The following is a 55,954-nucleotide window of genomic DNA, read 5'->3' as shown; positions in this document are numbered from 1 at the left end:
TATCAGAACTCTTTGATAAGGCTTTGACAAATCCTCGACTTCGTCAGAATTACGACCTAAGAACTAGTCCTGACGATGGCGGTCAGCGTATGCTGAATGCTCTTATGCCAGGAACGCAGGTTCCTATCCATCGTCACCCAAACAGCAATGAAAATGTTCTGCTTATTTGTGGAAAGCTCATTGAGATTGTCTATGACAACGATAGCAACGAGGTGGAGCGTATTCACCTCGATCCATCTGTTGGCAATTTCGGATGTGTTGTACCAGCTGGTGCTTGGCACATTGTAGAGGTCTTGGAACCGTCTATCATTTATGAAGTAAAGGATGGTAAGTATGGCGAGGATGGTACTGAAACATTTGACGAGTACAGAGCAAAGAGGGATTCTGTCTCAACCGAAGAATCTTTCACCAACTCCCTCGGTGACCTGAAGAAGAACATTGAGTATATCATTGGAATGGAACGCCAGTCAGGTTCTATGGATGTAATCTCTCCTTTATACGTCTCTCGAATGCTAAATATTCCTTTGGAAGATGTCGAGAAAGCAATGAAGGAACTGTAAGAAACTAACAATCGAATTTATAATCCTTTATCAAATATTAATTATGATCACAGAAGAATTGAAAAAGCGTGTAGCTGATTTCATGGAAAAGGAGCAGCGTTCAGGATCAATGTAGCTTATGACAGCTGAGTACGTCGCTCGTTGCATACAGATTGCAAAGGTAGATTGAGCAATCGGTAAACTCCGTTTTTTTACTCCATACCAACAGTCTATATTTGCATACAAAAAAACACATTATGGTATATTAAACAATTGAATATTTTAAAGTGCTATATAAGCAATTTCAGGTTTCGGGCCAAATAGTCCGTGACTTCTGCAAGGAACAAGGAATCCGCGAGGCTCGCTTTTACTTTTGGGTCAGAAAGTTTAAAGAAAGCGTTGTCTCGACATTGGAACAGTCCGACAACTTCATTCTTATAAGTCAATCCACTGTGGATTTTCACGTTATGTTAAAATTGAACATTTACAATAAGATGGAAAAATGTAGGGATTCATGTGACAAACATGAATCCCTACATTTAGTAGATTAGGAGCAATATAGTGATATTGTCCTAATCTCGCTCTTCATATTAGTGTTAGCACTAATATGATTTCCAAAAATACCAACTGTCTGTGAAGATCGTTGATATTTTTATACAATAAGCTAGTGGTGGAAACCTAAAAGGATGTTATTTCTGCATACTCTTTCACCGCATCAAAACACGGACATCCTTTCATCGGATTTAAGTCCCGGTGTCCCACGACCAGTGCTTTCGGAAACTGCCTTTTCAACTCCCTCAACAAAGCAAGCAAAGCTCCTTTTTGTTCCAGTGTACGCGTATCTTTCGGTTTTCCGTTCGCATCCAGCCCTCCCTCATAACAAACACCAACCGAATGGGCATTATGATTACGGCAGTGTGCCCCGATCTTTTCTAACGCACGTCCCCGGTGAATCTCCCCATCACGAGTGATGTAAAAATGATAGCCAATATCACGGAAACCACGGTGCAAGATATGATCCTGTCGGCAAGCCTCCGCCGAAAGGGACTTTCCTTCCGGCGTGGCACTGCAATGAATGATAATTAATGTAATAGTCCGCATGGGGTTACATGCAACTTTGTATTCCGAACACACCTCCGATGGCGGTGGCTACAGTGATAACGATTTTGAGAACTAAGCTCCATACAGAGCGGGAAGATGATGATTTACTCATACAATAACAGGTTTTAAATAAATTAATAATAGTTTTCTTTTACCACAGATTTACTGTAGGTTTGCCATAGGTTTACCACAGATCTACACAGACTCACACAGATAAATAATCGACTACTTTAGCAACTACCAATTCAATATAATCTGTGGAAATCTGTGTAGTCTGTGGTGAATCTTTTAGGCAGCCGGGTCAGGCGCTTCACCACCTCCATCCGGTTTCGGATCAGGGTTGTCATCCGAATCAGAACCTCCTCCGGCAGTTGTCGGTTTCTGATATTCCGCCTGCTGTTTCAACTGACTGTCGAGTTTCAGATTATTGGTCGACAGATTACCGGTGGCACGGGCTTTCAGACGCATGCCGCTAATATTCTTTTCCAACGAGAACTCTTCCAGCGTATCGGCTGCCCTACTGCGAATACCCACACCAAAAATGGCAAGATCATCAATTTTCACACACTTGCCGTCTAGCAACAATTCCTTGATGCAATCTACCATATCCGAAAGCACACCTTTGATGACACCACCGGAATACGGTGAATTGTGCTTCGACATGTGTTCGGCAAGCTTTGCCAAATCAAACGTCTCGTCGCTTACTGCACGGGCGAACCACTTACCCGCATTCAAGCCTTTCTTCTGCTGGTTCTGATAAATTTTGTAACGAATCATAAAACAATAAATTAAAGGGTTAAACATATTGTCCGGGGATTCTTTTCCCTTTCGACGATACAAAAATACTACTCCGGATCTCCCGGAAATCAGCTGTGCACGGTTGTGTCTGGTAGCGGTCGGTTATTTGTCATTATAGTCGGTTATTCAATGGAAAAACGTTGGTTATATAGTCGTTTTTTGTTATTTTTGTAACAGTAAATCAGAAATATATCCATCATGAGTGAATTTAAAATACGTGCTTACGGGCGCATGGAACTGGCGCAACTCTATTCTCCGCAACTAACTGACATCGCTGCCTATCGAAAGATGAAGAAATGGATCTCTTTGTGCCCCGGACTTCTGCAACGCCTGTACGACTTAGGCTACGAATCAAAGCGACGCTCATTCACACCGTTGGAGGTGAGAGTTATTGTGGATGCTTTAGGAGAGCCTTAAATAAAGCGTCGCTTTATGGTGTATAAAGCACCGCTTTACGATGTCTAAAGCTTAGCTTTACACCTCCTAAAGCGATGCTTTATGCAGGACAAACGATTGTTTCAGTCAAAACGGATGTGGTAATTGAAATGACTACTGCATCCGTAAATAAAACGGGTACAGTAGGTACACTTTTTCCGGTTCACTCATACACACACGCACGCGTATACAACCCTTTACCGTCCATACTGATTAATTTTCCGTGTTTGGTGAGACGCTTCAGCCAAGTGAGGGCTGTGTTTTCTTTAATTCCCATGGCAACTGCTTCTTCCAGTAACTGTGTACGAGTAAATTCATCACCCAGTTTCTGGAAGAGATAATCACGATCGGCATTAGGACGGTGGCTGATTTCTGTATTGGGGAGGAACGATAGAATATGCGTGGCATGACAGTAGAGAGGTTCCGCAAGACTAAGCACAGCATGAAAGTCTTCCTGTGAAATGGATACATCCCAACGAGTGATGATGTCATCTTTGCGGTTGTCCGTAGGAATCTCCTTGTCCGGTGTGAAAGGAGAGGTGGGAGAGGTCTTGAAGTCGTAGGGCTGCGGGCTTTCGAGGGCACGCAATACGGCTACTTCCGACATGATTCTGCATAGATTGACGGCCAGACGTGCCACAAAACTATACATTTCCCTTCCATTAGCTACACTGGAGCGTTCAAACAAGTCGGAAAAGACGGTGTCGATTTCTTCTTTTTGTTCATCCGTAAGTTGCAGGGTATGAATGCCGTGTGTTTTTATCACGCTCAACTTTTCTTTCCATTCCAGTCCCATAGCGGTGAATATCTCCTCCCAATCTATCTCGTTGTCCATAAATTGGCTGATCCATTTACTGATTCCGCACATGTAATAATATAATTGGCGGGAGTATGATCCGTCTTCTGCCGTCGGAATGAAAGTTTGCACCTGCGACGGTGTACCCGAAATCAGGACGGAAAGATAGCTTTTCTTCACTTCCCGGTATTCCTGGTCGGTGCGGCGGTTGTAGGACAAGCGGTCGTGGTCGAACGCTTTGCGCAGGGTATCGCTCCAATGACCGTGGTCCGATCCGATGGCGGTGGAAAGGGTGTCCGCTTCCGCTTCGCAGATAAGTCCGGTTCCGTCGGAGTCCATGATGTTTTGTAGGATACCCGTACCGGTGTTGTTGCCCGAAATGAGGAACATCCTGTTAGGGGGCATTTGTGGAGCCTCCTTTTTGGTTCGTTCTTTTCCCATTGCATCGTACTCGGCTTTCTCTTTTTTGTATGCTTTCATCTGTATGGTCACTTCTTTGCGGATCTCGTCGTGGATAGGTTCCACGAGTAAGCGGATGTAGGAAAGGATACCTTTGCCGGAAGCCGAAGGAGCCACTACGAAACATTGGAGGCTGGGGTGATGGTATTTGCCGCCATATAGGCATCGCACGTGGCGCGACATACAAGCACCTAGGGCAGTGAGCGCTCCCAATAACATGATGTCGTGTTGTATTGGGCTGCTCCCGGCTTTTATGATACGTTGCAAAAATTCCGGCCAGTCGTTTTCCGGAAAAGTGGGCAATTGATGTTGCGGTTCACTGCCCGGTAATAGTTCTTCTTCCCCTTCTTTATCATCGGAGATATTGTCATTTCCCACCTTATTACACGCGCCCGTGTGTGTGGGAAATTTGCGTGCTGTACCTGCTGTACCTTTTGTACCTGTGGGATGTTTGGGCATTTCTTCTATGCAGATGCTTACTCCCGTCGCTTCGGCCAGGTGGAAAGCGGTGCCTAAGTGCACTTCTCCACGTTGGGTGTGGAGTGCGTTGGAGAATACCCGTTCGGCATGTTCGTGCTGATACTTGGGAGACACCCGGCACAGGCGATGGAAAAAGTCACGTCCTGCTTCACCGCAATCCGTTGCGATGGCGAATGACAATTGTACGTATTCAAGATAGGTGGGAGCAATGTCCGCTCCTGCCGCTTCGACTGCTTCGGTGAGACGGCATAAAGATTCAATATCGGTCATGTTTTGATTTTTATAAAATAATGTTTAATTATTCTCGTTTACTTGGTTCTGAACAATGCTTCCGGGTCGTAACTAAGGAAACAGGATCTCACGAGGTCTTTGCCGGAGAAATCTACTTTGGATTTCGTTTCGGAAGAAACCGCTGTTACCGTATTGTATGCCGTCTCTACGTACCGCATCGCCCAACTCATGTTGTCTGTGATATTTTGGGCATCATTTATCGTGGGGGAATAATGACAAGGAACAAATGCCTTTACACCCAGTCCGCTGGGGCTGATAAAGGTGAGTACAGGTTGTAGGAGAGGATCGTCATAGAGCATACGTCGCATTTCTACTGCTTCCTGATAAGAGTGGAGACCGTCCACATCTACTATCACCAGATGAGACGGGGAGACGAAATCCTTACAGCTACGGCGGGTGAATGTGCCGCAAGGGGTCACATACGGAAGCAATGATGCTTTGGCGGCTCGTATATCTGTGGCATTCCGTACTTGTGCGGTCAGGGTTTTGAGATTCTCATTGCAAGTAATCATTTGGAAAACTTGTTCGATGGAGACTTCGCAGAAGGGGATAAGCGTGGGAGGAGTCATCAGTCGGCCTTGTTTGTCTTTGATGGGAGCGATAGGTGGCATAAAATAGGACATTCTGTAGTTGTTTGACATCATTTTCTTTTTGTTATAAGTTAAAATGTTTATTTTTGCAAAAAATATGAGTGTGTTTCAAAAACACGGCATGAAGGTAGTAATAACAAAATAGACTCTACCCTGATATGTGAGGATAAAAGTTAAAATATTTAATTATTAAAGTGTGTATTTAACAACAAAAAACAAAGATGAAAAAGAAAACGGTTTGTTGCAGTGATTTGGGAGCTTATATTAATGAGTTGCTTAAACGTGCGAAATTGAAAAATGAGTATGTATGCGAGACCCTGGGTATGGGACATGATGTTTTGAATGGCATAAAAAAGGGCTAAATCTCCCATTGAACGATTATATAAAAGTAATGAATCTCTGTTTGAATGCCTACAACGAAGAGGAGATTGAACTGATTTTGAATACGTTGGTGAGAATGTATCTGCGCTACTACAAGAAGAGGATAGTGGAGTAATCCGTGAAATAATTGATAGAAAATCCCGGCTGAATAAATAAAAACGGCCGGGATTTTTTTGTTTAGGATGTCTATTTGTCATTCTTGGGAAATATCAAATGGTAGCCATACCTTTTCCGTGTGCGATAACGAAAACACAAAAAATAACATTTTATTAGGTAGAAAAAGTTTGAGGAATGCTTCGTAGTTCACAAATAATGATTAAATTTGCCGCGATTTGTAATGCGGAGTTTGCAAAATGACGAATAATACTATAAAGCATCTAGGTATTGTGGAAAACATACAGGGTTCTCATCTGTCGGTGAGGATTGTCCAGACATCGGCTTGTGCGGCATGTAGCGCAAAGGGGCATTGTTCCTCGGCGGATAGTAAGGACAAAATCATAGATATCATAGATACCGCAGCTTCTTCCTATCAGGTAGGAGAGAAGGTGATGGTGGTCGGCGAAACGTCGATGGGCATGATGGCGGTATTGTTGGCTTTCGTACTTCCTTTCGTACTTCTTATATTTTCGTTGTTTCTTTTGATGGCATTGGTAGAGAATGAACTGTATGCAGCTCTTCTTTCTCTGGCTGTCCTTATACCTTATTATTTCGTTTTATGGCTCAATAAAACGCGACTCAAACAACAATTTTCATTTACTATAAAACCAATAAATAACTAAAAACATTATGAATTTGATTCTGATTGCAGTGATTTCATTGGGAGCTATAGCGCTCGTGCTGGCCGCTATTCTTTATGTGGCTTCCAAGAAATTTGCCGTGTATGAAGACCCGCGGATTGCCCAGGTGGGAGAAGTGCTTCCCCAGGCTAATTGTGGTGGATGTGGCTATCCCGGTTGTAGCGGCTTTGCCGACGCTTGCGTCAAAGCCGGTTCGCTGGATGGTAAATTCTGCCCCGTAGGCGGACAGCCTGTCATGGCACAAATTGCTGATATCCTAGGGCTTGCAGCCGGAGAAGCTGAACCGATGGTAGCAGTGGTAAGATGTAACGGAACGTGTATGAATCGTCCGCGTATTAATCAGTACGACGGTGCGAAGAGTTGCGCTATTGCCGCTTCGCTCTATGGTGGGGAAACGGGTTGTAGTTACGGATGTCTGGGGTGTGGTGATTGTGTGGCTGCCTGCCAGTTCGATGCCATCCACATGAATCCTGAAACAGGACTTCCGGAAGTGGATGAAGCGAAATGTACCGCTTGCGGTGCCTGTGTGAAGGCTTGTCCGAAGGCGATCATCGAAATCCGTCCGCAAGGAAAGAAATCACGCCGTGTGTATATCTCTTGTGTGAATAAAGACAAGGGAGCTGTGGCACGTAAGGCTTGTACAGTGAGCTGTATCGGCTGTGGCAAATGCGTGAAGACTTGTCCGTTCGAAGCTATCACGTTGGAGAACAACTTGGCTTACATCGATCCGCACAAGTGCAAATCTTGCCGCAAATGTGTGGAAGTCTGTCCGCAGAATACCATTATCGAATTGAATTTCCCGCCGAGGAAACCGAAAGAAGAAGCTCCGGCTGCTCCAAAACCGGCTGCTGTTTCTAAAGAAGCGGTGGAAACTCCTGCACCGGCAGCAAAAGTGGAAACTCCTGCTGAAAAGGCTACAGAAGCTCCGAAAGTAACAGAATAATAACAGAATAAAATACAGAACTGTATGTTAAAGACATTTTCAATTGGTGGAGTTCATCCACACGAAAATAAATTGTCGGCACATCAACCTATTATCACAGCGGAAGTTCCTGCAAAGGCTGTTATTTTGCTGGGGCAGCACATTGGTGCGCCTGCAAAACCGGTTGTAGCGAAAGGGGATGTGGTAAAGGTAGGCACTAAGATTGCTGAACCTGCCGGCTTTGTTTCGGCAGCAATTCACTCTTCAGTCAGTGGTAAAGTGGCGAAGATTGATACTATTGTCGATGCCAGCGGTTATGCGAAACCTGCTATCTTTATCGATGTGGAAGGCGACGAATGGGAAGAAACAATCGACCGTAGCGCCACACTGGTGAAGGAATGTGAACTTCCGGCAGAAGAGATCGTGAAGAAAATTGCCGATGCCGGAATCGTTGGTCTGGGTGGTGCTTGTTTCCCTACACAGGTGAAACTTTGTCCTCCTCCTTCTTTTAAAGCTGAATGTGTGATTATCAATGCCGTAGAATGTGAACCTTATTTGACTGCCGACCATCAGCTGATGCTGGAACACGCGGAAGAAATCATGGTAGGTGTTTCCATCCTGATGAAAGCAGTGAAAGTGAACAAGGCATTTATCGGAATCGAAAATAATAAGCCCGATGCTATCGAACTGATGACTAAAGTAGCTTCCAGCTATGCAGGCATCGAAGTCGTTCCCTTGAAGGTGAAATATCCGCAAGGAGGTGAAAAGCAGCTGATCGATGCGATCACCAAACGTCAGGTGGCGAGCGGTGCGTTGCCTATCTCTACGGGAGCAGTCGTGCAGAACGTGGGAACGGCGTTTGCCGTTTATGAAGCTGTGCAGAAGAATAAACCGTTGTTTGAACGGGTGATTACCGTGACGGGAAAGTCGGTTGCGAAGCCGTCCAATTTCTTGGCTCGTATCGGTACACCGATGAAACAGTTGATTGACGCTTGCGGTGGTTTGCCCGAAGATACGGGTAAGGTGATCGGCGGTGGTCCGATGATGGGTAAGGCGCTCGTAAATATCGAGGTTCCTACTGCGAAGGGCAGTTCCGGCATCCTGATTATGAACCGGAAGGAAGCCAAACGTGGTGAAGCTCAAACCTGCATCCGTTGCGCGAAGTGCGTGAGTGCCTGTCCGATGGGACTGGAACCGTACTTGCTCGGAGCCTTGTCTGAAAACGGAGATTTTGAAACAATGGAAAAAGAAAGAATCATGGATTGTATTGAGTGCGGCTCTTGCCAGTTCACTTGTCCTGCCAACCGTCCGCTGCTCGACTATTGTCGTCTGGGTAAAGGCAAAGTAGGAGCTATGATTCGTGCACGTCAAGCTAAAAAATAACGAATATGGAAAATAAATTAATCGTATCACTATCGCCCCACGTTCATGGCGGAGACAGCGTACAGAAAAATATGTATGGCGTGCTGATTGCACTGATTCCGGCTTTTCTGGTGTCTCTCTATTTCTTCGGACTGGGTGCCCTGATTGTCACGGCTACTTCCGTTGCGGCTTGTTTGTTCTTCGAATGGGCGATCGGAAAATATTTAATGAAGAAACCGACCACCACCATCTGCGACGGCTCTGCCATCATCACAGGTGTGTTGCTGGCATTTAATTTACCGTCTAACTTGCCTATCTGGATTATCATCCTCGGTGCACTGTTTGCTATCGGTGTAGGTAAGATGTCTTTCGGCGGATTAGGCTGCAATCCTTTCAACCCGGCATTGGCAGGTCGCGTATTCCTGCTGCTTTCTTTCCCGGTGCAGATGACCAGCTGGCCGGTAGTCGGACAGTTGACCGCTTATACGGATGCTACCACCGGTGCCACTCCGCTGGTCTTGATGAAGCAAGCCATTTACGGTGACACTGCCGCTTTAAGCCAGATTCCGGACGCATTGACCTTGTTGATCGGACAGAATGGCGGATGCTTGGGTGAAGTGAGTGCACTGGCTCTGCTGATCGGACTCGTTTATATGCTCTGGAAGAAAATCATCACCTGGCATATTCCTGTGTCTATCCTGGCTACTGTGTTTGTCTTTGCAGGCATCATGCACCTGGCAGATCCGGAAAAATACGTTTCTCCGGTATTGCAGTTGCTTTCCGGTGGTCTGATGCTGGGTGCTGTCTTTATGGCAACCGACTATGTGACTTCTCCGATGAGTAAGAAAGGGATGCTGATCTATGGTGTATGTATCGGTCTGCTGACGGTAGTTATCCGTCTGTTCGGCGCCTATCCCGAAGGTATGTCGTTCGCCATCCTGATTATGAATGCGTTCACTCCGCTGATTAACACCTATTGTAAACCAAAACGCTTTGGGGAGGTAGCGAAGAAGAAATGAAAAAGTTAGAATCATCTTTAAAGAATATGTTGCTGGTACTTACGGGAGTGACTGCTATTTCCGTTGCGTTGCTGGCTTATGTAAATGAACTGACAAAAGGCCCCATTGCCGAAGCGAACGCGAAGACACTGAACGAGGCCTTGAAAAAGGTTCTTCCCGAATTTACCAATAATCCGGTAGCGGAAAGCGATACGATCTTCAGTGAGAAAGACGGAAAGAAGAATGTTGACTTTATCGTTTATCCGGCTAAGAACGGTGAAGAACTTGTAGGAACCGCTGTCGAAGCTAAATCAATGGGATTTGGCGGTGAACTGAAAGTGCTGGTAGGCTTTAATGCCGAAGGAAAAATCTATAACTACTCTCTGTTGGCTCACACGGAAACTCCGGGATTGGGCTCTAAAGCCGACAAATGGTTCGGAGCGTATGATCCTGCGAAAGGAGAAAAGGCAGTATCTCACGAAGAGAGTACGAAATCTATTTTGGGTATGAATCCGGGTGAAGCTCCGTTGACCGTCAGCAAAGATGGGGGAGCGGTGGATGCCATCACGGCTTCTACCATTACTTCACGTGCTTTCTTGAATGCCGTGAATGCTGCTTATCAAGCCTATAAGGCCGAAGGCGGGGAAGTGAACGGGGTAACTGGTGCTTCTCAAAAAGCGAAAGGCGCGGACGCAGATGCTGCTGACGCTGCTACGGGAGCTACGATTAAAGTTGAACTAACTGATTCAGTCAGTGCTAATTAAGAAAGGAGACAGATATGAATAACTTTAAAGTAATGATGAACGGGATTATTAAAGAGAATCCTACGTTTGTACTCCTGCTCGGTATGTGTCCTACATTGGGTACTACATCATCGGCTATCAATGGTATGGGTATGGGACTGGCTACCATGTTCGTATTGATCTGCTCGAATGTGGTGATCTCTTTAATAAAGAACCTGATTCCGGACATGGTGCGTATCCCATCGTTTATTGTGGTGATCGCATCTTTCGTGACCTTGCTTCAAATGGTGATGCAGGCTTACGTGCCGGGACTGTATGCTACACTCGGTCTTTTCATTCCGTTGATTGTAGTGAACTGTATTGTACTGGGACGTGCCGAAGCCTTCGCTGCCAAGAATAACGCAGTTGCTTCTATGTTCGACGGTATCGGTATGGGGCTTGGCTTTACCATCGCCCTAACCTTGCTGGGTGCTGTCCGCGAGTTTTTGGGAACCGGTAAAATCTTCGATTTGACCATCATGCCGGAAGAATATGGAATGTTGGTGTTTGTATTGGCTCCGGGCGCTTTCATCGCTTTGGGATACCTCATTGCGTTGATTAACAGTTTCAAGAAAGCCTAATTCAATTAAATAAGAAAAGAATATGGAATATATATTGATATTTATTTCGGCAATCTTTGTAAACAACATCGTGTTGTCGCAGTTCCTGGGTATCTGTCCGTTCCTGGGCGTATCCAAGAAGGTGGAAACTGCGATGGGTATGAGCGCTGCGGTTGCTTTCGTGTTGACCATCGCTACCATCGTCACTTTCCTGATTCAGAAATTTGTACTGGATGTTTTCGGACTGGGATACTTACAGACGATTACATTTATCCTGGTGATTGCCGGATTGGTGCAGATGGTGGAAATCATCCTGAAAAAGGTGTCTCCGGCCCTGTATCAGGCGTTGGGTGTGTTCTTGCCGCTGATTACAACGAACTGTTGTATTCTTGGTGTCGCTATCCTGGTGATTCAGAAAGACTATGACCTGCTGACAGGTGTTGTATACGCATTCTCTACAGCTATCGGCTTCGGTCTGGCACTGGTGCTTTTTGCCGGATTGCGCGAACAGATGAGCCTTGTGAAAATTCCGAAAGGAATGCAAGGAACTCCGATTGCTTTGATTACCGCCGGTTTGCTTGCTATGGCATTCATGGGATTCTCCGGCGTGGTGTAAGGATTTACAGTTGATGATTAAATAGGGGATTGGAAGCTCTGCTGTGTGGCGACATACAGGTTAGAGTTTCCAATTCTTTTTTATACCTAAATGCTACCAAATCGTACCTTAATTACTTTTCAGCAAATAAATTTGTGGCAGATTATTGCAATTCCATTTTATTTCCATACATTTGTAACTCAAACAATAATAAGCCGAGAAACTAACCATTTTTTATAAAGTATATGAAAGAAAGAATTTTAGTAACAGGCGGGACAGGATACATTGGGTCTCATACTGTTGTAGAACTACAAAACAGTGGATATGAAGTAATCATCATCGATAATTTATCAAATTCAAGTGCCGACGTTGTTGACAATATAGAGAAAGTTTCCGGTATTCGCCCAGTTTTTGAAAAGCTGGACTGTTTGGACTTTGCCGGTCTGGATGCAGTATTTGCAAAATATAAAGGAATTAAGGCAATCATTCACTTTGCAGCTAGCAAAGCAGTAGGAGAGTCGGTACAAAAACCGTTGCTTTACTACCGTAATAACCTGGTTTCTTTGATTAACCTTCTCGAACTGATGCCAAAACATGGAGTAGAAGGTATTGTGTTCTCTTCTTCTTGTACAGTATACGGTCAGCCGGACGAGCTGCCGGTAACGGAAAAAGCTCCGATTAAGAAAGCGGAATCACCTTATGGAAATACCAAACAGATCAATGAAGAGATTATTCGTGATACGGTAGCTTCAGGTGCTCCGATCAATGCGATCATGTTGCGCTATTTCAACCCGATTGGCGCGCATCCTACTGCATTGCTGGGTGAACTGCCTAACGGGGTTCCTCAAAACCTGATTCCATATCTGACCCAGACAGCCATCGGTATCCGTGAGAAACTTAGCGTGTTTGGTGACGATTATGATACACCGGACGGTTCTTGTATCCGTGACTTTATCAATGTCGTTGACTTGGCTAAAGCACACGTGATTGCTATCCGTCGTATCTTGGAAAAGAAACAAAAAGAAAAAGTAGAAGTATTTAATATTGGTACAGGACGTGGTGTTTCTGTATTGGAATTAATAAATGGCTTTGAAAAAGCCACTGGCGTAAAATTGAATTATCAGATTGTCGGACGTCGTGCAGGTGACATTGAAAAAGTTTGGGCTAACCCGGATTTTGCTAATAAAGAGCTGGGTTGGAAAGCCGTAGAAACTTTAGAAGATACTTTACGTTCTGCATGGAACTGGCAGCTGAAACTCCGTGAAAGAGGGATTCAATAAAAGAGAAACTTGTTTTAAATAACATAAAAGTTTAAACAAATCGTGCATGCGATTTGTTTAATTGATGCTAATCGACCTGAAGCTGTTTATGAGTATGCGAATATACGTAGATAGTACTTATGCCTCCCCGGCATAGACAGGAAAGATTGCATAGTAGTTTTGTCGTGTTTTATTTTGTGTTTGTGTTGTGACGGTACTACGACGTGAGTCGTGGTACCGTTTTTTTGGTACGCCCAGCATGGATGTTCTGTTTTATAAAATATTTAGCACTAATTCTTTTGTTATCCAAAATTATTTTGTAATTTTGTATCAAATGAATAAGATATGAGAGTAGTATCACATAAGAAATTGAAAGATTTCTACGAGACGAAAGGGTGTGAAGATTCACGTGTTGCTTTAGAACGTTGGTATGATATAGCGGAAAAAGCAGAATGGCGGAATTTGTCTGATATAAAAGCGGATTTTCTATCGACTGATTATGTGGGCAATCAACACTATGTTTTTAATATCAGAGGGAACAACTATCGGCTGGTAGTGGTTGTTAAATTTACGGTGGGATACATTTTTGTCCGTTGGGTGGGAACTCATAAAGAGTATGATAAAATAGATTGTTCAACTATATAATATAATAGATATGACTAAAATAACGAAAGAACAATACGAATTTGCATTGGCAAGAGTCGAAGAACTTCTGCCTTTGGTGGACGACAGCACTCCTGCAAATGACAAGAGCATGGTGGAGCTTTCTGTTATGTCTGATATAGTGATTGCGTATGAGAAGGAACATTTTCCTATAGAAAAACCAACCGTAGCAGAATTGATAGAATTGTCCCTTGAAGAAAAGGGGATGACACAAAAACAGCTTGCCAGTGAAATAGGGGTTAGCCCTTCACGCGTGAATGATTATATTTCGGGTCGCTCGGAACCTACTTTAAAAATAGCTCGCTTGCTTTGCCGGGTACTCAATATACACCCCGCTGCCATGTTGGGATTTTGAAAAAATAGTCAAAACATAATTGTTAGTGAGATTTATTTGTTTAATGTACCTTTGAAGCAGAATACGTCAGTTCCCCAATCAATTTCCGGTAAGACGAATCCGGGAGCAAACAGCCCGAATACGGATGAGCCGGAGCCGCTCATGGATGCGTAGATTGCTCCTTGATGATAGAGTTCTTCTTTGATTTCTCCAATGACGGGATGTTGCGGGAATACACTTGCTTCGAAATCATTGATTAACGTATCCTTCCATTCTTGTACAGGACGCTGGATTGCCTCCCTAACCGGATATTTCGGACGATGGGGATGAATGTTTGAAAAGGCTTCCCGGGTGGAAACAAAAACATTCGGTTTTATAATCATGATTTGGTAGCCGTTTAATGAAAGTTCGGCCGGGGAGAAGATGTTTCCAATTCCCTCGGCAAATATCGGTCTGTTTTTGATAAAGAAAGCGCAGTCTGCTCCCAAAGTGGCAGCGTATACTTCCAATTGTTCTTCGGATACTCCCAGCTGATAATGATCGTTGAGCAACTTTAGCATGAAAGCGGCATCCGATGATCCTCCTCCCAGTCCGGCTCCTGAAGGGATGTGCTTGTATAAGTGGATTTCGATAGGAGGGAGATGAAATTCCTTATCCATCAATAAATAGGCTTTTACTACCAGATTGTCTTCAGGGTTACCGGCTATTTCCATTCCATGTTGGTGGAGAGTGAATTTTCGGTCAGCGTTAGGGGAGGTACGGATTTCCAGTGCGTCTTCCAGAGCCACCGGATAGAAAACTGTTTCCAGATTGTGGTATCCGTCCGGGCGTTTTTCCGTGATGGAAAGTCCCAGGTTTATTTTGATATTGGGAAAAGCAATCATATTTCTATTTACTATTTTACTATTTACTATTTACAGTGCTTCACATTACAATTAATCATAGCTGGATAATGTGAATCGGGAGCAAAGTTACTAAAATCTTCATTTTTCCTTATTCATTCTTCGTGATTATATTCTATCTTTGTCGTCTCGACTGGAAGAATTCCGTGATAAATGTGATAATAGAGTCTGTCCAGTCGTAAAATAATAAATAGTAAATCGTAAAATAGTAAATATCTCGATGGCCGAACAGAAAAGAAATACCCGCAATTCAAAGTCTACTAAAATACAACCGGTAAATGATTATGGTCGTATTCAGCCGCAGGCGCCTGAACTGGAAGAAGCAGTTTTGGGAGCTTTAATGATTGAAAAGGACGCTTATTCATTGGTGAGTGAAATTCTTCGTCCCGAATCATTTTACGAACGCCGGCATCAGTTGATTTATTCTGCTATCGTCGATCTTGCGGTGAACCAGAAACCGGTGGATATTCTGACTGTAAAGGAACAACTTAGTAAACGCGGAGACTTGGAAGAGGTGGGAGGTCCCTTCTATATTACTCAATTGAGTAGTAAGGTGGCTTCATCCGCACATATTGAATACCATGCCCGTATTATTGCACAGAAATCGCTGGCGCGTGAGTTGATAACGTTTACGAGCAATATCCAGAGTAAAGCGTTTGACGAGACCCTGGACGTGGACGACTTGATGCAGGAAGCGGAAGGTAAGCTTTTCGAGATCTCACAGCAGAATATGAAAAAAGATTATACGCAGATCAATCCGGTGATTGACGAAGCCTATAAACTAATTCAGAAAGCTGCGGCTCGAACCGATGGTTTGAGTGGTCTGGAGAGTGGTTTCACGAAACTTGATAAGATGACTTCGGGTTGGCAGAATTCCGACCTTATTATTATAGCTGCCCGTCCTGCTATGGGTAAGACTGCTTTCGTTCTTTCAATGGCTAAGAATATTGCGGTGGATTACCGGAACCCGGTGGCGTTGTTCTCTCTTGAAATGAGTAACGTTCAGTTGGTGAACCGTTTGATTGCGAATGTCTGCGAGATTCCGAGCGAGAAAATCAAAAGCGGGCAGTTGGCAAATTATGAATGGCAACAACTGGACTATAAACTGAAGAATCTGATGGATGCACCGCTTTACGTGGATGATACGCCGTCTCTGTCTGTGTTTGAACTTCGAACCAAAGCGCGTCGTTTGGTACGCGAACATGGGGTGCGAATCATCATCATTGACTACCTTCAGTTGATGAATGCGAGTGGGATGGCGTTTGGTAGCCGTCAGGAAGAGGTTAGTACCATTTCCCGTTCGTTGAAAGGATTGGCGAAAGAGTTGAGTATTCCGATTATCGCACTGTCACAGTTGAATCGTGGTGTGGAAAGTCGTGAAGGTATTGATGGTAAACGACCGCAGTTGAGTGACCTTCGTGAATCGGGAGCCATCGAGCAGGATGCCGATATGGTGTGCTTTATCCATCGTCCGGAATACTATAAGATATTTCAGGATGATCGTGGTAATGACTTGCGCGGTATGGCGGAAATTGTAATCGCCAAGCATCGTAACGGTGCGGTAGGCGAGGTGTTGCTCCGCTTTAAGGGTGAGTTTACCCGTTTCTCTAATCCGGAAGACGATATGGTGATCCCGATGCCGGGCGAGCCTGCAGGAGCTATGTTAGGATCGAAAATGAATACAGGTAATGCTGGTTCCATACCTCCTCCCGCACCTGATTTTGCACCGCAGACGGAGAATCCATTCGGAGCACCGGGAGATGGACCGTTACCATTTTAGTTAATAGTTGATAGTTGATAACTGATAGTGAAAATGCTCTGCGCAACATTTCTTCTATCTGTATGTTATTCCGCATGGTAACTATCAACTATAAACTTTTTTATCTAACCTTCTCGGTCAACCGAAAAATCTTATTAACTTTGCAAATCTTTTTGAGAAACAATAAAAAATTAAATATATGAATATCTCTTATAACTGGCTGAAAGAGTATGTCAACTTCGACCTGACGCCCGATGAAACGGCTGCTGCGTTGACTTCTATCGGCTTGGAAACAGGTGGTGTAGAAGAAGTGCAAACCATTAAAGGTGGTTTGGAAGGACTGGTGATCGGTGAAGTGCTGACCTGCACGGAACATCCTAATTCTGACCATTTGCATATTACTACTGTTAATCTGGGAGACGGTGAACCGGTACAGATTGTTTGTGGTGCCCCGAATGTGGCTGCCGGACAGAAAGTGGTGGTAGCTACTTTAGGTACGAAACTTTATGACGGTGACGAATGTTTTACCATCAAGAAATCAAAAATCCGTGGGGTGGAATCTACTGGTATGATTTGTGCTGAAGACGAAATCGGTATCGGTACGGATCATGCAGGTATTATCGTATTGCCGGAAAATGCTGTTCCGGGTACGCTTGCCAAGGATTATTATAATATCAAGAGCGACTATGTGCTTGAAGTGGACATCACGCCTAACCGTGCGGATGCTTGCTCTCACTATGGGGTGGCTCGTGACTTGTACGCTTATCTGATTCAGAACGGCAAACAGGCTACTTTGCAACGTCCGTCGGTAGACGGCTTTAAAGTGGAAAACCATGACTTGAATATTGAAGTGAAGGTGGAAAACAGCGAAGCTTGTCCGCATTATGCCGGTGTTACGGTGAAAGGTGTCACTGTGAAGGAAAGCCCGGAATGGCTGCAAAACAAATTGCGTCTGATCGGGGTGCGTCCTATTAATAATGTAGTGGATATTACTAATTATATCGTTCATGCTTTCGGTCAGCCGTTGCATTGCTTCGATGCTGGAAAGATAAAAGGCAATGAAGTAATTGTAAAGACAATGCCGGAAGGAACCCCGTTCGTTACGCTGGATGAGGTGGAACGTAAATTGAACGAACGCGACCTGATGATTTGTAACAAGGAAGAGGCCATGTGTATTGCCGGTGTATTCGGCGGACTGGACTCCGGTTCTACGGAAGCTACGACAGATGTATTCATTGAAAGTGCTTATTTCCATCCTACATGGGTGCGTAAGACAGCCCGCCGTCATGGCTTGAATACGGATGCTTCTTTCCGTTTCGAACGCGGTATCGATCCGAACAGTGTGATATATTGCTTGAAACTGGCTGCTTTGATGGTTAAAGAACTGGCTGGCGGTACGATTTCTTCTGAAATAAAAGACGTGTTCACTACTCCTGCACCCGATTTTATAGTTGATCTGGCTTATGAGAAAGTACATTCTTTGGTAGGAAAAGTAATTCCGGTAGAGACAATCAAGAGCATTGTGACCAGCCTGGAAATGAAGATCACTAATGAAACGGCGGAAGGGCTGACATTAGCTGTTCCTCCTTATCGTGTAGACGTGCAGCGTGATTGTGACGTGATTGAAGATATTCTTCGTATCTACGGATATAACAATGTTGAAATCCCGACTACATTGAACTCCAGCCTGACTACTAAAGGTGAACATGATAAATCGAATAAATTGCAGAACCTGATTGCAGAGCAATTGGTGGGCTGCGGATTTAATGAGATCCTGAACAACTCATTGACGCGTGCTGCTTATTATGATGGTATGGAGACTTATCCGTCCAACCATCTAGTGATGTTATTGAATCCGTTGAGTGCGGATTTGAACGCTATGCGTCAGACTTTGCTGTTCGGTGGACTGGAAAGTATTGCTCATAATGCAAATCGTAAGAATGCTGATTTGAAGTTCTTCGAATTCGGTAATTGCTATCATTTCGATGCTGACAAGAAGAATGAAGAGAAGGTATTGGCTCCTTACTCGGAAGATTATCACTTGGGCTTGTGGGTAACCGGTAAGAAGGTTTCCAATTCATGGGCACATGCAGATGAGAACAGTTCGGTATATGAATTGAAGGCTTATGTAGAAAATATATTGAAGCGTCTGGGACTGGATTTGCACAATCTGGTTGTCGGTAATCTGACGGACGATATTTTTGCTGCCGCACTTTCTATCAATACGAAGGGTGGTAAGCGTCTTGCTTCCTTCGGTATCGTGACTAAGAAGCTATTGAAAGCATTTGATATCGACAATGAAGTGTATTTTGCCGACTTGAACTGGAAGGAACTGATGAAAGCTATCCGTTCTGTGAAGATCAGCTACAAGGAAATCTCCAAGTTCCCTGCTGTGAAACGTGACCTGGCATTGTTGCTTGACAAGAATGTGCAGTTTGCCGAAATCGAAAAGATTGCTTACGAAACAGAGAAGAAGCTGTTGAAAGAAGTGGAACTCTTCGACGTGTACGAAGGTAAGAATCTGGAAGCAGGCAAGAAGTCGTATGCGGTGAGCTTCCTGCTTCAGGATGAGAGCCAGACTTTGAATGATAAGATGATTGATAAGATCATGTCGAAACTGGTGAAGAACTTGGAAGATAAGCTGGGTGCCAAACTTAGATAAACTTAAAATTTCAATCTAAAAATATAAACCAATGGGAAGAGCATTTGAATATAGAAAGGCCGCTAAACTGAAAAGATGGGGCCACATGGCTAAAACATTTACAAGACTGGGTAAACAAATCGCGATAGCTGTAAAGGCAGGCGGTCCGGAACCTGAAAATAACCCGACTTTGCGTTCGGTGATCGCTACTTGTAAGCGTGAAAATATGCCGAAGGATAATATTGAACGTGCTATCAAAAACGCAATGGGTAAAGACCAGAGCGACTACAAGAGCATGACTTACGAAGGATACGGTCCTCACGGTATTGCTGTATTTGTGGATACGCTGACAGATAACACAACCCGTACGGTGGCTGACGTTCGTTCGGTATTTAATAAGTTTGGCGGTAATCTCGGTACAATGGGATCTCTCGCGTTCCTGTTCGACCACAAATGTGTATTCACTTTCAAGAAGAAAGACGGATTGGATATGGAAGAACTGATTCTGGATCTGATCGATTATGATGTGGAAGATGAATACGAAGAGGATGATGAAGAAGGAACAATCACTATCTATGGTAATCCCAAGAGCTATGCCGCTATTCAGAAACACCTGGAGGAGTGTGGCTTTGAAGATGTCGGTGGAGACTTCACTTATATCCCGAACGACATGAAAGAGGTGACTCCGGAACAGCGCGAAACATTGGATAAGATGATCGAACGTTTGGAAGAATTTGACGACGTGCAGACTGTTTATACCAATATGCAGCCGGAAGAGGGAGAATAAGACAAGGTTATGGAATATGTGTATAGAACCCAGGGAACTTGCAGCACCAACATCGAACTGAATGTGGAAGATGGAGTGGTGAAAGAAGTTGCTTTCTGGGGAGGATGTAATGGTAACCTTCAAGGTATTTCCCGCCTTGTGAGAGGAATGAAGGTAGCGGATGTTATTGCAAAACTTGAAGGAGTGCATTGTGGTGGCAGACCGACTTCATGTCCTGACCAATTGTGTCGTGCATTACATGAGATGGGATATTAATCGACTTCTTTTATTTTTGTAAAATTTGATATTTTTCAAGACCTTCGGCAATTTATTTTGTCGAGGGTCTTTTTTTGCGGGAATCCATAGAGGGGGAGTATCCGGGTGTTGTTTACTTACTTGTCGGTATTTTGAACTAAAATTGACCTTCACTCGTTATTTATAAGTATATTTGTAAGGTTAAAACTATTATGCAAAAATGAAGAATATTTTTCAAGACTTAAAACGCAAAGATCATAAACGCTATCTGGGTGGACTGGATGTTTTTAAATATATTGGTCCGGGGCTTCTGGTTACGGTAGGATTTATTGATCCGGGAAACTGGGCTTCTAACTTCGCCGCCGGTTCCGAATTTGGCTATTCCTTACTTTGGGTGGTTACATTGTCCACTATTATGCTGATTGTGCTTCAGCACAACGTTGCCCACCTGGGGATTGTTACCGGGCTTTGCCTTTCGGAGGCGGCCACTAAATACACTCCCAAATGGGTGTCGCGACCTATTCTTGGTACGGCGGTACTGGCGTCGATTTCTACTTCTTTAGCGGAAATTCTGGGAGGTGCCATTGCGTTGGAAATGCTCTTTGATATTCCTATTATATGGGGAGCTGTGTTGACTACGCTTTTTGTCTCTATCATGCTTTTCACTAATTCGTATAAAAAGATAGAGCGTTCCATCATTGCATTTGTCTCTGTTATCGGGCTTTCGTTTATCTACGAACTGTTTCTGGTGGAAATAGACTGGCCGGCTGCGACAGCAGGGTGGGTGACTCCTTCTTTTCCGAAAGGAAGTATGCTGATTATCATGAGTGTGTTGGGAGCGGTAGTGATGCCTCATAATCTGTTTCTTCATTCGGAGGTGATACAGAGTCATGAATATAATAAGAAAGATGATGCTTCTATTAAGAAGGTTTTGAAATATGAGTTGTTTGATACTCTTTTCTCTATGATTGTCGGCTGGGCGATTAACAGTGCCATGATTCTTCTGGCTGCCGCTACTTTCTTTAAAAGCGGTATTCAGGTAGAGGAACTGCAACAGGCTAAGTCATTGCTCGAACCTTTGTTGGGAAGTAATGCTGCCATCGTATTTGCACTGGCATTGCTGATGGCGGGTATTTCATCCACCATTACGAGCGGAATGGCGGCAGGTTCCATCTTTGCGGGTATTTTCGGTGAATCGTATCATATCAAAGACAGCCACTCGCAGGTAGGAGTCCTTTTATCTCTGGGAATTGCCTTATTGCTGATTTTCTTTATTGGAGATCCTTTCAAAGGATTGATTATTTCGCAGATGATACTTAGTATTCAATTACCTTTCACGGTATTTTTGCAGGTGGGACTGACGTCTTCCCGAAAGGTGATGGGAGATTATGTCAATAGTCGTTGGAGCACGTTTGTGTTGTATTCGATTGCCATTATTGTTTCAGTACTGAATATCATGCTTTTGTTTTCATAAAATGAATATAAATCAATATATATAGATCGATGAAGATTATTACTTATAATGTGAACGGACTACGTGCTGCCGTATCTAAAGGTTTGCCGGAATGGCTGGCGCAGGAGAATCCTGATATTCTTTGTCTGCAAGAGACGAAACTGCAACCGGACCAGTATCCGGGAGAGGTGTTTGAAGCGTTGGGTTACAAGTCTTATTTGTATTCGGCGCAGAAGAAAGGATACAGTGGAGTGGCCATACTTACCAAGCAGGAACCGGACCATGTGGAATATGGGATGGGAATGGAGGCTTATGATAATGAAGGACGTTTTATCCGGGCGGATTTCGGAGACTTATCGGTAGTCAGTGTTTATCACCCTTCGGGGACGAGCGGGGACGAACGCCAGGCTTTTAAAATGGCGTGGCTGGAAGATTTTCAAAAGTATGTGATGGAGTTGCAGAAGTCCCGTCCCAATTTGATTCTTTGTGGCGATTATAATATCTGCCATGAGCCGATCGACATTCATGATCCTGTCCGGAATGCAACAAACAGTGGTTTCCTTCCTGAAGAGCGGGAGTGGATGACACGTTTCCTGTCTGCGGGGTATGTTGATTCTTTCCGTACGCTTTGTCCCGAAAAACAGGAATATACCTGGTGGAGCTATCGTTTTAATTCGCGTGCCAAAAATAAGGGTTGGAGAATTGACTATTGCATGGTTAGTGAGCCGGTACGCCCGCTGTTGAAACGTGCGTATATCCTGAATGAGGCCGTACATTCCGATCATTGTCCGATGGCGTTGGAAATATTATAGGATAGTAATACTCAATTTACGGGTGTCTCCTCCGTCGCGAAATTCGCAGAGGTAGACACCTTGCCATATTCCCAGGTTCAGGCGGTGATTCTTGATGGGGATAGTGACCGAGCTTCCTATCAGGGAGGCTTTTATATGGGCGCTCATATCGTCGGGGCCTTCGAGGGTATGGATGAAATAGGGGGCACCGTCGGGAACCAGTTTATTAAAGAATGTCTGGAAGTCATGCCGTACGTCCGGGTCTGCATTTTCGTTGATAGTTAGTCCGGCAGAGGTGTGTTTGATAAAGATTACCAGCAGGCCACTTTCGGGAAGTGCTGGTAGTTGTGAAATGATATCACGCGTGATTAAATGAAATCCACGCGAGTAATGAGGGAGTTGAATATCGAATGTTGTAGCCATTGTTTTATCTCTTAGAATTTGGAGGGTGGATTCAGGTCCACATAGGGGTCGTTGATAGCTGACGCCATCATTGCATTGACGGCAATTCCTGCATCCTCTTTATAATTTCTTCTCTTGTTCCATTCACGTACATCTTTGAGAGTGACATCACGTTTCTTTCTGTTTTGGGGAAAACCACTTTTTCTTTTCCTGTCAGCATATTCATCCTTTCTGGCTGCGCTTATCATAGCTTGGATGGCAATGGCTGTCGATTCTTTATATGAAATAGTTTTGTTCATATTTTCTTTTTTTTGATTTTAATCTTTACGCCCTATCTGATGCAAAGATACTTTTTTATATTTTTGTGCGAAATAAAAATGCAAAATAGTTTATGGAAGATAGAATACAGAAAGCAGTGGAGCTTTTTAAGAGCGGATATAACTGTTCACAGTCGGTAGTAGCGGCCTTTGCGGATATGTATGGATTTACACAGGAACAGGCGTTGCGTATGGGTGCTTCCTTTGGTGGGGGGATAGGACGAATGCGTGAAACGTGTGGAGCTGCCTGCGGCATGTTTTTGGTGGCGGGCCTGGAAACCGGCGCTACGGAAGCGACAGACCGGGAAGGAAAAGCTGCCAATTATGCGGTGGTGCAAGAACTGGCGGCTGAATTTAAGAAGCGTAACGGCTCGCTGATTTGTGGCGAATTGTTGGGATTAAAGAAAAAAGATCCCGTTTCAACGATTCCGGAAGAGCGTACTGCTCAATATTATAGCAAGCGTCCTTGCGCTAAAATGGTGGAAGAAGCGGCAAGAATTTGGTCTGAATATCTCGAAAAGCATCCTAAATGAAAGAAAAAATGCTTTTTTATTACAAAAACGATAAAAAAGTGCTCAATAAAGTGTTATATAACATAAAAATAACTATCTTTGTCCCCGAAATAAAATCTGAAAGTCTTTTTGACCGGATGATTTTAAGCATGTCTAACTAAAATTGCAAAGCAAATGTTGAAAGAAAAAGCTGGTGTAATTGCAGGTACTATCTGGAATGCACTGAACGAAACAGAAGGAATGACTGCCAAGCAGCTTAAAAAAGCAACTAAATTGGTTGACAAAGATCTGTTCCTCGGCCTTGGCTGGTTATTGAGAGAAGACAAAGTCTCTGTGGAAGAAGTTGAAGGTGAACTCTTCATCAAATTGATCTAAGCGAGTAACTCACTTAAGCAATAAAAAAATGCGTTGGTACATGATCATAATGTTATCAACGCATTTTTTTTTATTCCGCCATTTACGTATCTTTGCACACCAAAAAGATAAAATAATAAGAATTCAGAATGAAGAATATTCGCAACTTTTGCATTATTGCTCATATTGACCACGGTAAGTCAACGTTGGCCGACCGTCTGTTGGAGTTTACTAACACCATTCAGGTGACTTCAGGGCAGATGCTTGATAATATGGATCTGGAAAAAGAAAGAGGGATCACTATCAAGAGCCATGCGATCCAGATGGAATATACTTATCAGGGGGAGAAGTATGTCCTTAACCTGATTGATACTCCGGGACACGTGGACTTTTCGTATGAGGTGTCACGTTCTATCGCTGCATGTGAAGGGGCATTGCTGATTGTCGATGCTTCGCAGGGAGTGCAGGCGCAGACGATCTCGAATCTGTATATGGCCATTGAACACGACCTTGAGATTATTCCGGTTATCAATAAATGCGATATGGCGAGCGCCAATCCCGAAGAAGTGGAGGACGAAATCGTTGAACTGTTGGGTTGCAAGCGCGAGGAGGTAATCCGTGCATCCGGTAAAACGGGTATGGGAGTGGAAGAGATACTGGCTGCTGTGATTGAACGTATTCCTCATCCCGAAGGGAATGAAGAGGCGCCGTTGCAGGCTTTGATTTTCGACTCTGTATTCAACTCTTTCCGTGGAATTATAGCTTATTTCAAGATTGAAAACGGCACGATTCGCAAGGGCGACAAGGTGAAGTTTTTCAATACGGGAAAAGAGTATGATGCCGATGAAATAGGGGTGTTGAAAATGGATATGGTGCCTCGTAACGAACTTCGTACGGGGGATGTAGGATATATAATTTCCGGTATCAAAACTTCCAAAGAGGTGAAGGTGGGAGATACCATTACACATATTGCCCGTCCGTGTGACAAGGCTATTGCCGGGTTTGAGGAGGTGAAGCCGATGGTGTTTGCCGGAGTGTATCCGATTGAGGCGGAAGATTTTGAAGATCTTCGCGCGTCTTTGGAAAAGTTGCAGCTGAATGATGCGTCGTTGACTTTCCAGCCGGAGTCTTCATTGGCTTTGGGTTTTGGTTTCCGTTGCGGTTTCCTCGGATTGCTCCACATGGAAATTGTGCAGGAGCGTCTGGATCGTGAGTTTGACATGAATGTGATTACTACGGTACCGAATGTGTCCTACCATATATATGATAAGCAGGGCAATATGAAGGAGGTGCACAACCCCGGTGGTATGCCCGACCCGACGATGATTGACCATATCGAGGAACCGTATATCAAAGCGTCTATTATTACAACGACTGATTATATCGGTTCGATTATGACGCTTTGTCTGGGTAAGCGTGGTGAATTGATTAAACAGGAATATATCTCCGGTAACCGGGTGGAAATCTATTACAATATGCCTTTGGGAGAAATTGTGATTGACTTTTATGATAAGTTGAAGAGTATTTCCAAAGGGTATGCGTCGTTTGATTATCATCCGAATGGTTTCCGTACTTCGAAGCTGGTGAAGCTGGATATTTTGTTGAACGGTGAGCCTGTGGATGCACTTTCTACTTTGACACATATTGACAATGCTTACGATATGGGACGCCGGATGTGTGAGAAGCTGAAAGAGCTTATTCCGCGCCAGCAGTTTGATATTGCCATTCAGGCAGCTATCGGGGCTAAGATTATTTCCCGTGAAACGATTAAGGCTGTTCGTAAGGATGTGACAGCGAAGTGTTATGGTGGTGACGTGAGCCGTAAACGTAAACTGCTTGAAAAGCAGAAAAAAGGTAAAAAACGAATGAAACAAATCGGTAACGTGGAAGTGCCGCAAAAAGCCTTCCTCGCCGTACTGAAGCTGGATTAAAAATACTGCCGCAAGCAATTTTTCAGAGATCTGTTCTGAACAAATTGACTTGCGGTTAGTTTTTAATACACCAGGTGATTGCCTTCTGTCTGCAGAGCTTTCCTTGGCAATTACTTTTTAGCAACAAACAACTATAAATATGAGAAAAGTTCTGTCTTTTTCGGGCTTCCTGATGTTGGGGCTCGTGGTTTCGCAATTCCTGCCGATGATGGCAGGAGATGGGTATGGAGCTGTTAAATCCATATCGAATGTACTACTCTATGTATGTCTTAGTTTTATAATGATTAATGTAGGCCGTGAGTTCGTCCTTGATAAAACGCGGTGGAAAAGTTACGCTCAAGATTATTTTATTGCAATGGCTACGGCTGCTTTACCGTGGTTTATGATTGCCATTTATTATGTGTTTATTTTGCTTCCGCCCGAGTTTTGGAATAGTTGGGAAGCGTGGAAGGAGAATTTATTGTTAAGCCGTTTTGCTGCACCTACATCAGCCGGTATTCTGTTTACGATGTTGGCGGCTATCGGACTGAAGTCCAGTTGGATTTATAAGAAGATACAGGTATTGGCAATTTTCGATGACTTGGATACGATTCTTTTAATGATTCCTCTTCAGATTATGATGATCGGGCTGCGCTGGCAGTTGATTATTGTGGTGGTGATTGTGTTCTTGTTTTTGTCGATCGGCTGGCAAAGATTGAATAAGTATGATTGGCGTCAGGATTGGAAGGCTATCCTCTTTTATTCAGTGATTATATTTCTGGCTACTCAAATACTGTATCTGGGGAGTAAAGAATTGTATGGGGACGAGGGAAGTATTCATATTGAAGTCCTGTTGCCGGCATTTGTTCTGGGTATGATTATGAAACATAAGGAACATGACACACCTGTGGAACGAAAGGTGTCTACCGGGATTTCATTTTTCTTCATGTTTCTGGTGGGAATGAGTATGCCGCATTTTATCGGAGTGAACTTTGCGGAGACTCATGCAGGTTCTTATTCTGTAACGGGATCGCAGGAGATGATGTCGTGGGGAATGATTATGTTTCATGTGGTGATTGTCTCTTTATTGTCGAATATAGGAAAGCTTTGTCCGATGTTCTTCTATCGTGACCGGAAATTAAGTGAGCGACTGGCTCTTTCCATCGGTATGTTTACCCGTGGTGAGGTAGGAGCCGGAATCATTTTCATTGCATTGGGATATAACTTGGGTGGCCCGGCATTGGTTATTTCAGTGCTTACTCTGGTATTGAATCTGATTCTGACGGGTATCTTCGTTCTTTGGGTGAAGAATTTGGCTTTGCGGAGTTATGCGGATTGACGTGATATGGAAATGTTGTAGAGCATTTTCTGTTTAGTGTGGAGGTGTGTCGAAACACTTTCTCTAATTTTTTTAGGCACGGATTATACGAATTGCACGGATAAGTTTATTTTCTTTCCGTGTTTATCGTGTAATCCGTGCCTAAATAATATCAGTTAGTAATCTGTCAAATCGTCCTCTACGTCAATAGGGAGAATCTTTTGACTTTCTTCGTGTGGCAACTGTTCCACTTGCCGCAGTTTGCGTTCGATGGCACGTGTTCGTTTTCCCATGACTTCTTCGAGTTGGTCACCGGCGCTTTGCAAGTTCTTTTGTACTTTTTCAAGTAATCCTCCGAATTTACTGAATTCTGTTTTGACAGCTCCCAATACGGTCCAGACTTCTCCGGTACGTTTTTGGATAGCAAGCGTGCGGAACCCCATCTGAAGACTGTTGAGGATGGCGCCTAATGTTGTCGGACCTGTAACTACAATCTTATACTCCTTTTGGAGTGTTTCGATGAGACTGGTGCGTCGGATTACTTCGGCATATATGCTTTCAAACGGGAGGAACATGATGGCAAAATCTGTGGTAAAAGGCGGGTCTACATATTTATCATGGATGTCTTTTGCCATCTTTTTGATTGTATTTTCCAATTGCTTGCCAGACGATTCCATCAATGCTGCGTCTCCCGCTTCGAATGCGTCATAATATTGTTCGTATATATCTTTCGGAAATTTGGCGTCGATGGGGAGGTAGACGGTGCTGTTGGCGTCATCTTTTCCCGGAAGCTTGATGGCAAATTCTACAAATTCGGTTCCGCTCTTTTTTGTTTTGACATTGGCGTCGTACTGTTCGGGGCTCATCATTTGTTCTAAGAGTGCACCCAGTTGGACTTCGCCGAACGTTCCTCTCATCTTTACGTTGCTCAATACCTTTTTTAGTCCGCCGACATCTTGAGCAAGAGATTTCATTTCTCCCAGTCCTTTTTGCACGTTCTCAAGTTGCGAACGGACGATTTCGAATGATTGACCGATACGTTCATTCAGGGTTTTCTGGAGCTTTTCTTCCACCATCAGGCGCATGTCATCCAGTCGTTTCTCGGTGGATTTCAGTAATGCTTCCTGCTGGCGGGCCATCATGTCGAATTTCTGTCGTTGCAGTTCTCCGGTGGTCATCATATTCTTGTGCAGAACATCTTGGAGCTGTTGCATATTCTGGTTTAGCGTTTGCGTCATTTCCATGCGAAGTTCCCGGATGCTGCGGTTCAGTTCTTCCCGGTTTTCCTGCATTTGCTGGCGCAAGGCTATTTGTAATTGTTCTGCTTGAGTTTGATTGTTGCCTTTGGTTAGTGATAATACAAGTAGGACTATCATTAACACGGCAATAACAATAAGTAGAATCAGTTCCATTAATATGTCAGAATTTCGTTTCCGGTTTCAGTAATCAGAATCATATTTTCCCATTGGGCGGAAGGCAGTCCGTCGTCGGTACAGACAGTCCATCCGTCGGCATCATCTACAAACACTTCGTAGGTTCCCATATTAATCATAGGTTCGATGGTGAAGGTCATGCCCGGCACAATCATCATGCCTGTGCCCCGGCGTCCGAAATGTTCTACGTCCGGTTCTTCATGGAATTGCATCCCTACACCATGTCCGCAGAGATCACGGACTACGCTGAATCCGTTCTTTTCTGCATGTTCCTGGATGGCGGCGCCTACATCACCCAGCTGTTTCCAGGGTTGTGCGGCAGCAATTCCTATTTCCATACATTCTTTGGTTACCTGTACTAACTTTTGCATATCAGGGTTGACGTCTCCAATCATAAACATACGGGATGCATCGGAAAAATATCCTTTGTAAATGGTGGAAACATCTACATTGATAATATCTCCGCTTTTCAGAATCTCATTTTTATTGGGTATTCCGTGGCACACTACATCGTTGATGCTGGTGCAAACACTTTTGGGAAAGCCTTCGTAGTTGAGTGGGGCAGGGATGGCACCGTGACTGGTAGTGAAATCATACACTAGCACATCAATTTCTTCGGTGGACATGCCTTCCCGGATATTCTCTGAAATATAGTCCAGCAGTGCCGTATTGATTTTGGCACTTTCCCGGATACCTTCCAGTTGCTCGGGAGTACGGAGTACTTTGCGCGGTGGAAGTTTATAACCTTGCTTTCTGTATTTCTGTATTTTTGCTTCTACTTCTGCCGGATAATTAGAGGGGGTAAACCGGAATCCCTTGATAAAGTTCTTCATTATGATAGCATATTTAATCGTATGACAAAGGTACGAGAATAAATGGAAAATATGCTTTCTTGTTTTCTAAAACTTTTCGATTCCTGATTGTCGGCACGGGTTACCATTCGTATGAAACACTAATTTGAGGTATCCATTCCCATCTTTTGCGGAGGACATTGTATTGGTATTGTACCCCTGTTTTTATTTTCCAGTTTTTATTTATTTTGAGAACAACATTACTACCCAATTGGGTGGGTTCCACTTCGGAAGGGAGGCCCCGGTGTTTTCGGGTATCAAGGTTTTGTACGCCATATATGTTGAGAGACCATTTGGGAGATAAATTATATTCTATTTGGCTTTGGATATGAAAGCAACTGGAATTTTCTGCAAAATTACTTTTACTGTGCAGCACAAGATTCTTGTTTATTCTTAACCAGGAGTAAGTGGGTAAAAAGGTGGAACCCGGTTTTAGGAATGTCTGATAAGTGCGAATGGAAGGTTTCGAAAAAATCATGGAAGATTTTAAAGTCGGTAGTGTGGGATCAAAATCTACAAATGGTTTTCGAGAGTACATGTTTTGCTCTACTTTTTCGATAAACTTTCTATTTATCTTGATCTCCTGACCGGATTCCAGCATTTGCTGAAGTCTCAATGAATCCTGTTTGTTCCATTCTTGTCCTGTTGCGGATAAGGGGAACAATAATAGGCAAAAAATATTGAATTGATATTTTCGAATGTCCATACACTGTGCTAGTAAAGTTTATTGTATGGACGGTGGAAAACAGGAAATGCTGCTCTAAACGATTAGCGACTAATAATAATTTCACATAATATGAGAATACTTTTCTTTTATTTATGATAGTTTTTTAGCCTTGAAAACCGGTTGTATCTTCTGAATCTCCGATTCAAAACCAAACCAGTAACCATGTCCTTCTTCATCGGTGGGAAGGAAACATAATCGTAGATTCTCGCGATATGCTCCGTATTCTATTTCCCAGTTTTCAGGTGGTAGCTGTCTTTTGGTTCTTACTTTTTCTGCCGGAGCTTTTTTTAATGACATACCCGCTTCTATCCATGCAATGCTGACTTGTGTCAGGTAGTCGGGATAATGATTCTTGCAGAAGTCATAGAGGATTAATCCTCTTTTTTCCAGGCTAAGAGGGGTGTCAATCACATCTGTTTGAACTAAATGATCGAGTAACTCATGTATAAAATGAGGGTTTTCGAGAATGAGTATCCGTGTGATGCTTCGCCAAGTTGGGGTATTATAGAAACCGTCTAACAGGCGGGACAAATAATGTGCTGTCTGTAATTCATCTACGGTGATCTCACGAGTTTGAAGAACTTCGTATGGAGGGAGTGGAGAGTACTGTATGCCTAACTCGTCCGCTCTTCTTTTCATTTCGGTGCCCGGAAGTAATTTGAGGGATTCCAGTTGGATTTCTCCTGCGCCATACTCTGCTAAAGTACGGACATCATCGAAAATTTCTGATAGATGGTAGAGTGGGAGCCCTGCTATTAAGTCGGCATGAGTTTCCATGTTTTCAAGGGAACATAGATACTTGAGTCCGGCCAAAGCATCGGAGAGTTTTCCTATTCTCCGGCTTTGTTCAAGCACGTTTTCCCGAAGGCTTTGGATTCCGGCTTCCAGGTGCAGCAGTCCTTTAGGAAGGGTGGCTAATTCCTGTTTGAGTTCATCGGAAAGGAGTGCAGGATGAATTTCCAGATGAAAACAGATATCCGGGTATTCGCGGAATAGATTTAATAGTTCTTTTGCCCGTTTGTTGTTGTAATTGAAAGTGCGGTCCAGTACCCGTACATTCTTGATTCCGTGTTGGTGTATCACGTCAAGACGTTTCAGGGTTGCTTCAAGAGATAGGGTGCGAACCGGTTTTTCACCTCCACTGACACAAAAGGCACAGGTGTTAAAACATCCGCGGGTAGTTTCTAATTGCACAAAGGGTTTGCTCCAATTGAAGAAACGGCTCTCTTCAGGAGGGACTAATTCGGAAAAGTTCATGACACGGGCGAGCCCGTTGTCATGGTATGCTTCCGATTCATCCAGATAGCAGAGTCCTGTGATTGATTTCCATTCTTTTCTTGGCTGATTCCACACTTTTAACCATAAAGGAAATACTTCTTCACCTTCTCCGCGAAACACTCCGCTTACAAATTTGTTCTTATATAAGAAAGCTTCATTATCTCCTAAAAACTCGGGACCTCCGAGTATAACACAGCAGTGAGGTAGTAACGCTTTTGCGCGTGAAACGATGTGCAGGAGTTGCTCGTGATTAAATAGCCAGTTGGTAGCTGCAATGATGTCCGGTTGATGGCGGTAGATTTGATTGACGACACTACCGGTATTTTCATTGATAGTGGCGGAGACCGTACACCATTCAATGTCTGTATTATTTGCTATCTGGGCATGTAAGGCTGGCAATGCCAGCGAAGAATGAGCGTACGAACTATTTAAATCAAGCCAAAGAAGTTTCATGTGGAAAATTTAATATTATCTTTGCAAAGGTACAAAAAACTTGTGGCTTGTGATGTATAGTAAATATAAAATGCTAATTTTGTATTAATAAACGCAATAAACTAGAGAATTATGAAAATGATAAAGAGATATGCAGGTATCTTGATGATGCTGACTTTATTGGTTGGCTTTACTTCGTGTGAGAGTGAAGAAGAGACAGAATTTAATCTGCCTGGCGAGTGGTATACTAATGAAGAAATTGATTTCGGGGCATATACCTGGGGAAGAGGTACGCTCATGACATTTAATGCGAGAAATCAAGGAACGATTGGTTCTGCTGGTGATCCAAATTATCTGGTTTTTGAGTGGAGATGGATTGATGGAGGATATAATTCAATGGAATTATTTTTCTACGGTGACCGCACTTATGCCTATATTTGGGGTGCAGAAGCTACCGGCAGGACATTTAGTGGAACATGGTATAATAATTGGCAGGATTTTAGAGATAGAATAGATGGACAGCCATTTTATATGAGGCGTCAATAAAATAATAATGAAGATTAAAAATAAAGCCAGAGTCGATTATGATTCTGGCTTTATTTTTGAATATAGGAATTTATTTTTTCAGAAACAACTTCTTAAACTCCGCCGGATAAGGTGTCTCGAACTCCATCAAATCTCCCGTTACCGGATGATAGAAACAAAGTTTGAAAGCATGGAGTGCCAGTCGTCCGATAGGGTTGGGAGCATCTTCTCTTCCATATCTTCCATCACCGATAATAGGATGTCCTAAATCTTGCATGTGTACACGAATCTGATTCTTTCGGCCGGTTTCCAAATCGAGTTCCAACAGAGAATATCCGTTGGCACGTTTGATGGTCTTATAGTGGGTAATAGATTTTGATCCACCGTCATCATATTCACTGGAACTTACATAAAGCGTTTTATCAGTCAGCCAGGAAACGACTGTATCATAATCTTTTTCCATACTTCCCTCCACCACAGCTACATATCGACGGTCAGTCACGATATCGTGCCAGTTATCACGTAGTGTCCGCTGTGTTTTTTCGTCTTTAGCAAACATCATCAGGCCGGAAGTGTCCCTGTCCAGGCGATGAACGATAAACACACGGAATTGACGTCCGGAACGTTGCACGTATTCGTTAAGTATTGTATAGGCTGTGCGCTCTTTCTGTCTTTCTGTATTGACTGATAAAAGTCCTTGCATCTTTTCGACAACAATGATATATGCGTCTTCATACACGATTTTCAGCAGTCTGTTATTAAATTCTTTTTTTCCCTTTTGTTTGCTGATTTGCACTTTCATGCCCGCTTCAAGGGGAAAGTTGAATTGTGTGGTTATCACATTATCAACAAATACAACCCGCTTACTTAATAATGATTTTAATTTCGTACGACTTGCGTCCGGCATCTTGGCAGCCAGGAACTCCATTAGTTCCATGGGTTCTTTCACTGCATAATTGGTATATTGAGCACGTGCTTTTTCAGCAGGAGTTTTTCTAGGTCTTTTTCCCATTTCTTTTTTCTTTTGAAATTCTATTATCACCACGGATTATCGAAGTTCCAGCAACACCACATTTTCTACGTGGTGGGTGTGAGGGAACATATCTACCGGTTGAATGGCTTTCACCTTGTATTTCTCATCGAGTAATTGCAAATCCCGTGCTTGAGTAGCAGGATTACAACTTACATACACAATCCGTTTCGGTTCGGCAAACAAGATGACATCAACTACATCCTGGTGCATACCGGCACGAGGAGGATCAGTAATGATTACATCCGGGCGTCCATGCTGATTGATGAAATCCTGCGTCAGTATATCCTTCATATCACCGGCATAAAACAATGCATTCTTGATATCATTGATTTCTGCATTTACCTTTGCGTCTTCGATAGCTTCCGGCACATATTCGATACCGATTACCTGGCGAGCCTGGCGTGATACGAAGTTGGCGATTGTTCCCGTTCCTGTATAGAGGTCATATACCAGTTCGTTGCCTGTTAATCCGGCAAATTCACGGGCTACTTTATATAAATTATAAGCCTGTTCCGAGTTGGTCTGATAGAATGATTTCGGTCCTACTTTGAAACGCAGTCCCTCCATTTCTTCAAAGATGTGATCTTTCCCTTTAAATACATGCACATCCAAATCATTGATTGTGTCATTGCACTTATTATTAATAATGTATAGAAGAGAAGTGATTTCTGGGAAAGAGTCCGCTACGAATTGGAGTAACTGCTTGAACAGTTCCATTTCGTGATCTTCTGTAATCTTGCAAATGACGATTACCATCAGTTCGCCAGTTGAAGAGGTGCGTACAATCATATTCCGCAGCATACCTTCCTGTGTGCGCAGATTGATGAAAGAGTAATCGTGTGCGTAAGCGTAGTCACGTACAGCGTTGCGGATACGGTTGGATATATCATCCTGTAACCAGCATTTCTCAATAGCCAGCACCTTGTCAAAGGCTCCCGGAATGTGGAAACCCACCGCATTCATCTGGTCATACTTCACATCCTGATGAACTTCTTCGTTTGTCAACCAGCGTTTATTTGAGAAGGTGAATTCCAGTTTGTTCCTGTAGAATTCCGTCTTGTCAGAACCGAGAATCGGAGAAATTTCGGGAAGTTCGATTTTCCCGATACGTCTCAAATTATCTTCCACTTGCTTTTGCTTATATCTGATCTGCTCCGAATAGGGGAGCACTTGCCACTTGCAGCCACCGCATACGCCATAGTGTTGGCAGAAAGGAACAGCGCGATTGGGCGACAGCTCGTGAAACTTCACCGCTTCAGCTTCGGCATATTTATTCTTTTTACGCTTGATTTGCAGGTCTACGACATCACCCGGCACTACATAGGGAACAAAAATCACCAGGTCGTTTACTTTTGCGATGGCTTTTCCTTCGGCAGCCACATCCATGATTGTTACCTTCTCCAATAAGGGAAGCTCTTTTTTCTTTCTTGCCACTTTTACACCAGTCTAATAATTACTTTGCAAAAGTAGGTATTTTTTTTGGAAAAAATTCGGGTATACAGAAATATTCCGGATTGTAATGTCGAAATTGCATTTTGATAGAAAGTTTTTTCGCAAAAAGTTTTCAAGTTTGCGAAATATCCTTAGATTTGCGAACAGAAAAAAATCATAATGTAACTTTAAACACAATATTATGGATAAAAAAAGAGTTTATACCTTTGGTAATGGTCAGGCAGAAGGAAAGGCTGACATGAAGAATTTGCTCGGTGGTAAGGGAGCCAACCTTGCAGAAATGAATTTAATCGGAATTCCTGTCCCTCCCGGATTCACAATAACTACAGATGTTTGTACGGAATACAATACGTTAGGACGTGATAAAGTGGTTGAGCTACTGAAAGATGAAGTGGTAAAAGCAATCACTCACGTGGAAACGTTGATGAAATCTAAATTCGGTGACGTTGAAAATCCTTTGTTGGTGTCTGTACGTTCCGGTGCGCGCGCATCTATGCCGGGTATGATGGATACGATTCTGAACTTGGGATTGAATGACGAAGTGGTAGAAGGTATTATCCGTAAGACAGGTAATGCACGCTTTGCATGGGACTCTTATCGTCGTTTTGTGCAGATGTACGGTGACGTAGTATTGGGCATGAAGCCTACCAATAAAGATGATATCGACCCGTTCGAAGCAATCATTGAAGAGGTGAAGAAAGCGAAAGGGGTAGAATTGGATAACGAGTTGAAAGTGGAAGACTTGCAGGAACTCGTAAAGAAATTTAAAGCTGCCGTAAAGGAACAGACCGGAAAAGATTTCCCGACTGGTGCATACGAACAACTTTGGGGAGCTATATGTGCCGTATTTGATTCATGGATGAATGAACGCGCTATCCTTTACCGTAAGATGGAAAGTATACCTGATGAATGGGGTACAGCTGTCAATGTACAGGCTATGGTGTTCGGTAATATGGGTGAAACTTCGGCTACTGGTGTTTGTTTCTCACGTGATGCTGGTACGGGTGAAGACCTTTTCAATGGTGAATATCTGATTAACGCACAAGGTGAAGATGTAGTGGCCGGTATCCGTACTCCGCAACAGATCACCAAGATTGGTTCTCAACGTTGGGCTGTATTGGCTGGTGTGACCGAAGATGTTCGCGCAGCAAAGTTCCCTTCCATGGAAGAGGCAATGCCGGAAATCTATAAAGAATTAGATGCTCTCCAGACTAAACTGGAAAATCATTATAAAGATATGCAGGACATGGAGTTCACCGTACAAGAAGGTAAACTCTGGTTTCTTCAGACACGTAACGGTAAGCGTACAGGTGCTGCCATGGTGAAGATCGCTATGGATTTGCTCCGTCAGGGCATGATTGACGAAAAGACTGCTTTGATGCGCGTGGAACCGAATAAACTCGATGAATTGCTTCACCCTGTATTCGATAAGGATGCTTTGAAGAAAGCCAAAGTGTTGACTCGTGGTCTTCCGGCTTCTCCGGGTGCTGCAACCGGTCAGGTGGTGTTCTTTGCTGACGACGCTGCTGAATGGCATGCTGCCGGTAAACGTGTGGTAATGGTTCGTATCGAAACTTCTCCGGAAGACTTGGCCGGTATGGCAGTTGCCGAAGGTATTCTTACGGCTCGTGGCGGTATGACTTCTCATGCTGCTGTTGTGGCTCGTGGTATGGGTAAATGTTGTGTATCGGGTGCAGGTGCATTGAATATCGATTATAAAAACCGTACCGTAGAAATTGACGGTGTTGTGTTGAAAGAAGGCGATTATATCTCTCTGAACGGAAGTACAGGTGTGGTATATAATGGTAAGGTAGAAACACAGGCTGCAGAACTTTCCGGTGACTTTGCCGAATTAATGACGCTAGCTGATAAGTATACTCGTCTGCAGGTACGTACGAATGCGGATACTCCTCATGATGCGGAAGTGGCTCGTAACTTCGGTGCAGTAGGTATTGGGCTTTGCCGTACGGAACACATGTTCTTCGAAGGTGAAAAGATCAAGGCAATGCGTGAAATGATTCTGGCGGAAAATGCAGAAGGACGTCGTAAAGCATTGGCTAAGATTCTTCCATACCAACAGGAAGACTTTAAGGGCATCTTTAAAGCAATGGCTGGTTGCCCGGTAACTGTTCGTTTGCTCGATCCTCCTTTGCATGAGTTCGTTCCTCATGATTTGAAGGGACAGCAGGAAATGGCAGATACTATGGGTGTGAGCCTGCAATATATCCAGCAACGTGTAGAATCATTGTGTGAGCATAACCCGATGTTGGGTCACCGTGGTTGCCGTCTGGGAAATACTTATCCTGAAATTACGCAGATGCAGACACGTGCCATCTTGGGTGCTGCACTCGAATTGAAGAAAGAAGGAGTGGAAACTCATCCGGAAATCATGGTTCCATTAACTGGTATCTTGTATGAATTCAAGGAGCAGGAAAATGTAATCCGTGCGGAAGCTAAGAAGTTGTTTGAGGAAGTAGGAGATAGCATTGACTTCAAAGTGGGTACAATGATCGAAATTCCGCGTGCCGCTTTGACTGCCGACCGTATCGCTTCTTCTGCCGAGTTCTTCTCATTCGGTACAAATGACTTAACGCAGATGACCTTCGGTTATTCTCGTGATGATATAGCTTCTTTCCTTCCTGTTTATCTGGAAAAGAAGATTTTGAAAGTAGACCCGTTCCAGGTTCTCGATCAGAATGGTGTGGGACAGTTGGTACGTATGGCTACAGAAAAGGGCCGTGCTATCCGTCCGGATCTGAAATGTGGTATTTGTGGTGAACATGGTGGTGAGCCTTCTTCAGTGAAATTCTGTCATCGGGTAGGTTTGAACTACGTTAGTTGTTCTCCATTCAGAGTGCCGATTGCCAGATTGGCGGCGGCGCAAGCCGCCGTCGAAGAGTAGAAAATTCGATTAAATCAATATTAAACAAATATTCGCTTACTCCGGGATTACACTGGGAAATTAAGCTATTGAATATCAGTGATATATTGATGTGGCGCAGGCTGCAATAGAGGACTAAAGTCCGATACATATAAATATTAATATCAGGCTGTAATTCACTGCATTAGCGGTAATTACAGCCTGAGTTGCGTTTGGACGGTTCGTTCACTTGACCGCAAAAAATGAGCGAAATGAACGTATTTGATTACTCTCTGCTTACACTAAAATAGCCCCTGCTTACACCTGCTTACACCAATAATTTCACTGTAATAAACTGATAGGATATGACAACACTAAAAGCAATGGTAAGAAAGCCGAGAACAGATGGCTTCTACTCTGTGTACATCAGAATTGTGCACAATCGAAAACCGGGGTACATCAAAACGAATAAAATCGTTGATGCGGAACATATCACAAGTAATGGCGAACTGACAGATCCGGTCGTCAATGAGTATTGTGCTATGCTAATTAGACAATACACGGATCGGTTAAACCGAACAGACGTGTCTCTTTGGGGTATAAAAGAAGTTTTAGAGTATTTGTTAAAGGCAGACGAGGAAGTTTGTTTTAGCGAATATGCGAAATCATTTATTGGGAAAATGGAGTCCCAAGGTCGTCAGCGTACAGCAAAGAACTATCAACTCTCGGTTAATCATTTGGAACGCTATCTGGGAACGAACAAAATTATGTTTAACCATCTTACATCATCTGTATTGAGAAAATGGATAGAGCATCTATCTCAAACGAATCGTGCAAAGGAAATGTACCCCACTTGTATCCGTCAAATCTTCAAGAAGGCTATCATCGAGTTGAATGACGAGGAACGTGGTGTCATACGCATCAAATTCAATCCTTGGTTAAAGATTCAAATTCCGAAGTCTGACACCACGTTGAAACGTGCCATAAGCGCAGAAGCCTGCCGGGAGTTCTTCAACCGTCCTTTGCCTCAAACCAAGATGATTTCCTCCTTACCCGAACTTGGCAGGGATGTTGCACTTCTCTCACTCTGTATCGGTGGCATCAATACGGTAGACCTGTATAGTCTGAAAAAGAAAGACTACAATAACGGCGTAATAGGTTACAAGAGGGCGAAGACCAGGCACAGCAGAAGGGATGAAGCCTATATGGAGATGCGGATAGAACCGTTTATCCAATCAACCTTTGACAAGTATCTTTCGGACGAAGAAGACGAATACCTGTTTAACTTCCATAAGCGATACTGTGATTTCGACAGTTTCAATGCGAACGTGAACCACGGTATCCGCAAAATTTGCAGGGATATGGGCATGGAAAAAGAAGACTGCTATTGTTTCTATACATTCCGGCATACGTGGGCTACCATCGCCCAAAATGACTGCGACGCCAATCTTTTTGAAGTGGCATTCGGCATGAACCACAGCCATGGGCTGAACGTGACAAGAGGCTATGTAAAGCTCGACTTCACTCCTGCATGGAACCTTAACGCCAAGGTCATAGATTTCATCTTTTTCAGCGATGCGCAGAGCAAGCAGGGAAAGGCACTTGATTTTGAGGCACCGGCGGACAAACTGTTCCGCATTACAAAAAAGAAGATGATTTACGGACGGGCGTATTTCAAGGGTAAGGTTGTTGGAGAATTTACCGACATAGGTTTCAGCAACGTAGAAGAAGTAATATCAAGACTTGTCAAGCAACTGCCCAAAGACATCCCTATCGGTTGTACCGTCCAGTTCCGTATTACAAATTGCGATTCGGGAAGAGAGGTGGTATATGAGAGAAGCAAAGGTAAAGGCTTTTAATCGGAACAAAAACAACCTTTCAACGTAGAGGGAAAAACTTAGTCCATGCTCCATAGAGGCCGTATCAGTCATTGTGTTGGTACGGCTTTTATCGTTGCTGCCCGTCAGTATAATTCCCGGCAGATGTCCTCCTACTTCCCACAATGAAAACGAAAGCCAGCAGCAGCCCCTTTCCTAAAAGAACAAATGACTTCCTGACCAGCCATAGAGCCAGTCGAAACACCGCCCTGACCAGCCCAATGGCCAGCTTCAAAAGCAGCGCAACGATTGCGATGAGCGGCAGCAGATATATAAGAAGCAATAACTCGAACATGGTATGCAATTTTATTGTCAGAAGGCGTAACCTTATATAGGCATTCCTTATGTAAATATACTAATAATCTGTGAATTAGAGAAATAAAATCATCACTATTTTAAGCGGTTTCTCAACATTTTTCACGTAACATTTTCACCCAGCAAATTCTCGGAATGTGTTACCGACATTCCCGGCTTTCTATATCCCAAAACTTCTTTTCCCTCTTATTCCCCATACATTGAATATCAGTATTTGTGCATCTTGAATACTGGAACATTCGGGTTGTTATAACCGCCAGTCCAAGAGAACGCAGACTTCCAAAAGTCTGATTTCAGGTTCTTGTATGGTAATGTACCGTTTACCGTTGTACTTTGATGCCATGGAAACATGGATTTTGATACAACCGCATTCCTGCACCGTCAGACTGCAATCACGAGATTTCGGATTATCAAGAATCCAAAACAATGCAAATTTGCAAATTATGGTAGGGACAACTGAGCAAACCAACGTTCCTACGTCCGTGCTCCAAAAGGCATATAGAAATACAGTAGCGTGTTACATCTGACCTGTAAACCAACCGACTAAGTATCCTAAGCACATCGGACTTTCGGGACTTCGGTTGGTACAAACCGCCTTATCAAAGAATTGTGTTGCCCATTTCTTTGCAATACGTTTCCCTACGATAATTTTGGTGCAAAAAGTGTCCGGGAGCATATCGGACTGCGTTGCAGGTTTTGTCAAGCAAGTTGTACCTTTGTCATTACAAAACTCCGTTTCGTCCTGCCAAAGGTGACTTGCCGACTGCTGCCGCATCGGGGCGATTGCATCGCTGTTTCGCCTTGCGAAATGTTTTCGGGAAAACCCATAAACAAGTTTATCAAAGTATGACGAGACAGAGAACCAAAGTATTCCAGTTGCGGCTCACCCCGGAGGAAGCCGCCCTGTTCAAAGAGAAATCAGAACCATACGGCTCCATAAGCCACTATATACGCTGTGCCGTGGTGGAGTATTCCAACGTCCATGTGAAGCAAAGGCTCGAACTCATTAAGGAACTCGGTGCGTTCTACCGAAAGTTCCAAAACGAATTGTCCTGGGCAGGCGGCAACCTGAACCAGTCGGTCAAGCGTGCCAACGAGCTTTCGGTGGCAGGACTGCTGCCACCAAGCTATGTCCGTGAAGTCCTGCTTCCTACCATCCTCGAAACACAGCGCACTTTGAACGGGATAAAAAGGGAACTGGATGCCGTCACTCAAAAGGCCGTCAAACTCTGAAAGCCTTAAACCCAGATACAATCATACCTCAGTTTCAGGAAATCATTTACCCCGTTATTTCAATCACCCGATAAACAGCACGCAAGATGATAGCCACCATATTACCCGGAAGTACGAACTTCCATGCAGTCGGTTACAACGAACGGAAAGTGTCGAAAGGTGTCGCCCGGCTGCTCGAAATCCAGAATTTCGGAGCACTCGGCACGTTCGGTAAGCCTACCTCAGAAGAACTGGTCAGATACCTTCAAGAATACAGCTCCCGGAACAGCCGGATTCAGAAAGCGCAGTTCCATGTGGCCATATCCTGCAAAGGCCATGAGCAGTCGGAATCCGAGTTGCTTGAGTTCGCACACCAATATCTTAAGGAAATGGGATATGGCGAAGCCGGGCAACCGCTGCTGGTCTATTCACACCATGACACGGACAACACCCACCTGCATATCGTCACCTCGCGAATTGCGCCGGACGGAAAGAAGATTGCCCATGATCATGAGCGCAGGCGTTCGCAGGAAGTCATTGACCGTATCCTTGGAACGAACCGGAAACAGAAAACCGGAAAGGACATAAATGATGCCAAACAGTACACCTTTTCTTCATTCGCCCAGTTCAAGTCCGTCATGACCTCCATGGGATATGAAACCTATCAAAAGGACGGTATTGTATTCATCAAGCATGGAGGAAAAGTGCAGCAGAAACTTCCGCTCTCAGAGATAGAAGCCTTGTACAGGAACGGCTACCGTGACAGGGCACGCTGCCGCCAGTTAAGGAACATCCTCAAAAAGTACCGGGACGTGAGCACGAACAAGGAAGAGCTGCAAAAGGAACTGAAAGCCAAGTTCGGTATCGACCTCGTATTTTTCGGCAAGAAGGACAAGCCTTATGGCTACATGCTGGTTGACCATGCGAACAAGACGGTAATCAACGGCGCAAGGGTGCTGGCCATGGACGAGCTGCTGGACTTCGCCACCCCCGAAGAGCGTCTTGACCGCATCGAGGACTTCATAGACCGCCTGCTCACACTCAACCCCAAGATTACCCAAGGCGAGATTTACGATAAAATTCGTAAACAGCGTGCCTATATAAAGAAAGGTGTCATCTATTTTGACGGTCAGACACGTCCGTTGAAACCGTTCATGGCGGAAGCCATCGACCGGAACAACCGCATCGCATGGGTGGAGAAGTTCAGCCCCGTCTCCGAAGCGGAAAGAGATCTGCTCTGTCAAATCTTCAAGGTCAACCGTCCGGATTTGGTTGCCCTCTCATCGGAGAAGCCGACATCCCGTATGGATGCCGTCCTACGTTTGCAGGAAATCTTCAATGAGGAGGCGGACACGTCCGTCAGGAGCCGTCTCTATGCGGAGGGTTTCATCATTCGGGAGAATGGCGGATCAACCTACGCCATCAATTTCAAACGTCACATCCTTATCAACCTGACGGAGGAAGGCTTCGACCTCGACCGTCTGAAACGAAAATCTTCCAAAAAACAGACGAACAAAGTTCCAGTCCGGAATGCCGCTCGGCCGCATTCACATCATGTCAAGTTGCGTGATGCAGGAGGCGGCAGTCAAAGCGAGAAGCGTGAGTGGGAAGTCGGACACAAGGGTAACTACGATGAGATTGATGATGGACGATCACTGAAAAGGTGACTTCACATAATCACGGCACACAGGACAGAAAGGTTACGGCATTAAAGTTCCCCTGCGGACTTTCTGCCGTAACCTTTTCGGTTTCAGTCAACCCTGATAGCCAAGTATCCCATTTGTCATATATTCAGGTTTGGCTGACTCAAAGCACATAAGTGTTGCACATTTCGTTTTTCCGGTGCTTCGGACGGTAATTTTGAGCCGTAATCAATTATCGCACGGACATGATACAGACACCGGTCATAGTGACATTTGCCAACCAAAAAGGCGGCGTCGGCAAGACGACGCTCTGCGTAACCTTCGCCAATTATCTGGTGACGAAGGGCGTGCGTGTGGCCGTCATCGACTGCGACTTCCAGCACTCCATCGTCAAGTGCCGCAAGGCGGACATCCGCAAATACGGCGAGGAGCATACGCCCTACGATGTGCTGTCATACGAGGCCAACGACAAGAAGGCCATGACCGACCTGATGGAAAAGCTGCACAACGACCCCAGCATAGACGTGGTGCTCATGGATTCCCCCGGAAGCTTGAAAGCGAACGGTCTGATCCCCATGTTCGTCAATTCGGACATCATCATCGTACCGTTCCATTACGATCTGGTGACAGTGCCCTCCACAGCCAGTTTCCTCATGTTCATAGACCGCCTGCGCAAAGCCGTCGGCGGACGGATGAAGGCGAGGCTCTTCATCGTCCCCAACCTGCATGACGGCAGGGTCGGCAAACGCTCCGAGCTGGTCATCTGGGACAACGCGAGGGAGACGTTCTCCAACTACGGGCACGTGACCGCAAGGATACCCAAGCGTGCCGACATGGAGCGTTTCAGCACCATGGCCGCCCTCGACATGCAGGGCGGCATCGTCGCGCCGGTCTTTGAGCGAATCTATACCGACATCTTCGATACGGCCATGCCCATCCGTGAAGTTGTCCTACCCAGCATACAGCAGACGGAGAAGAATGACAAGGAGAAATCCGAAGCGAGACCGACAACAGAGAATGAAAATGAACAGTAACATCAACAACCATAGCGCAATGACAAAAGACATTCCGGAAATAGATGACCTGACCAAAGGCATCAACGACCCCGACATCATGCTTTCCAACAGCCATCAGGAAACATCCGATGCACAGGATAGTCTGGAAGCGGCCAAGGAACAGTCCGAGCTATCCGTTTCCCTTTCGGGCAATATCGAAAATTGCTGGCAGGACTTCCTGTCCTATCTTGACACCGCCGACCAAAGGGATGACAAGAACGAGCGTCTGGTCTGCAAACTGGACCGCGACCTTGCCGATTCGCTGGACGACTGCGACATTCAGGGCCGCTGCCGTTCCGACCTCGTGAACGCCATCGTCCGTGCCTTCTTCGGGGCGTTCCTGCCACAGCTTGCCCGGTACCGCCGGGAGAAGAAATCACTTTTCACGAATTACAAGGAAGCATGACCATGGGAAAGAACAGATGGGACGAACGGAAGACTGCCCTGCTCGCCGAGACCTACCCGGTGGAGACCACGGCCTATACTGCCGGAGTGGTCGGCATGAGCGAGACGGCAGTCAAGAACAAGGCTCGCAAGATGGGCATTGTCAAAGTGGCCAAGTCCGGCTGGCTGGAACGTGCCGAGCATATCAAAAGCCACTTTCATGAAAAGTCATTCTCCGAAATGGGCAGGGAACTGGGCATAAGCAAGATGAGCGTCAGCCGCATAGCCGCCAAATTAGGGCTGAGACGCACCAAGGAACAGGTTTACAAAGTGTCTTCCCGAATCCGATGCGAAATGATACGGCGCGAGCGGCGGCGCGTGATATTCGGGCTTGACCCGGTGACACGGATCAAGGTGGTGTCGAACAGGGCGAGGGTACGCCTGCGCTCACGGCTGAAAGGCATCGGCTATATCGTAAGCGAAGAGCGTAACATCCTCTACTATACCGTCAGTCTGGTGCGCAAGGAACATCTGGAACACCGTGGCACCAAGTTGGGACTCCGATTCCTGCCCTTTCCCCAAGACACGACAACATTATTCACAGCCATAATTTGAACACCCCCATGCAGTACGGACAAATCGTATTCCTCCTTTTCATTGTTCTCCTGCTCTATTATGCAGTGCTGATAGTCCTTGACATACAGAAGACCAAGGCGGCACAGGCGGCGGAGCAGGACGGCCAGACCGAGGAGGAGATAGACATATCGGATGAAGCGCAGACCTTCAAGCCCGTGAAGATTAGCCGGGATGAACCAGTCAAGAAGCAAGAGGCTTCCGAAAAAGAAGAAGCGTCAAGAAAAGACGAAGCGGAAGAACCCGATGCACAAGAGCCACTTGATACCGAAAAACCGTTCCACCGCCCCGGCTACCGGGAAGCCATCATGACTGACGGCATCCTTGTCGAGGACATCATCCACGAGATAAACCGGCTGGCGGAGACCGGCACCAGTGACCTCGGCACGGTCATCTTCAACTGCGAGAACGCAATGTAATAGCTATATGGCTTTAAGAAGCCACCGTTCCTTTGGCGACACCTGTTCCTTTGGCGATAGAACCCATAAACATTTTCTGAAAAATGCAACAGTTAAAGAAGAAATTGCAACGTGCGGCAGACCGTTTCATGGCATCGAAGTTCGCACAGAAAGGCGTGCTGGCACTCGTCTGCCTCACGGTATCGGTCGGCGAGGCCATGGCCGCCAGCAAGGGTGCGGCAGGCTTTACCAAGGCCACGCAGGAGGTCAGCTCCTACCAGACACCCGTATCCAACCTCATGAAGGCCATTGCCGCGGTCATCGTGCTTGTCGGCGCGTTCAACGTCTATTTCAAGATGCAGAACGGTGACCAGGACGTGAAGAAGACCATCATGCTGACCATCGGCGGATGTATCGCGTTCATCGCGCTGTCAGAAGCCCTGCCCTTGTTCTTCAAGTAATAACCGCAAACACTTGCATGACGATGAATCAGGAGGGTTATCCCGTTTTCAAGGGCTTGCAAAAGCCGCTGGAGTTCATGGGCATCCGTGGCCGCTTCCTCACACTGGCGGCAGCGGCGGTCGGCGTGTCGTTCGTCGGCTTTATCGTGTTCTCCATTATTTTGGGAAAACTCGCCGGGTTCATCGCCATGCTGGTGATGGCTGTAGCTGGATTGGTTGTCATTTATGTCAAGCAGCGTGGCGGCCTGCACAACAAGCGGCGTTCCAAAGGCATATTCATCTACAGGCACCTGATGCGTAACCCATAAAAACAAAAAGCATGGCACAAAAACGGAAAAGAGCGTTTGACGGACTTTATGCGCAGCTGGAGGAGACGGACGGCAATGTCGTCCTCTTCTCGGCCAAGGGCGAGCCGTCGGTCATATTCGAGATGACCAACCCCGTGCAGCAGCTGTGTACGGACGCGGAGCAGTACCTGCGTTTTCAGGACGTGCTTTCGGGCGTGGTGCAGACGCTTGGGGAGGGCTATGCCTTGCAGAAGCAGGACATCCTCTGCAAGCAAAGCTACCGCCACGAGGTGCCCGAAAATGCGGAGTTCCTTACGAAAAGCTATTTCAGGTACTTCGAGGGAAGGGAGTTCACCGAGATACGCACCTTCCTTATCATAACGCAGGAGGCACGGCGCGGCCAGTTCGTGCAGTACGACCCGAAGAGGTGGCTGGACTTCCATTCCAAAGTGGCCAAAGTGGATGACATCCTGAAGGAGAAGGGCATAAAGCACCGCAAACTCAGCAAGGCGGAGGTCAATGAGTACTGCCACCGCTTCATGGCGTTCCGTTTCCGTCACGGCCCTTTCTCCATGACCAATTTCAAGGCATCGGACGAGTACCTGAAAACCGGTGGCCGGGTCATCCGTTCTTACCCGTTAGTGGATATAGACGAGATTAACCTGCCGTCCGTCATCAAGCCCTATACGCAAATGAGCATCAACGGCTACGGCATCGCCACCGACCTGCTGTCCTTTTTGACCCAAATTCCTTTTTCGGACTGTGTGGTGTTCAACCAAGTGGTGCAGATTCCCGAACAACGGAAACTACTACGGAAGCTGCAGGCCAAGGCGAAACGCCACGGTTCCATGCCTGACCCGAGCAACAAGATTGCCAAGGCGGACATCGAGGAGGTGCTGAACCGGCTGGCAATAGACAGCACGCAGCTGGTCTATTGCAACTTCAACATACTGGTGAGCTGCCCGGCTGACAAGGTGACACCCGTCACCTCCTATCTGGAAACCAAGCTGTACGAGTGCGGCATCATGCCCTCACGGACTGCCTACAACCAGCTGGAGCTGTTCACGGACAGCTTCCCCGGCAACGCCTACGCCTTCAATCCGGACTATGACCTGTTTCTCACACTCTCTGACGCTGCTCTGTGCTTCTTCTTCAAAGAACACCTGAAAGGATCGGAGGAGACACCGCTGACCACCTATTACACCGACCGTCAGGGACTACCGGTCTGCATCGACATCACCGGCAAGGAAGGCAAGGTCAAGATGACCGACAACGCCAACTTCTTCTGCATCGGGCCGAGCGGAAGCGGCAAGAGCTTCCACATGGAGTTTCGGAGGTCAAAACGGCGACAAACGGCTGCAAAAATCGGTGTTATAATACCTTGATTTTCAGCTAATAGATTTTAACAAACGAGATTTTCGCCTGTTGGCGATTCGTCCTTTTCGGAGTATTTTTGTACCGCGATTGTACCACGCGAGAGGGGTCACACGGCACGACTTTCTTTCAGCAACGTGCAACAGCTTTCAAGAGTGTGCAACAAATTTCTTCGATAATGGACCGTCAAATTAAACACAATTTAACAGGTCAGCCCGGATATGACTGGGGCATGACCGACAAGCCTTTTCTCACCATCGGGGAAGTGGCGGACATCCTGCAAGTGAGCAGCCGGACAGTGTATAACCTCATATACAACGGCACTCTCCGGGCTTGCAGACTGACATACCACATCACAATCATCACCAAGGAGGATTTCTTTCTGATGATTAGAGAGACAACCTACTGTAAGCGGAGCGTGTCTATCTTCGCCAGACAGGGTAAAAAGACAAAAAAGAAGATGAACGAAGATACACTGAACACTGAAAAAGACCTTTCCCAAAAGGAGGGAAAGAAGAAAGAGAAGGGTAGCCCGAAACGGCAGCTCATTCCGGCGGCTAACTACAAGCAGTCCGTGCGCGACACGTTCACGGACAAAGAAAGTGCCGGAGGCGACCTTTATACGATGGCTGAGATTTGCCAGAAATACAATTATACCTACGGGCGATTTTACAATCTCCGTATGCGTTACTCGATACCCTGTGTCAAAGCCAATGCCACCAAGTGCTTCCCGAAAGCCGAGGTTGACAAGGCTATGGCTGAGGAAGCTGAACGGCTGGGAAGCAACCTGTCGGAGCACTGGTATTCCTGTTTCGACATCATGCGCCTGTTCGGTCTGGGCAAGACCCAAGTCCGCAGGTTCGCGCTCACCCACGGGGTAAGGACGAAGCGCATACACGGCAACCGCCTGTACTATCTCAAGGCTGACTGGGACGAGGCACGGAAGGTGTCGGAACGCAAGAGTGCAAGCACGAAAGCCAAGCGAGAGCCGGACAATGAATCAGACAACAATTAAAAATCACAACCGATATGACAAACATCTGCACGAAAGTGACTGTCAGGAAGCGACCCATCAAGAACGGTCAGGTGTCGCTTTACCTTGACTTCTACCCGGCTATACGGCATCCCAAGACAGGCAAGCCGACAAGACGGGAGTATCTGGGAATATACATCTATGCCGACCCTAAAGACAAATTCGAGGCTGAGTTCAACAAGACCATGCTCCGCAATGCCGAGCTTGTCAAGTGCCGCAGAACCGAAGCCATCATCAACGAGGAATACGGATTTCTTGACCGCAACCGCGGCAAGGAGAGTTTTCTTGAGTATTTCCGTTCCAAGATGGCGGATGATGATAATTACCGTAACTGGAACACCGCTTACAAGCACTTCGAGAAGTATTGCGGCGGAAGCTGCACCTTCGACAATCTGACGCTTGACTTCTGCCAGGGATTTCTCACCTATCTGCTGTCGCTCACCACGCCAACCAAGGGAAAGATGATGGCTTCCACCGCCAACAACAACCTCAACAAGCTGAAATGCGTCCTCCGCATCGCATACGAGGAGAAACGCATCAAGGAGAACATCGCACCACGCTTGAAGCACGCCAAGGAGTCAAGCACGAAACGCGAGTTCCTGACGCTTGAAGAGGTGAGGATGCTTGCCGCCACTCCCTGCGAGAAACCTGTTATACGGAGTGCCGCACTGTTCTCATGCCTTACGGGTCTGCGCATCAGCGACATCATCCGTCTGCAATGGGAGAACATTGTCAAGGGAGCTGACGGCGGCTGGTGCATGCACATCGTCACCAAGAAAACCAAGACGGAAGCCGTGCTGCCGCTGTCGGATGAAGCACTCGCACTATGCGGCGAGCGCACCGAGGGGCAGGTGTTCAAGGGGCTGACGAAGACAATCCTTCCCCTCTATCTCAAGGACTGGATCAAGTCTGCCGGAATCACCAAGCACATCACGTTCCACGGGTTCAGGCACACATACGCGACCCTTCAGCTTGCCGCCGGAACAGACCTCTATACCATTTCAAAGATGCTCACGCACAGCAATGTCGGAACGACACAGGTCTATGCCGATGTGGTGAACGACCTCAAGCGCAAGGCATCCGAACAGATTACACTCAAATGAAAACCGACACATATATAATATGAACAACATAACATTCGACCAACTGCCGCAGGCGGTTTCCATGCTGATTGAAAAGGTGGGACTGCTCACGGAACGTGTGGAAAAATTCCTGTGTGACGCACCCTCGCAGCATGGCGAGGCACACACCTTGCTTACTTTGAACGAGGTTGCAAAGCTACTCGGAAAATCCGCGTCAACCATCTATGCCATGACATCCGACAAACGTATTCCGTACCACAAGCGGGGTAACAAACTCTACTTCTTCGAGGATGAAGTCATCGCTTGGATCAAACAAGGAGGCACATCAGGAGTAGCCAGCGAGAGTGAGATTGAAAGACGGCTTGAGGAACTGCGCAACGGCAAGAAACGCAAGCCGGGAGCGTTGACGGACGGTAAAAGCCGGATGTCCGCAGTAGCACCATAATGTCACATACCATGAATAAGGAGATACAGAACATACACTACTGCACCATACTATCAGCCGGACAGTGGGATTTTCTTTTGGAAGGCAGGTTTTCCCCTCTCAGACAAAAGTGCCTCTACCGCCTGATGAACGGTGCTGTGCGGACAAGAACCGCTTATAAAATCAAGGGCATTGATATTGTGCTGGAGGTGGGACAGGTAGCGGCTTCCGATGTGGAACTGGCAGAGTTTTTGGACTGCAACCGTAAGACGGTCGGCAAGCTCATCGACAGCTTCAACCGCCTCGGTATGCTGACCACTCGGACCAACAACCGCACTTCCGTTCATTCCCTGCATTTTCTCACGGGCTGGTATGTCGGAGGTATCCTTGTCACCAATCCCCATTATGTCAGACCTTCGGCTGCCGCCAAAGGACAGACGGGCGATGTGCGGACACCTGTTTCCGGCAGTCTGCCGTCAGGGGATGAACCTGGAGGCGCAGCCGTTGACTGCCTCACAAGAGGGAAGGAAACGGACAGCCTGACGACAGGCGCGGCATCCCTTTCTTCTTCCCCTCTTTTGTCAGGCAGTTCCAATCCGTCAGCCGATGTGCATGACGGCGACAGCCATAATCCGCCGTCGGATATGTTCATGGCGGACACAGCCGTAAATCGGCATATCACAGACAGCGGCGACATGGCATCCGGCGAGAACGGTGCAGGAAGCCACAGCGAGGCGCAGGACGGCACGGATGGCGGCGAGGCTACTCCGGCATAGGCTCGACAGGTCGGGAAGCGCAGAGCACGGTTTTGAGCGGTACTCCGTTGTCGTGGGGTGACTGACTGGGCTTGCCCAGATATAGCCCACTATAACTTCTCCGCTGCGCTCCCGAAGTTGTGGGCTCTCCCGAGGGGCTGGGCTTTGCCCCGTCCCACTTATGGCTCTGCCCTAAGAACCCGGTCGGAGGCTGTCAGCCCCCAACACCCCTGACCAAAGAGTGACCCTCTCTTTGGAATCTCCGCCCAGAGGTCTCGACCCCTGGGAACCCCGAGCAGGAAGTGACCCTCTCCCTGCACCCTCCGATTAAGGCTCCGCCCTAATGACCCTTTCCCTATTGTAAATCTGTAAACATCATCATGCCTATGGCACAGAAGACATCAATCAACATCAAGCCCTGCAACATCGGAAGCAGCGAGGCGCACAACAGACGGACAGCGGAATACCTCGCCCATATCGGCAAGGAAAAGTTCTATGTTCGCACCGACCTCATGGCGGCAAACGAGACATGGGTAGCACCTGATTTCGGGGGCACTTCGCTGTCGGAACGCTACAATCAGATAGCCGCGATGGTAAAGGAGAAGACAGGTCGGGCGATGCAGACCAAAGACCGGGAGCGTGTGAACAAGAAGACCGGGAAGGTGACCGTCGTGCGCGGCAGCACTCCGCTCAAGGAGGGTGTCGTGGTAATCAAGGATGATACCACGCTGGAGCAGTTGCAACATTTCTGTGAGGTGTGTAAGGAGCGGTGGGGAATCACAGCTTTGCAAATCTTCATCCATCGTGACGAGGGGCATTACGGCACTCCCGGAGATACCGCCACATGGAAGCCCAATCTTCACGCCCATATCGTATGGGACTGGATGAACCACGACACCGGGAAATCCTGCAAGCTGGACGAAAAAGCCATGAGTGACATGCAGACGCTTTTGGCTGAGTGTCTTGACATGGAAAGGGGCAGCTCAAAGGAGCAGACGGGAAAGGAGCATCTTGAACGCGCTGACTTCATCATCGCCAGGCAGAAGCAGGAAGCCGAACAGGTAAAGGCGGAAAAGGAAGCAGCCGAAGCCGACAGGGATGCCGCGATCCGTGAGACGGACAATGCAAAATCCGAACATGAAAAACTCCAAATCGGGAACGAGGAAAAGCAGCGGCGCAGCGCGGAACTTGACAGCGAAATCGCCAAAAAGGAGGAACGTGCGAGAGAGGTTGACAGGGAGAACACGGACAGCATAAAGTCCGGCATCGCAAACCTTTTCGGCAAGGGCAAGTACGCAGCCATCGAGCAGGAGAACGAGAAGTTGAAAGCCGAGAACGAGCATATCAAAGAATCGTTCCCCGATGCCGTCAGGAAAGAGGTGGCGAAACGGACAAAGGCTCTGACAGAGGCGAAGCGGGCGGTCGAACTGGAACGCGACAGTGCCATGGCAATCGCCGACACTTATGAATCCGAGAGGGACACGGCACTGCGGCAGCTCCGGGAGCAAAAGACCGGGGAGCAGCACCGCATCAGCATGGCAGTGAGCCGGGCAACGGCGGAGAAGGACAAGACCATAGAGCGGTTGCAGGGTGAACTGAAATCGAGCCGGGATATTCTGAATATCATCGCCGATATTCTCTACAAGGCAAGCGAGGTGTTCCGGCGAGCCATTGAAGCGATTATCCATTTCGCCACGGAGCGGCACAAGTCAATCTTCTCTCCCTCCGAAGCCGCCGACATCAAGAGCGTCATGCAGAGCTACGGCGAGACCACCGAGCAGCAGAAAGCGGTCGGCGCATGGCTCTGTGACTATGCGGAACACCGACAGCCCTTTGATAAAATAAAACATCGCCATACACTCAATGAGGTTGGCGATGTCGCGGAAGGTCGGTATGATTGGAGGATTGATAAAGGACGAGGTGGAATCAGTCTGTAACACTATTGAATTAAAATCAACTTTGCGCATCTACAACAAATCCAAATAAGAAATTTGCATTGTTAGGATATTTGCTGACATAATCGGTCGTTACAAGATAGCAGCGTCTTACATATTCGGATGGGGATTCTGAACTAATCCTGTCACAATACCAACTGTCAAGAGTTAACGTAATGCGTCCATTCTCCATCTTATATACATCTCCACCAAGAATAGGTATGTTTGAATTAAAATATCCATTCGCTATTTTCAGTGCTTCTTTTTGTGGATAGGCAAAACCATGAACACCTAAGGGCTCAAGAGAATACTTGATAATCAGTTTGTCGGATAAATACGAATCTGGAAATAAGACAGTAGATAAATCAATACCTCCTCGAAAATCAACATCAGTAAGGATACTTTCGGAAAAATCCACATCGTTCAATCTTCCTTTATTGGAAACCCAATAAGATAACTTATCACCATAAAAATAACTATCGTAGTTGGGGCCACAAAATACACAACCGTAAATTTTTCCTATAAATTTACACTTTGCAAATGATGCAGCGATAAATGCGGTTTTGAAATCGCAATCAATGAATGTGCATCCAATAAAGTCTGCGATTCCTAAACTCCGTAATTTAACGCGTTCAAAGGTACAGCCAATATAGATGCTTTTACGTAGCAGAACACTGGTTCTGGCTCCTAATAAAGTGTGCTGCATTTTCCCGCTTTGAAAAACACAATCCTTAAACAGACAACCTCGTACAACGACATCGTTGAAATCGCAGTTGACGAATTGGCATCCATTAAATTTCTTTTTTGTCCACCAAACTGCAATACCACTATTGCTAAATGAGGTATTCTTGAAAACCTGATTATTATATCGTCTATCGGTCAGTTTCATGGTTCAAAAAAGATAATTGCGAATGAATAGATGTAGAGTGCAACTACTAAAATCCACATACTAATTTTCCATCTTAGTCTTGTTTTATTTGGTAAATTCCCAAAACGGATATAATATCGTTCACTCCGATTCTCAAAGTCCATGAACCAGACGAATATGAAATAAACAGCAAGTGTAATCCACGCCAACGTGAAATTATGCCATATGAATATTATTGAAAAGCATAATGTCATCACAATTCCCCCATCTAAAAGCCGGACATCATAAATGTCGGGAAGTGTCTCTTTCTTGTTATTTTTACCCAAAGCCATCAATGCGTATGCACGTATCTGGACAATGTTGTTGAAAATGGATGCAAATACATTTCTTATCCGAATAGTTGCTTGTTCACGGTTGCACCAACGGCGGATATATGTGTAGCTATCACTGAACATTCCGCTTTGAAAAATACATCTATGTTTATTCTTGCGGGCTTCTTTGATAATTGCCAAAGCATCTTCCTCTTTGCCATTATGGATAAGAGCCATAAGATATAGCAGTCGGTCGGGGTCATGATCCATTTTTGACTCGTCAGGAAAGAATGTGTTTGCATCAGGATTAGCAGTTAGGAATTTTGATATTGCATCCTTTGCATTTTGGAATATACCCTCAATTATATCAATGAGTTCGCTCTTGGCAGCGACTTTCGTAATCTCGTATGAAGATAGGACTTGCCCTGATAGAGAGTAAGCACCTGTTCCACGCAAGCTCAAAGGTTCGTTCTTGTTATCCGAGGCATCCCATATATTCCACCACAAATCATCTGCATACATGGGCTTGACGGTGAGCCGGACGTCACCAGTCAGAAAATACAGACAGAAGAAATAACCGCTCTCTACTTTGAAGTTGACATAAGAACTTTGGCGAAAGCCATACTTACGACTCACGCTACGCCTTACATCGGCTATCATTTTATTGTATTCCTTGTCGGTCATCTCACTATCAATCCAGTTCTAATCCACAAAGTTAATACAATTCTTGCTAAAACCATTACGTTGCCATGCGTAAAGTGCTTGAACTTAAGGGACAAACTGAAATCTTATCCCTTTATAGCGTGATTTTGCTATTGTATCCCCATTTCCCTGTTTTTCCCTTCTGTTTTGACTACTAATTAACGTAGTTTGTACCTCGCTTGTTACTTGAATTGGATATAGCGTTGATTTTCAGCTGTGGTAAGTAATTCCTTGACAACTATCTCCGACACTCAAACCATCGAGATTAATTCAACGGGGTAACTTCAAATCGAAGATTTCCTTTGTCAAACGCCCGAATCTCACCGATTTTCACTAACTTTGCACAAACAAACGACTTTATAACACATGAACATTTTAATCATCGGCGCAACCTCTGGTATTGGCAACTCCCTTTACTCGCATTACATTTCCTGCGGTAATCATGTCGCTATTATGGGGAGAAGAAAAAACATACTTGATGAAATATGCGCTGCAAATCCTGCGTATACGCTTGCGTTTCCAGTTGATATTTCCAACATAAATTCTTTTAACAATGCTTTTGAGGAAGTCGTTAAGTCGTTTCAGAATATTGATTTAGCTATATTGTGCGCCGGTATTGGAGAACTAAACGAACCCCTTGACATTAAACAGGAACTGGCAACGCTTTCTACAAACGTTATCGGTTGGACTAATGCTGTTGATACTCTTTATAATCATTTTGAAAAAAACGGCAAAGGGCATTTAGTTACTATCACATCTGTTGGAGGTTTGCAGCCTACTCCGATTGCGCCATCTTACAGCGCAAGCAAGGCTTTCCAAATAAATTACACTAAGTCTTTACAGGCCAAAGCAAGAAAAACAGCCATTACTATTACTGAAATTCGCCCTGGTTTAGTTGATACCCGCATGGCAAAAGGAAACGGTTTGTTTTGGGTAATGCCTCTTGAGAAAGTATCAAAGCAGATTATAAGGGCAATCGACACCAAGAAGAAATTGTGCATCGTTACGAAACGCTGGCGAATACTCAATTATATAGTTAAGCATTTCCTGTGATAATCCCCCGAATCTCGCAGTTTTTCGCTAACTTTGCAAT

The 55,954-nt window shown here is 45.4% G+C and carries 59 protein-coding genes and 1 pseudogene (1 of these 60 running past the window's edge); 42 read left to right on the top strand and 18 right to left on the bottom strand.

What is annotated here, in order from left to right; all coding sequences use genetic code 11:
- Positions 1-560, top strand: partial view of a WbuC family cupin fold metalloprotein gene (locus Bovatus_RS05400; RefSeq protein ID WP_004295560.1) — the 3' portion only. Its footprint begins 25 nt before the window's first position; the window shows 560 of its 585 coding nt (coding positions 26-585); its start codon lies beyond the left edge, outside the window; the stop codon is at positions 558-560.
- Between the two features lie 266 nt (positions 561-826).
- On the top strand, positions 827-1,090 hold the full coding sequence (gene tnpA / locus Bovatus_RS25855; protein ID WP_004295561.1) for an IS66 family insertion sequence element accessory protein TnpA: 264 nt from the start codon (positions 827-829) through the stop codon (positions 1,088-1,090).
- Between the two features lie 127 nt (positions 1,091-1,217).
- Here the strand turns inward: tnpA and Bovatus_RS05395 are convergent, their stop codons facing one another.
- The 3 genes from Bovatus_RS05395 to Bovatus_RS05390 form a co-directional block, all read right to left on the bottom strand.
- Positions 1,218-1,640 (bottom strand): N-acetylmuramoyl-L-alanine amidase, encoded by a 423-nt coding sequence (locus Bovatus_RS05395; RefSeq protein ID WP_004295564.1) that lies wholly within the window; start codon positions 1,638-1,640, stop codon positions 1,218-1,220.
- A 4-nt stretch (positions 1,641-1,644) separates the two neighbouring features.
- Entirely contained in the window at positions 1,645-1,752 is a 108-nt protein-coding gene (locus tag Bovatus_RS25455; RefSeq protein ID WP_004295566.1) for a smalltalk protein, read from the bottom strand.
- Positions 1,753-1,928: 176 nt separating this feature from the next.
- Positions 1,929-2,417 (bottom strand): HU family DNA-binding protein, encoded by a 489-nt coding sequence (locus Bovatus_RS05390; protein WP_004295568.1) that lies wholly within the window; start codon positions 2,415-2,417, stop codon positions 1,929-1,931.
- Between the two features lie 219 nt (positions 2,418-2,636).
- On the opposite strand from Bovatus_RS05390, the gene Bovatus_RS05385 reads away from it, so the two are divergent.
- Positions 2,637-2,855, top strand: coding sequence for a DUF4248 domain-containing protein (locus tag Bovatus_RS05385; protein ID WP_004295574.1), 219 nt, complete (start codon positions 2,637-2,639; stop codon positions 2,853-2,855).
- A 181-nt stretch (positions 2,856-3,036) separates the two neighbouring features.
- On the opposite strand, the gene Bovatus_RS05380 is transcribed toward Bovatus_RS05385, so the two are convergent.
- Positions 3,037-4,878, bottom strand: a complete 1,842-nt coding sequence (locus tag Bovatus_RS05380; protein WP_004295575.1) for a DUF3987 domain-containing protein — start codon at positions 4,876-4,878, stop codon at positions 3,037-3,039.
- A gap of 38 nt (positions 4,879-4,916) precedes the next feature.
- On the bottom strand, positions 4,917-5,540 hold the full coding sequence (locus Bovatus_RS05375) for a BT4734/BF3469 family protein (RefSeq protein WP_052587796.1): 624 nt from the start codon (positions 5,538-5,540) through the stop codon (positions 4,917-4,919).
- 170 nt (positions 5,541-5,710) lie between these two features.
- On the opposite strand from Bovatus_RS05375, the gene Bovatus_RS25450 reads away from it, so the two are divergent.
- From Bovatus_RS25450 to Bovatus_RS05325, 11 genes are all read left to right on the top strand, one after another.
- Positions 5,711-5,851, top strand: coding sequence for a hypothetical protein (locus Bovatus_RS25450; protein WP_004295577.1), 141 nt, complete (start codon positions 5,711-5,713; stop codon positions 5,849-5,851).
- A gap of 372 nt (positions 5,852-6,223) precedes the next feature.
- Entirely contained in the window at positions 6,224-6,649 is a 426-nt protein-coding gene (locus Bovatus_RS05370) for a SoxR reducing system RseC family protein (protein ID WP_004295581.1), read from the top strand.
- Positions 6,650-6,656: 7 nt separating this feature from the next.
- A complete protein-coding gene (locus Bovatus_RS05365; protein ID WP_004295582.1) occupies positions 6,657-7,610 on the top strand; it encodes a Fe-S cluster domain-containing protein in 954 nt (317 codons plus the stop codon).
- A gap of 24 nt (positions 7,611-7,634) precedes the next feature.
- On the top strand, positions 7,635-8,972 hold the full coding sequence (rsxC, locus tag Bovatus_RS05360) for an electron transport complex subunit RsxC (protein ID WP_004295583.1): 1,338 nt from the start codon (positions 7,635-7,637) through the stop codon (positions 8,970-8,972).
- Positions 8,973-8,977: 5 nt separating this feature from the next.
- Positions 8,978-9,970, top strand: coding sequence for an RnfABCDGE type electron transport complex subunit D (locus Bovatus_RS05355; protein ID WP_004295584.1), 993 nt, complete (start codon positions 8,978-8,980; stop codon positions 9,968-9,970).
- Entirely contained in the window at positions 9,967-10,713 is a 747-nt protein-coding gene (locus Bovatus_RS05350) for an RnfABCDGE type electron transport complex subunit G (protein ID WP_004295585.1), read from the top strand. Before Bovatus_RS05355 ends, Bovatus_RS05350 begins: the two co-directional genes overlap by 4 nt.
- 14 nt (positions 10,714-10,727) lie before the next feature.
- Positions 10,728-11,312 (top strand): electron transport complex subunit RsxE, encoded by a 585-nt coding sequence (rsxE, locus tag Bovatus_RS05345; RefSeq protein ID WP_004295586.1) that lies wholly within the window; start codon positions 10,728-10,730, stop codon positions 11,310-11,312.
- Positions 11,313-11,334: 22 nt separating this feature from the next.
- Complete coding sequence (gene rsxA / locus Bovatus_RS05340; RefSeq protein ID WP_004295587.1) at positions 11,335-11,907, top strand: electron transport complex subunit RsxA; 573 nt, start codon at positions 11,335-11,337, stop codon at positions 11,905-11,907.
- A gap of 224 nt (positions 11,908-12,131) precedes the next feature.
- A complete protein-coding gene (gene galE / locus Bovatus_RS05335) occupies positions 12,132-13,166 on the top strand; it encodes a UDP-glucose 4-epimerase GalE (protein WP_004295588.1) in 1,035 nt (344 codons plus the stop codon).
- A gap of 324 nt (positions 13,167-13,490) precedes the next feature.
- Positions 13,491-13,790, top strand: coding sequence for a type II toxin-antitoxin system HigB family toxin (locus Bovatus_RS05330; protein ID WP_004295589.1), 300 nt, complete (start codon positions 13,491-13,493; stop codon positions 13,788-13,790).
- A gap of 10 nt (positions 13,791-13,800) precedes the next feature.
- Positions 13,801-14,163: a helix-turn-helix domain-containing protein gene (locus tag Bovatus_RS05325; protein ID WP_004295590.1), complete on the top strand. Its 363-nt coding sequence runs from the start codon at positions 13,801-13,803 to the stop codon at positions 14,161-14,163.
- 32 nt (positions 14,164-14,195) lie between these two features.
- Here Bovatus_RS05325 and ispE read toward each other — a convergent pair whose 3' ends face one another.
- Entirely contained in the window at positions 14,196-15,026 is an 831-nt protein-coding gene (gene ispE, locus Bovatus_RS05320; protein ID WP_004295591.1) for a 4-(cytidine 5'-diphospho)-2-C-methyl-D-erythritol kinase, read from the bottom strand.
- Between the two features lie 238 nt (positions 15,027-15,264).
- On the opposite strand from ispE, the gene dnaB reads away from it, so the two are divergent.
- From dnaB to Bovatus_RS05290, 6 genes are all read left to right on the top strand, one after another.
- The gene (gene dnaB, locus Bovatus_RS05315; protein ID WP_004295592.1) at positions 15,265-16,824 is read left to right on the top strand and encodes a replicative DNA helicase; all 1,560 of its coding nucleotides are present in this window, start codon (positions 15,265-15,267) and stop codon (positions 16,822-16,824) included.
- 178 nt (positions 16,825-17,002) lie between these two features.
- Positions 17,003-19,465 (top strand): phenylalanine--tRNA ligase subunit beta, encoded by a 2,463-nt coding sequence (gene pheT, locus Bovatus_RS05310; RefSeq protein ID WP_004295594.1) that lies wholly within the window; start codon positions 17,003-17,005, stop codon positions 19,463-19,465.
- 31 nt (positions 19,466-19,496) lie between these two features.
- Positions 19,497-20,231 (top strand): YebC/PmpR family DNA-binding transcriptional regulator, encoded by a 735-nt coding sequence (locus Bovatus_RS05305; RefSeq protein WP_004295595.1) that lies wholly within the window; start codon positions 19,497-19,499, stop codon positions 20,229-20,231.
- Positions 20,232-20,240: 9 nt separating this feature from the next.
- Positions 20,241-20,486: a TIGR03905 family TSCPD domain-containing protein gene (locus Bovatus_RS05300; RefSeq protein ID WP_004295596.1), complete on the top strand. Its 246-nt coding sequence runs from the start codon at positions 20,241-20,243 to the stop codon at positions 20,484-20,486.
- A 199-nt stretch (positions 20,487-20,685) separates the two neighbouring features.
- Positions 20,686-21,939, top strand: coding sequence for an Nramp family divalent metal transporter (locus Bovatus_RS05295; RefSeq protein WP_004295597.1), 1,254 nt, complete (start codon positions 20,686-20,688; stop codon positions 21,937-21,939).
- A gap of 29 nt (positions 21,940-21,968) precedes the next feature.
- Positions 21,969-22,730 carry an exodeoxyribonuclease III gene (locus Bovatus_RS05290; protein WP_004295598.1) on the top strand — a complete coding sequence of 254 codons (762 nt, stop codon included), beginning with the start codon at positions 21,969-21,971 and terminating at the stop codon, positions 22,728-22,730.
- Here the strand turns inward: Bovatus_RS05290 and Bovatus_RS05285 are convergent.
- On the bottom strand, positions 22,725-23,132 hold the full coding sequence (locus Bovatus_RS05285; RefSeq protein WP_004295599.1) for a secondary thiamine-phosphate synthase enzyme YjbQ: 408 nt from the start codon (positions 23,130-23,132) through the stop codon (positions 22,725-22,727). The two genes, Bovatus_RS05290 and Bovatus_RS05285, sit on opposite strands and share 6 nt — an antisense overlap.
- Positions 23,133-23,143: 11 nt before the next feature.
- Positions 23,144-23,410, bottom strand: a complete 267-nt coding sequence (locus Bovatus_RS05280) for a hypothetical protein (protein ID WP_004295600.1) — start codon at positions 23,408-23,410, stop codon at positions 23,144-23,146.
- 92 nt (positions 23,411-23,502) lie between these two features.
- Here Bovatus_RS05280 and Bovatus_RS05275 point away from each other — a divergent pair, with 92 nt between their 5' ends.
- From Bovatus_RS05275 to Bovatus_RS05260, 4 genes are all read left to right on the top strand, one after another.
- Positions 23,503-23,961: a C-GCAxxG-C-C family protein gene (locus Bovatus_RS05275; protein WP_004295601.1), complete on the top strand. Its 459-nt coding sequence runs from the start codon at positions 23,503-23,505 to the stop codon at positions 23,959-23,961.
- 153 nt (positions 23,962-24,114) lie between these two features.
- A complete protein-coding gene (locus Bovatus_RS05270; RefSeq protein ID WP_004295603.1) occupies positions 24,115-24,315 on the top strand; it encodes a winged helix-turn-helix domain-containing protein in 201 nt (66 codons plus the stop codon).
- 128 nt (positions 24,316-24,443) lie between these two features.
- Positions 24,444-26,225, top strand: coding sequence for a translation elongation factor 4 (gene lepA / locus Bovatus_RS05265; RefSeq protein WP_004295604.1), 1,782 nt, complete (start codon positions 24,444-24,446; stop codon positions 26,223-26,225).
- A gap of 139 nt (positions 26,226-26,364) precedes the next feature.
- The gene (locus Bovatus_RS05260) at positions 26,365-27,543 is read left to right on the top strand and encodes a hypothetical protein (RefSeq protein WP_004295605.1); all 1,179 of its coding nucleotides are present in this window, start codon (positions 26,365-26,367) and stop codon (positions 27,541-27,543) included.
- Positions 27,544-27,698: 155 nt separating this feature from the next.
- On the opposite strand, the gene Bovatus_RS05255 is transcribed toward Bovatus_RS05260, so the two are convergent.
- The 4 genes from Bovatus_RS05255 to Bovatus_RS05240 form a co-directional block, all read right to left on the bottom strand.
- Positions 27,699-28,934 (bottom strand): DNA recombination protein RmuC, encoded by a 1,236-nt coding sequence (locus tag Bovatus_RS05255; protein WP_004295606.1) that lies wholly within the window; start codon positions 28,932-28,934, stop codon positions 27,699-27,701.
- Positions 28,934-29,788: a type I methionyl aminopeptidase gene (gene map, locus Bovatus_RS05250; RefSeq protein WP_004295607.1), complete on the bottom strand. Its 855-nt coding sequence runs from the start codon at positions 29,786-29,788 to the stop codon at positions 28,934-28,936. Before map ends, Bovatus_RS05255 begins: the two co-directional genes overlap by 1 nt.
- A 100-nt stretch (positions 29,789-29,888) precedes the next feature.
- Complete coding sequence (locus Bovatus_RS05245) at positions 29,889-30,512, bottom strand: DUF4858 domain-containing protein (RefSeq protein WP_004295608.1); 624 nt, start codon at positions 30,510-30,512, stop codon at positions 29,889-29,891.
- Between the two features lie 111 nt (positions 30,513-30,623).
- The gene (locus Bovatus_RS05240) at positions 30,624-32,264 is read right to left on the bottom strand and encodes a B12-binding domain-containing radical SAM protein (RefSeq protein WP_059365509.1); all 1,641 of its coding nucleotides are present in this window, start codon (positions 32,262-32,264) and stop codon (positions 30,624-30,626) included.
- A 111-nt stretch (positions 32,265-32,375) separates the two neighbouring features.
- Here Bovatus_RS05240 and Bovatus_RS05235 point away from each other — a divergent pair, with 111 nt between their 5' ends.
- Positions 32,376-32,789 carry a hypothetical protein gene (locus Bovatus_RS05235; RefSeq protein ID WP_004295611.1) on the top strand — a complete coding sequence of 138 codons (414 nt, stop codon included), beginning with the start codon at positions 32,376-32,378 and terminating at the stop codon, positions 32,787-32,789.
- Between the two features lie 70 nt (positions 32,790-32,859).
- Here the strand turns inward: Bovatus_RS05235 and Bovatus_RS05230 are convergent, their stop codons facing one another.
- Both Bovatus_RS05230 and rlmD read right to left on the bottom strand, forming a co-directional pair.
- A complete protein-coding gene (locus Bovatus_RS05230) occupies positions 32,860-33,780 on the bottom strand; it encodes an RluA family pseudouridine synthase (protein WP_052587797.1) in 921 nt (306 codons plus the stop codon).
- A 36-nt stretch (positions 33,781-33,816) separates the two neighbouring features.
- The gene (gene rlmD, locus Bovatus_RS05225; protein WP_052587811.1) at positions 33,817-35,181 is read right to left on the bottom strand and encodes a 23S rRNA (uracil(1939)-C(5))-methyltransferase RlmD; all 1,365 of its coding nucleotides are present in this window, start codon (positions 35,179-35,181) and stop codon (positions 33,817-33,819) included.
- 253 nt (positions 35,182-35,434) lie between these two features.
- Between rlmD and ppdK the strand changes: the two genes are divergently transcribed.
- Both ppdK and Bovatus_RS05215 read left to right on the top strand, forming a co-directional pair.
- A complete protein-coding gene (gene ppdK, locus Bovatus_RS05220; protein WP_004295614.1) occupies positions 35,435-38,155 on the top strand; it encodes a pyruvate, phosphate dikinase in 2,721 nt (906 codons plus the stop codon).
- A gap of 323 nt (positions 38,156-38,478) precedes the next feature.
- Positions 38,479-39,972 (top strand): site-specific integrase, encoded by a 1,494-nt coding sequence (locus Bovatus_RS05215; RefSeq protein WP_004295615.1) that lies wholly within the window; start codon positions 38,479-38,481, stop codon positions 39,970-39,972.
- Between the two features lie 88 nt (positions 39,973-40,060).
- On the opposite strand, the gene Bovatus_RS05210 is transcribed toward Bovatus_RS05215, so the two are convergent.
- Entirely contained in the window at positions 40,061-40,285 is a 225-nt protein-coding gene (locus tag Bovatus_RS05210; protein WP_004295616.1) for a hypothetical protein, read from the bottom strand.
- A gap of 537 nt (positions 40,286-40,822) precedes the next feature.
- Entirely contained in the window at positions 40,823-41,080 is a 258-nt protein-coding gene (locus Bovatus_RS05205; RefSeq protein WP_004295618.1) for a hypothetical protein, read from the bottom strand.
- A 71-nt stretch (positions 41,081-41,151) separates the two neighbouring features.
- Here Bovatus_RS05205 and Bovatus_RS05200 point away from each other — a divergent pair, with 71 nt between their 5' ends.
- From Bovatus_RS05200 to Bovatus_RS05135, 14 genes and pseudogenes are all read left to right on the top strand, one after another.
- A complete protein-coding gene (locus Bovatus_RS05200; protein ID WP_004295620.1) occupies positions 41,152-41,538 on the top strand; it encodes a plasmid mobilization protein in 387 nt (128 codons plus the stop codon).
- Positions 41,539-41,624: 86 nt separating this feature from the next.
- Entirely contained in the window at positions 41,625-43,184 is a 1,560-nt protein-coding gene (locus Bovatus_RS05195) for a relaxase/mobilization nuclease domain-containing protein (protein ID WP_004295621.1), read from the top strand.
- Positions 43,185-43,405: 221 nt separating this feature from the next.
- On the top strand, positions 43,406-44,194 hold the full coding sequence (locus Bovatus_RS05190; RefSeq protein ID WP_004295623.1) for a ParA family protein: 789 nt from the start codon (positions 43,406-43,408) through the stop codon (positions 44,192-44,194).
- A gap of 19 nt (positions 44,195-44,213) precedes the next feature.
- Positions 44,214-44,621: a hypothetical protein gene (locus Bovatus_RS05185; protein WP_004303556.1), complete on the top strand. Its 408-nt coding sequence runs from the start codon at positions 44,214-44,216 to the stop codon at positions 44,619-44,621.
- Positions 44,618-45,214: a hypothetical protein gene (locus tag Bovatus_RS05180; RefSeq protein WP_004295625.1), complete on the top strand. Its 597-nt coding sequence runs from the start codon at positions 44,618-44,620 to the stop codon at positions 45,212-45,214. Before Bovatus_RS05185 ends, Bovatus_RS05180 begins: the two co-directional genes overlap by 4 nt.
- 8 nt (positions 45,215-45,222) lie before the next feature.
- Positions 45,223-45,651 carry a hypothetical protein gene (locus Bovatus_RS05175; RefSeq protein WP_004295626.1) on the top strand — a complete coding sequence of 143 codons (429 nt, stop codon included), beginning with the start codon at positions 45,223-45,225 and terminating at the stop codon, positions 45,649-45,651.
- A gap of 83 nt (positions 45,652-45,734) precedes the next feature.
- The gene (locus Bovatus_RS05170; protein WP_004295628.1) at positions 45,735-46,091 is read left to right on the top strand and encodes a DUF4134 domain-containing protein; all 357 of its coding nucleotides are present in this window, start codon (positions 45,735-45,737) and stop codon (positions 46,089-46,091) included.
- 17 nt (positions 46,092-46,108) lie between these two features.
- Positions 46,109-46,399 carry a hypothetical protein gene (locus Bovatus_RS05165; RefSeq protein WP_004295629.1) on the top strand — a complete coding sequence of 97 codons (291 nt, stop codon included), beginning with the start codon at positions 46,109-46,111 and terminating at the stop codon, positions 46,397-46,399.
- An 11-nt stretch (positions 46,400-46,410) separates the two neighbouring features.
- Positions 46,411-47,703, top strand: a pseudogene (locus Bovatus_RS05160) (TraG family conjugative transposon ATPase); the annotation flags it as partial.
- A gap of 227 nt (positions 47,704-47,930) precedes the next feature.
- Positions 47,931-48,767, top strand: a complete 837-nt coding sequence (locus Bovatus_RS05155; RefSeq protein WP_004295631.1) for a helix-turn-helix domain-containing protein — start codon at positions 47,931-47,933, stop codon at positions 48,765-48,767.
- Positions 48,768-48,781: 14 nt separating this feature from the next.
- On the top strand, positions 48,782-49,888 hold the full coding sequence (locus Bovatus_RS05150; RefSeq protein ID WP_052587798.1) for a site-specific integrase: 1,107 nt from the start codon (positions 48,782-48,784) through the stop codon (positions 49,886-49,888).
- Positions 49,889-49,907: 19 nt separating this feature from the next.
- Positions 49,908-50,312, top strand: coding sequence for a helix-turn-helix domain-containing protein (locus tag Bovatus_RS05145; protein WP_004295634.1), 405 nt, complete (start codon positions 49,908-49,910; stop codon positions 50,310-50,312).
- Positions 50,313-50,323: 11 nt separating this feature from the next.
- Entirely contained in the window at positions 50,324-51,067 is a 744-nt protein-coding gene (locus Bovatus_RS05140; RefSeq protein ID WP_052587812.1) for a hypothetical protein, read from the top strand.
- Positions 51,068-51,432: 365 nt separating this feature from the next.
- Positions 51,433-52,983 (top strand): coiled-coil domain-containing protein, encoded by a 1,551-nt coding sequence (locus Bovatus_RS05135; protein ID WP_052587813.1) that lies wholly within the window; start codon positions 51,433-51,435, stop codon positions 52,981-52,983.
- Between the two features lie 16 nt (positions 52,984-52,999).
- Here the strand turns inward: Bovatus_RS05135 and imm40 are convergent, their stop codons facing one another.
- Positions 53,000-53,869: an Imm40 family immunity protein gene (gene imm40 / locus Bovatus_RS05130; RefSeq protein WP_004295637.1), complete on the bottom strand. Its 870-nt coding sequence runs from the start codon at positions 53,867-53,869 to the stop codon at positions 53,000-53,002.
- Positions 53,866-54,843 carry a hypothetical protein gene (locus Bovatus_RS05125; protein ID WP_004295638.1) on the bottom strand — a complete coding sequence of 326 codons (978 nt, stop codon included), beginning with the start codon at positions 54,841-54,843 and terminating at the stop codon, positions 53,866-53,868. The genes imm40 and Bovatus_RS05125 overlap by 4 nt, the downstream gene beginning before the upstream one ends.
- Before the next feature lie 384 nt (positions 54,844-55,227).
- Between Bovatus_RS05125 and Bovatus_RS05120 the strand changes: the two genes are divergently transcribed.
- On the top strand, positions 55,228-55,914 hold the full coding sequence (locus Bovatus_RS05120) for an SDR family NAD(P)-dependent oxidoreductase (protein WP_005815589.1): 687 nt from the start codon (positions 55,228-55,230) through the stop codon (positions 55,912-55,914).
- Positions 55,915-55,954: the final 40 nt, after the last annotated feature.

Origin of the sequence: Bacteroides ovatus, assembly GCF_001314995.1 — a bacterium.
In the GTDB taxonomy this organism is placed as follows: domain Bacteria; phylum Bacteroidota; class Bacteroidia; order Bacteroidales; family Bacteroidaceae; genus Bacteroides; species Bacteroides ovatus.
This window is presented reverse-complemented; position numbering and strand designations above follow the sequence as displayed.

What these genes read in the sequence shown, in the direction of transcription:
- Bovatus_RS05325 (WP_004295590.1), top strand. Translation starts at nt 13,801, where the DNA reads ATGACTAAAATAACGAAAGAACAATACGAATTTGCATTGGCAAGAGTC.
- Bovatus_RS05365 (WP_004295582.1), top strand. Translation starts at nt 6,657, where the DNA reads ATGAATTTGATTCTGATTGCAGTGATTTCATTGGGAGCTATAGCGCTC.
- Bovatus_RS05390 (WP_004295568.1), bottom strand. Translation starts at nt 2,417, where the DNA reads ATGATTCGTTACAAAATTTATCAGAACCAGCAGAAGAAAGGCTTGAAT.
- rsxE (WP_004295586.1), top strand. Translation starts at nt 10,728, where the DNA reads ATGAATAACTTTAAAGTAATGATGAACGGGATTATTAAAGAGAATCCT.
- pheT (WP_004295594.1), top strand. Translation starts at nt 17,003, where the DNA reads ATGAATATCTCTTATAACTGGCTGAAAGAGTATGTCAACTTCGACCTG.
- Bovatus_RS05180 (WP_004295625.1), top strand. Translation starts at nt 44,618, where the DNA reads ATGACCATGGGAAAGAACAGATGGGACGAACGGAAGACTGCCCTGCTC.
- Bovatus_RS05255 (WP_004295606.1), bottom strand. Translation starts at nt 28,934, where the DNA reads ATGGAACTGATTCTACTTATTGTTATTGCCGTGTTAATGATAGTCCTA.
- Bovatus_RS05300 (WP_004295596.1), top strand. Translation starts at nt 20,241, where the DNA reads ATGGAATATGTGTATAGAACCCAGGGAACTTGCAGCACCAACATCGAA.
- Bovatus_RS05275 (WP_004295601.1), top strand. Translation starts at nt 23,503, where the DNA reads ATGGAAGATAGAATACAGAAAGCAGTGGAGCTTTTTAAGAGCGGATAT.
- galE (WP_004295588.1), top strand. Translation starts at nt 12,132, where the DNA reads ATGAAAGAAAGAATTTTAGTAACAGGCGGGACAGGATACATTGGGTCT.
- Bovatus_RS05165 (WP_004295629.1), top strand. Translation starts at nt 46,109, where the DNA reads ATGACGATGAATCAGGAGGGTTATCCCGTTTTCAAGGGCTTGCAAAAG.
- Bovatus_RS05380 (WP_004295575.1), bottom strand. Translation starts at nt 4,878, where the DNA reads ATGACCGATATTGAATCTTTATGCCGTCTCACCGAAGCAGTCGAAGCG.
- Bovatus_RS05175 (WP_004295626.1), top strand. Translation starts at nt 45,223, where the DNA reads ATGCAGTACGGACAAATCGTATTCCTCCTTTTCATTGTTCTCCTGCTC.
- Bovatus_RS05205 (WP_004295618.1), bottom strand. Translation starts at nt 41,080, where the DNA reads ATGCGGCAGCAGTCGGCAAGTCACCTTTGGCAGGACGAAACGGAGTTT.
- Bovatus_RS05240 (WP_059365509.1), bottom strand. Translation starts at nt 32,264, where the DNA reads ATGAAACTTCTTTGGCTTGATTTAAATAGTTCGTACGCTCATTCTTCG.
- Bovatus_RS05305 (WP_004295595.1), top strand. Translation starts at nt 19,497, where the DNA reads ATGGGAAGAGCATTTGAATATAGAAAGGCCGCTAAACTGAAAAGATGG.
- Bovatus_RS05370 (WP_004295581.1), top strand. Translation starts at nt 6,224, where the DNA reads ATGACGAATAATACTATAAAGCATCTAGGTATTGTGGAAAACATACAG.
- Bovatus_RS05355 (WP_004295584.1), top strand. Translation starts at nt 8,978, where the DNA reads ATGGAAAATAAATTAATCGTATCACTATCGCCCCACGTTCATGGCGGA.
- Bovatus_RS05135 (WP_052587813.1), top strand. Translation starts at nt 51,433, where the DNA reads ATGGCACAGAAGACATCAATCAACATCAAGCCCTGCAACATCGGAAGC.
- map (WP_004295607.1), bottom strand. Translation starts at nt 29,788, where the DNA reads ATGAAGAACTTTATCAAGGGATTCCGGTTTACCCCCTCTAATTATCCG.
- Bovatus_RS05385 (WP_004295574.1), top strand. Translation starts at nt 2,637, where the DNA reads ATGAGTGAATTTAAAATACGTGCTTACGGGCGCATGGAACTGGCGCAA.
- lepA (WP_004295604.1), top strand. Translation starts at nt 24,444, where the DNA reads ATGAAGAATATTCGCAACTTTTGCATTATTGCTCATATTGACCACGGT.
- Bovatus_RS05125 (WP_004295638.1), bottom strand. Translation starts at nt 54,843, where the DNA reads ATGACCGACAAGGAATACAATAAAATGATAGCCGATGTAAGGCGTAGC.
- Bovatus_RS05185 (WP_004303556.1), top strand. Translation starts at nt 44,214, where the DNA reads ATGACAAAAGACATTCCGGAAATAGATGACCTGACCAAAGGCATCAAC.
- Bovatus_RS05200 (WP_004295620.1), top strand. Translation starts at nt 41,152, where the DNA reads ATGACGAGACAGAGAACCAAAGTATTCCAGTTGCGGCTCACCCCGGAG.
- Bovatus_RS05350 (WP_004295585.1), top strand. Translation starts at nt 9,967, where the DNA reads ATGAAAAAGTTAGAATCATCTTTAAAGAATATGTTGCTGGTACTTACG.
- Bovatus_RS05260 (WP_004295605.1), top strand. Translation starts at nt 26,365, where the DNA reads ATGAGAAAAGTTCTGTCTTTTTCGGGCTTCCTGATGTTGGGGCTCGTG.
- Bovatus_RS05290 (WP_004295598.1), top strand. Translation starts at nt 21,969, where the DNA reads ATGAAGATTATTACTTATAATGTGAACGGACTACGTGCTGCCGTATCT.
- Bovatus_RS05140 (WP_052587812.1), top strand. Translation starts at nt 50,324, where the DNA reads ATGAATAAGGAGATACAGAACATACACTACTGCACCATACTATCAGCC.
- ppdK (WP_004295614.1), top strand. Translation starts at nt 35,435, where the DNA reads ATGGATAAAAAAAGAGTTTATACCTTTGGTAATGGTCAGGCAGAAGGA.
- Bovatus_RS05235 (WP_004295611.1), top strand. Translation starts at nt 32,376, where the DNA reads ATGAAAATGATAAAGAGATATGCAGGTATCTTGATGATGCTGACTTTA.
- rsxA (WP_004295587.1), top strand. Translation starts at nt 11,335, where the DNA reads ATGGAATATATATTGATATTTATTTCGGCAATCTTTGTAAACAACATC.
- Bovatus_RS05215 (WP_004295615.1), top strand. Translation starts at nt 38,479, where the DNA reads ATGACAACACTAAAAGCAATGGTAAGAAAGCCGAGAACAGATGGCTTC.
- dnaB (WP_004295592.1), top strand. Translation starts at nt 15,265, where the DNA reads ATGGCCGAACAGAAAAGAAATACCCGCAATTCAAAGTCTACTAAAATA.
- Bovatus_RS25455 (WP_004295566.1), bottom strand. Translation starts at nt 1,752, where the DNA reads ATGAGTAAATCATCATCTTCCCGCTCTGTATGGAGCTTAGTTCTCAAA.
- Bovatus_RS05150 (WP_052587798.1), top strand. Translation starts at nt 48,782, where the DNA reads ATGACAAACATCTGCACGAAAGTGACTGTCAGGAAGCGACCCATCAAG.
- imm40 (WP_004295637.1), bottom strand. Translation starts at nt 53,869, where the DNA reads ATGAAACTGACCGATAGACGATATAATAATCAGGTTTTCAAGAATACC.
- Bovatus_RS05190 (WP_004295623.1), top strand. Translation starts at nt 43,406, where the DNA reads ATGATACAGACACCGGTCATAGTGACATTTGCCAACCAAAAAGGCGGC.
- rsxC (WP_004295583.1), top strand. Translation starts at nt 7,635, where the DNA reads ATGTTAAAGACATTTTCAATTGGTGGAGTTCATCCACACGAAAATAAA.
- Bovatus_RS05270 (WP_004295603.1), top strand. Translation starts at nt 24,115, where the DNA reads ATGTTGAAAGAAAAAGCTGGTGTAATTGCAGGTACTATCTGGAATGCA.
- Bovatus_RS05280 (WP_004295600.1), bottom strand. Translation starts at nt 23,410, where the DNA reads ATGAACAAAACTATTTCATATAAAGAATCGACAGCCATTGCCATCCAA.
- Bovatus_RS05210 (WP_004295616.1), bottom strand. Translation starts at nt 40,285, where the DNA reads ATGTTCGAGTTATTGCTTCTTATATATCTGCTGCCGCTCATCGCAATC.
- Bovatus_RS05230 (WP_052587797.1), bottom strand. Translation starts at nt 33,780, where the DNA reads ATGGGAAAAAGACCTAGAAAAACTCCTGCTGAAAAAGCACGTGCTCAA.
- Bovatus_RS05120 (WP_005815589.1), top strand. Translation starts at nt 55,228, where the DNA reads ATGAACATTTTAATCATCGGCGCAACCTCTGGTATTGGCAACTCCCTT.
- Bovatus_RS05285 (WP_004295599.1), bottom strand. Translation starts at nt 23,132, where the DNA reads ATGGCTACAACATTCGATATTCAACTCCCTCATTACTCGCGTGGATTT.
- Bovatus_RS05295 (WP_004295597.1), top strand. Translation starts at nt 20,686, where the DNA reads ATGAAGAATATTTTTCAAGACTTAAAACGCAAAGATCATAAACGCTAT.
- ispE (WP_004295591.1), bottom strand. Translation starts at nt 15,026, where the DNA reads ATGATTGCTTTTCCCAATATCAAAATAAACCTGGGACTTTCCATCACG.
- Bovatus_RS05375 (WP_052587796.1), bottom strand. Translation starts at nt 5,540, where the DNA reads ATGTCAAACAACTACAGAATGTCCTATTTTATGCCACCTATCGCTCCC.
- Bovatus_RS05330 (WP_004295589.1), top strand. Translation starts at nt 13,491, where the DNA reads ATGAGAGTAGTATCACATAAGAAATTGAAAGATTTCTACGAGACGAAA.
- Bovatus_RS05145 (WP_004295634.1), top strand. Translation starts at nt 49,908, where the DNA reads ATGAACAACATAACATTCGACCAACTGCCGCAGGCGGTTTCCATGCTG.
- Bovatus_RS05195 (WP_004295621.1), top strand. Translation starts at nt 41,625, where the DNA reads ATGATAGCCACCATATTACCCGGAAGTACGAACTTCCATGCAGTCGGT.
- Bovatus_RS05245 (WP_004295608.1), bottom strand. Translation starts at nt 30,512, where the DNA reads ATGGACATTCGAAAATATCAATTCAATATTTTTTGCCTATTATTGTTC.
- Bovatus_RS05170 (WP_004295628.1), top strand. Translation starts at nt 45,735, where the DNA reads ATGCAACAGTTAAAGAAGAAATTGCAACGTGCGGCAGACCGTTTCATG.
- Bovatus_RS25450 (WP_004295577.1), top strand. Translation starts at nt 5,711, where the DNA reads ATGAAAAAGAAAACGGTTTGTTGCAGTGATTTGGGAGCTTATATTAAT.
- Bovatus_RS05155 (WP_004295631.1), top strand. Translation starts at nt 47,931, where the DNA reads ATGGACCGTCAAATTAAACACAATTTAACAGGTCAGCCCGGATATGAC.
- Bovatus_RS05395 (WP_004295564.1), bottom strand. Translation starts at nt 1,640, where the DNA reads ATGCGGACTATTACATTAATTATCATTCATTGCAGTGCCACGCCGGAA.